The organism is Marinobacter oulmenensis, assembly GCF_014201735.1.
Lineage (GTDB): Bacteria > Pseudomonadota > Gammaproteobacteria > Pseudomonadales > Oleiphilaceae > Marinobacter > Marinobacter oulmenensis.
In genome coordinates this window covers 341,598-399,268 of the sequence record NZ_JACHFE010000002.1, presented here as the reverse complement: position 1 = coordinate 399,268, position 57,671 = coordinate 341,598, and the positions used below count along the sequence as shown (strand labels likewise).

43 protein-coding genes and 1 pseudogene (2 of these 44 cut by a window edge) are annotated in these 57,671 nt (G+C 56.6%); 21 read left to right on the top strand and 23 right to left on the bottom strand.

Annotated features, from left to right (window positions below; translation table 11 throughout):
• Positions 1-1,155, bottom strand: partial view of a glycogen synthase GlgA gene (gene glgA / locus HNR38_RS05105; protein ID WP_183700437.1) — the 5' portion only. Its footprint begins 312 nt before the window's first position; the window shows 1,155 of its 1,467 coding nt (coding positions 1-1,155); its start codon is at positions 1,153-1,155; its stop codon lies off the left edge, out of view.
• Positions 1,152-3,032 (bottom strand): 1,4-alpha-glucan branching protein GlgB, encoded by a 1,881-nt coding sequence (gene glgB / locus HNR38_RS05100; protein WP_343068237.1) that lies wholly within the window; start codon positions 3,030-3,032, stop codon positions 1,152-1,154. The genes glgA and glgB overlap by 4 nt, the downstream gene beginning before the upstream one ends.
• A gap of 225 nt (positions 3,033-3,257) precedes the next feature.
• Here glgB and glgC point away from each other — a divergent pair, with 225 nt between their 5' ends.
• The 6 genes from glgC to glgP all read left to right on the top strand — a co-directional run bounded on the left by glgC (position 3,258) and on the right by glgP (position 11,501).
• Complete coding sequence (gene glgC / locus HNR38_RS05095) at positions 3,258-4,523, top strand: glucose-1-phosphate adenylyltransferase (protein WP_183700433.1); 1,266 nt, start codon at positions 3,258-3,260, stop codon at positions 4,521-4,523.
• On the top strand, positions 4,513-6,237 hold the full coding sequence (locus tag HNR38_RS05090; protein WP_183700431.1) for a glycoside hydrolase family 57 protein: 1,725 nt from the start codon (positions 4,513-4,515) through the stop codon (positions 6,235-6,237). The genes glgC and HNR38_RS05090 overlap by 11 nt, the downstream gene beginning before the upstream one ends.
• The gene (gene malQ, locus HNR38_RS05085) at positions 6,234-7,709 is read left to right on the top strand and encodes a 4-alpha-glucanotransferase (protein ID WP_183700429.1); all 1,476 of its coding nucleotides are present in this window, start codon (positions 6,234-6,236) and stop codon (positions 7,707-7,709) included. Before HNR38_RS05090 ends, malQ begins: the two co-directional genes overlap by 4 nt.
• A 108-nt stretch (positions 7,710-7,817) precedes the next feature.
• Positions 7,818-8,180 (top strand): PilZ domain-containing protein, encoded by a 363-nt coding sequence (locus HNR38_RS05080; protein ID WP_183700427.1) that lies wholly within the window; start codon positions 7,818-7,820, stop codon positions 8,178-8,180.
• A 35-nt stretch (positions 8,181-8,215) separates the two neighbouring features.
• A complete protein-coding gene (locus HNR38_RS05075) occupies positions 8,216-8,986 on the top strand; it encodes an SDR family NAD(P)-dependent oxidoreductase (protein ID WP_183700425.1) in 771 nt (256 codons plus the stop codon).
• Between the two features lie 10 nt (positions 8,987-8,996).
• A complete protein-coding gene (gene glgP, locus HNR38_RS05070) occupies positions 8,997-11,501 on the top strand; it encodes an alpha-glucan family phosphorylase (RefSeq protein ID WP_183700423.1) in 2,505 nt (834 codons plus the stop codon).
• Between the two features lie 2 nt (positions 11,502-11,503).
• Here the strand turns inward: glgP and HNR38_RS05065 are convergent, their stop codons facing one another.
• Both HNR38_RS05065 and nhaD read right to left on the bottom strand, forming a co-directional pair.
• Positions 11,504-12,922: a TrkH family potassium uptake protein gene (locus tag HNR38_RS05065; RefSeq protein ID WP_183700890.1), complete on the bottom strand. Its 1,419-nt coding sequence runs from the start codon at positions 12,920-12,922 to the stop codon at positions 11,504-11,506.
• A 141-nt stretch (positions 12,923-13,063) separates the two neighbouring features.
• Complete coding sequence (gene nhaD, locus HNR38_RS05060) at positions 13,064-14,302, bottom strand: sodium:proton antiporter NhaD (RefSeq protein WP_221275672.1); 1,239 nt, start codon at positions 14,300-14,302, stop codon at positions 13,064-13,066.
• Between the two features lie 197 nt (positions 14,303-14,499).
• Between nhaD and HNR38_RS05055 the strand changes: the two genes are divergently transcribed.
• The gene (locus tag HNR38_RS05055; protein ID WP_183700419.1) at positions 14,500-15,408 is read left to right on the top strand and encodes a cation diffusion facilitator family transporter; all 909 of its coding nucleotides are present in this window, start codon (positions 14,500-14,502) and stop codon (positions 15,406-15,408) included.
• 13 nt (positions 15,409-15,421) lie between these two features.
• Here HNR38_RS05055 and HNR38_RS05050 read toward each other — a convergent pair whose 3' ends face one another.
• The 3 genes from HNR38_RS05050 to HNR38_RS05040 all read right to left on the bottom strand — a co-directional run bounded on the left by HNR38_RS05050 (position 15,422) and on the right by HNR38_RS05040 (position 17,069).
• Positions 15,422-16,144, bottom strand: a complete 723-nt coding sequence (locus tag HNR38_RS05050) for a cytochrome c biogenesis CcdA family protein (protein ID WP_183700417.1) — start codon at positions 16,142-16,144, stop codon at positions 15,422-15,424.
• A 2-nt stretch (positions 16,145-16,146) separates the two neighbouring features.
• Positions 16,147-16,653 carry a DUF411 domain-containing protein gene (locus HNR38_RS05045; RefSeq protein WP_183700415.1) on the bottom strand — a complete coding sequence of 169 codons (507 nt, stop codon included), beginning with the start codon at positions 16,651-16,653 and terminating at the stop codon, positions 16,147-16,149.
• 101 nt (positions 16,654-16,754) lie between these two features.
• On the bottom strand, positions 16,755-17,069 hold the full coding sequence (locus tag HNR38_RS05040) for a hypothetical protein (RefSeq protein WP_183700413.1): 315 nt from the start codon (positions 17,067-17,069) through the stop codon (positions 16,755-16,757).
• Between the two features lie 162 nt (positions 17,070-17,231).
• On the opposite strand from HNR38_RS05040, the gene HNR38_RS05035 reads away from it, so the two are divergent.
• A complete protein-coding gene (locus HNR38_RS05035) occupies positions 17,232-17,651 on the top strand; it encodes a hypothetical protein (RefSeq protein ID WP_183700411.1) in 420 nt (139 codons plus the stop codon).
• A gap of 253 nt (positions 17,652-17,904) precedes the next feature.
• Here the strand turns inward: HNR38_RS05035 and HNR38_RS05030 are convergent, their stop codons facing one another.
• The 3 genes from HNR38_RS05030 to HNR38_RS05020 are packed head-to-tail and all read right to left on the bottom strand — an operon-like array spanning position 17,905 to position 23,122.
• On the bottom strand, positions 17,905-19,125 hold the full coding sequence (locus tag HNR38_RS05030) for a 5'-methylthioadenosine/S-adenosylhomocysteine nucleosidase family protein (RefSeq protein WP_183700409.1): 1,221 nt from the start codon (positions 19,123-19,125) through the stop codon (positions 17,905-17,907).
• Between the two features lie 15 nt (positions 19,126-19,140).
• On the bottom strand, positions 19,141-19,611 hold the full coding sequence (locus HNR38_RS05025; protein ID WP_183700407.1) for a response regulator: 471 nt from the start codon (positions 19,609-19,611) through the stop codon (positions 19,141-19,143).
• Positions 19,589-23,122, bottom strand: a complete 3,534-nt coding sequence (locus tag HNR38_RS05020) for a hypothetical protein (protein WP_183700405.1) — start codon at positions 23,120-23,122, stop codon at positions 19,589-19,591. The genes HNR38_RS05025 and HNR38_RS05020 overlap by 23 nt, the downstream gene beginning before the upstream one ends.
• Positions 23,123-23,518: 396 nt before the next feature.
• On the opposite strand from HNR38_RS05020, the pseudogene HNR38_RS17340 reads away from it, so the two are divergent.
• Positions 23,519-23,683, top strand: a pseudogene (locus HNR38_RS17340) (integrase core domain-containing protein); the annotation flags it as partial.
• 124 nt (positions 23,684-23,807) lie between these two features.
• Positions 23,808-25,154 (top strand): esterase/lipase family protein, encoded by a 1,347-nt coding sequence (locus tag HNR38_RS05010; protein WP_183700402.1) that lies wholly within the window; start codon positions 23,808-23,810, stop codon positions 25,152-25,154.
• Between the two features lie 15 nt (positions 25,155-25,169).
• On the opposite strand, the gene HNR38_RS05005 is transcribed toward HNR38_RS05010, so the two are convergent.
• The 4 genes from HNR38_RS05005 to HNR38_RS04990 form a co-directional block, all read right to left on the bottom strand.
• Positions 25,170-25,949: a BUD32 family EKC/KEOPS complex subunit gene (locus HNR38_RS05005; RefSeq protein WP_183700400.1), complete on the bottom strand. Its 780-nt coding sequence runs from the start codon at positions 25,947-25,949 to the stop codon at positions 25,170-25,172.
• 225 nt (positions 25,950-26,174) lie between these two features.
• Positions 26,175-31,379 (bottom strand): DNA repair ATPase, encoded by a 5,205-nt coding sequence (locus HNR38_RS05000; RefSeq protein WP_183700398.1) that lies wholly within the window; start codon positions 31,377-31,379, stop codon positions 26,175-26,177.
• A 67-nt stretch (positions 31,380-31,446) separates the two neighbouring features.
• Entirely contained in the window at positions 31,447-33,348 is a 1,902-nt protein-coding gene (locus HNR38_RS04995; RefSeq protein WP_183700396.1) for an SPFH domain-containing protein, read from the bottom strand.
• Between the two features lie 23 nt (positions 33,349-33,371).
• Positions 33,372-34,001 carry a hypothetical protein gene (locus HNR38_RS04990; protein ID WP_183700394.1) on the bottom strand — a complete coding sequence of 210 codons (630 nt, stop codon included), beginning with the start codon at positions 33,999-34,001 and terminating at the stop codon, positions 33,372-33,374.
• A 292-nt stretch (positions 34,002-34,293) separates the two neighbouring features.
• On the opposite strand from HNR38_RS04990, the gene HNR38_RS04985 reads away from it, so the two are divergent.
• The gene (locus HNR38_RS04985; protein ID WP_183700392.1) at positions 34,294-35,472 is read left to right on the top strand and encodes a toxic anion resistance protein; all 1,179 of its coding nucleotides are present in this window, start codon (positions 34,294-34,296) and stop codon (positions 35,470-35,472) included.
• On the opposite strand, the gene HNR38_RS04980 is transcribed toward HNR38_RS04985, so the two are convergent.
• Positions 35,469-36,416 (bottom strand): LysR family transcriptional regulator, encoded by a 948-nt coding sequence (locus tag HNR38_RS04980; protein ID WP_183700390.1) that lies wholly within the window; start codon positions 36,414-36,416, stop codon positions 35,469-35,471. The two genes, HNR38_RS04985 and HNR38_RS04980, sit on opposite strands and share 4 nt — an antisense overlap.
• Positions 36,417-36,783: 367 nt before the next feature.
• Between HNR38_RS04980 and HNR38_RS04975 the strand changes: the two genes are divergently transcribed.
• On the top strand, positions 36,784-37,041 hold the full coding sequence (locus HNR38_RS04975; RefSeq protein WP_183700388.1) for a hypothetical protein: 258 nt from the start codon (positions 36,784-36,786) through the stop codon (positions 37,039-37,041).
• Positions 37,042-37,120: 79 nt separating this feature from the next.
• Here the strand turns inward: HNR38_RS04975 and HNR38_RS04970 are convergent, their stop codons facing one another.
• The 4 genes from HNR38_RS04970 to HNR38_RS04955 form a co-directional block, all read right to left on the bottom strand.
• Complete coding sequence (locus tag HNR38_RS04970) at positions 37,121-39,343, bottom strand: EAL domain-containing protein (RefSeq protein WP_183700386.1); 2,223 nt, start codon at positions 39,341-39,343, stop codon at positions 37,121-37,123.
• Positions 39,324-40,229: a GGDEF domain-containing protein gene (locus HNR38_RS04965; protein WP_183700384.1), complete on the bottom strand. Its 906-nt coding sequence runs from the start codon at positions 40,227-40,229 to the stop codon at positions 39,324-39,326. The genes HNR38_RS04970 and HNR38_RS04965 overlap by 20 nt, the downstream gene beginning before the upstream one ends.
• Positions 40,219-43,833 (bottom strand): CHASE domain-containing protein, encoded by a 3,615-nt coding sequence (locus HNR38_RS04960; RefSeq protein ID WP_183700382.1) that lies wholly within the window; start codon positions 43,831-43,833, stop codon positions 40,219-40,221. The genes HNR38_RS04965 and HNR38_RS04960 overlap by 11 nt, the downstream gene beginning before the upstream one ends.
• Positions 43,834-43,945: 112 nt before the next feature.
• Complete coding sequence (locus HNR38_RS04955; protein ID WP_183700380.1) at positions 43,946-44,899, bottom strand: AraC family transcriptional regulator; 954 nt, start codon at positions 44,897-44,899, stop codon at positions 43,946-43,948.
• 309 nt (positions 44,900-45,208) lie between these two features.
• Between HNR38_RS04955 and HNR38_RS04950 the strand changes: the two genes are divergently transcribed.
• Both HNR38_RS04950 and HNR38_RS04945 read left to right on the top strand, forming a co-directional pair.
• The gene (locus HNR38_RS04950; RefSeq protein WP_183700378.1) at positions 45,209-45,703 is read left to right on the top strand and encodes a (R)-mandelonitrile lyase; all 495 of its coding nucleotides are present in this window, start codon (positions 45,209-45,211) and stop codon (positions 45,701-45,703) included.
• Between the two features lie 13 nt (positions 45,704-45,716).
• On the top strand, positions 45,717-46,934 hold the full coding sequence (locus tag HNR38_RS04945) for an alcohol dehydrogenase catalytic domain-containing protein (RefSeq protein WP_183700376.1): 1,218 nt from the start codon (positions 45,717-45,719) through the stop codon (positions 46,932-46,934).
• A 96-nt stretch (positions 46,935-47,030) separates the two neighbouring features.
• On the opposite strand, the gene HNR38_RS04940 is transcribed toward HNR38_RS04945, so the two are convergent.
• The 4 genes from HNR38_RS04940 to HNR38_RS04925 form a co-directional block, all read right to left on the bottom strand.
• Positions 47,031-47,828 carry a carboxymuconolactone decarboxylase family protein gene (locus tag HNR38_RS04940; RefSeq protein ID WP_183700374.1) on the bottom strand — a complete coding sequence of 266 codons (798 nt, stop codon included), beginning with the start codon at positions 47,826-47,828 and terminating at the stop codon, positions 47,031-47,033.
• A 128-nt stretch (positions 47,829-47,956) separates the two neighbouring features.
• The gene (locus tag HNR38_RS04935) at positions 47,957-48,316 is read right to left on the bottom strand and encodes a cyclophilin-like fold protein (RefSeq protein WP_221275670.1); all 360 of its coding nucleotides are present in this window, start codon (positions 48,314-48,316) and stop codon (positions 47,957-47,959) included.
• Positions 48,317-48,536: 220 nt separating this feature from the next.
• Positions 48,537-49,433: a LysR family transcriptional regulator gene (locus HNR38_RS04930; protein ID WP_183700372.1), complete on the bottom strand. Its 897-nt coding sequence runs from the start codon at positions 49,431-49,433 to the stop codon at positions 48,537-48,539.
• A 116-nt stretch (positions 49,434-49,549) separates the two neighbouring features.
• Positions 49,550-51,004, bottom strand: a complete 1,455-nt coding sequence (locus HNR38_RS04925) for a TrkH family potassium uptake protein (RefSeq protein WP_246362384.1) — start codon at positions 51,002-51,004, stop codon at positions 49,550-49,552.
• A 213-nt stretch (positions 51,005-51,217) separates the two neighbouring features.
• Between HNR38_RS04925 and HNR38_RS04920 the strand changes: the two genes are divergently transcribed.
• The 7 genes from HNR38_RS04920 to HNR38_RS04890 form a co-directional block, all read left to right on the top strand.
• Positions 51,218-52,186, top strand: a complete 969-nt coding sequence (locus HNR38_RS04920) for a beta-ketoacyl-ACP synthase III (protein WP_183700370.1) — start codon at positions 51,218-51,220, stop codon at positions 52,184-52,186.
• 109 nt (positions 52,187-52,295) lie between these two features.
• A complete protein-coding gene (gene cysP, locus HNR38_RS04915; RefSeq protein WP_183700368.1) occupies positions 52,296-53,300 on the top strand; it encodes a thiosulfate ABC transporter substrate-binding protein CysP in 1,005 nt (334 codons plus the stop codon).
• A gap of 12 nt (positions 53,301-53,312) precedes the next feature.
• Entirely contained in the window at positions 53,313-54,185 is an 873-nt protein-coding gene (gene cysT, locus HNR38_RS04910; protein WP_183700366.1) for a sulfate/thiosulfate ABC transporter permease CysT, read from the top strand.
• Positions 54,185-55,042: a sulfate ABC transporter permease subunit CysW gene (gene cysW, locus HNR38_RS04905; RefSeq protein WP_183700364.1), complete on the top strand. Its 858-nt coding sequence runs from the start codon at positions 54,185-54,187 to the stop codon at positions 55,040-55,042. The genes cysT and cysW overlap by 1 nt, the downstream gene beginning before the upstream one ends.
• Before the next feature lies 1 nt (position 55,043).
• Positions 55,044-56,165: a sulfate/molybdate ABC transporter ATP-binding protein gene (locus HNR38_RS04900; protein WP_183700362.1), complete on the top strand. Its 1,122-nt coding sequence runs from the start codon at positions 55,044-55,046 to the stop codon at positions 56,163-56,165.
• An 80-nt stretch (positions 56,166-56,245) separates the two neighbouring features.
• Positions 56,246-56,926 (top strand): FadR/GntR family transcriptional regulator, encoded by a 681-nt coding sequence (locus HNR38_RS04895; protein WP_183700360.1) that lies wholly within the window; start codon positions 56,246-56,248, stop codon positions 56,924-56,926.
• On the top strand, positions 56,923-57,671 hold the 5' portion of the coding sequence (locus tag HNR38_RS04890) for a bile acid:sodium symporter family protein (RefSeq protein ID WP_183700358.1). The gene runs 271 nt beyond the window's last position; 749 of the gene's 1,020 nt are visible here — the first part of the coding sequence; the start codon lies at positions 56,923-56,925; the stop codon falls past the right edge of the window. The genes HNR38_RS04895 and HNR38_RS04890 overlap by 4 nt, the downstream gene beginning before the upstream one ends.

Sequence of the window (57,671 nt, the reverse complement as noted above, 5' to 3'; positions counted from 1 at the left end):
AAGGCCGCACGGCTCGAATCGGGAAGGCATGAGGAACAGGTCGGCACCAGCGGTGATCCGGTGAGCCAGGCCCTCGTTGTAGCCGAGTGTAAGTGACAGTTGCTCCGGCCACTGTCTGGCCATCTGCCGCAGTGCTTCCTGATAGCGGGGTTCGCCGGAACCGAGAATGGCAAACTGGCAGCCCTGGTTCACCAACGGGGGAATTACCTCCAGCAGCCAGTCGAGGCCCTTTTGCTCGACCAGCCGGCCGACGAACCCGAAAAGCGGCCGTGCCGAGGCTTCCAGTGCAAGCTCCCGTTGCAGCAGGACCCGGCACTGTTCCTTGTCCCCGGGCCTGGCCGGGCCGAAATGAAAATCCAGCCAGGGATCGGTTTGGGGATCCCAGAGCTGATCATCAATGCCATTGAGAATACCGTGGAGTTGCCCGGAGCGGTACCTCAGCAGTCCATCCAGACCGTAGCCGAACGGTAGGGTCTGGATCTCCCTTGCATAGCCCGGGCTGACGGTTGTTATGGCATCGCTGTAGACCAGGCCGCCTTTGATGAAAGAGAGTTGGCCGTGGAATTCCAGGCTGTGCAGGCTCCACAGATGGTCCGGCAATCCCAGTGCCCGGAAAGTTTCGTGGGAGAACAACCCCTGATAGGCAAGATTGTGAATCGTGAAGACGCTTGCCGGCCGATGGGGGGACTCGGCCAGCAATACCGGAATCAGGCCGGTCTGCCAATCATTGCAGTGAACCACGTCCGGTTGCCAGGGCAGCCCGAGTTGGCCCAGGGCGAACATTGCACCAACACGACCAAAGAGGTGGAACCGATGGGCGTTGTCCCACCAGTCACGGCCCTGGTCATCCTGATAGGGGCTGTCGCCGTCCCGGTCAAAGAGCGCCGGACAATCCACCAGCCAAAGCGTGACAGTGGCGTCAGGCAGGCGGGTGCGCCAAAGTGCAACATCATACTGGCCAAGCCGGAACCGCACACGGCGCCGTGCACCGGCCTCCCGGGCGGCGCGTATGGCCTGCGGATATCCCGGCAGCAGGACCTGGCAGTCCACGCCGCTGCGGCAAAGGGCTTTGGGCAGGCTCGCGGAAACATCTCCCAGCCCACCGGTCTTGACCAGCGGGAAGACTTCACTGGTCGCAAACAGTACCCGGATCATGGTATATGCCTGAGAATGATCACCCCCAGCGGTGGCAGGGTGAGTTCCAGGGCAAAGGGACGGGCCATCCAGGGCTCATCAATGGTATTCAGGGGCAGGGGATTACCCAGATTGCTGCCGCCGTAATAGGTGGAGTCGGAGTTGAAGATTTCCTGCCAGTTTCCGGCCAGTGGTACGCCCACGCGGTACCCATGGCGTGGAATAGGTGTGAAGTTGACCACGACCGCCAGGACTTCGCCTCGATCCCGGTTTCCCAGGCGCAGATAGCTGATTACCGACTGGGTGAGGTCATGGCAGTCAATCCATTCAAAGCCGTCGCTGGAATAGCCATTCCGGTGAAGGGCGGCCTCGCGCCGGTATAGGCCGTTGAGGTCGGCAACAAGCCGGAGCAGTCCGGCGTGCTCCGGATACTGCAGCAGCGACCAGTCCAGTTCCCGCTTTTCGCTCCATTCCCGCCGCTGGCCGAATTCACCTCCCATAAACAACAGTTTGGCGCCGGGGTAAGTGTACATGTAGCTGAACAGCAGTCTCAGCGACGCGCGTTGCTGCCAGTCATCCCCGGGCATTTTCTGGATCAGGCTAGACTTGCCGTGGACAACCTCGTCGTGGGACAGGGGGAGCAGGAAATTCTCGGAAAAGGCGTACATCATCCCGAATGTCAGTCGGTCGTGATGATATTTACGGTAGATAGGATCCTGACTGAGATAGTCGAGGGTGTCGTGCATCCAGCCCATATTCCACTTCAGGTTGAAGCCCAGTCCTCCGCTTTCGGGAGGCCGGGTTACCCGGGGCCAGGAGGTGGATTCCTCTGCCATCATGAGAACGCCCGGAAAACGGCTCTGGCAGACGCGGTTCAGGTCCTGCAGGAACCGGATGGCTTCCAGGTTTTCCCGGCCGCCCTGTTCGTTGGGCAGCCAGTCCCCGTCCTTGCGGGAATAATCGAGGTAAAGCATGGAGGCCACGGCATCCACCCGCAGGCCATCCACGTGGAAGGCATCCAGCCAGAACAGGGCGCTGCCAATCAGGAAATTGCGAACTTCATGACGGCCGTAGTTGTAAATCAGCGTACCCCAGTCCTGATGCCGGCCCCGCCTGGGGTCCTCATGTTCGTAAAGGCAACTGCCGTCAAAACGCGCCAGCACCGGGTCATCCTCGGGGAAATGGCCCGGCACCCAGTCCAGAATGACGCCGATATCGTGCCGATGACATTCATCAATGAGGTAACGCAGGTCATCCGGTGAGCCATACCGGCTGGTGGGTGCGAAGTAGCCGGTGGTCTGGTAACCCCAGGATTCATCCAGCAGGTGCTCGGTGACCGGCAGCAGCTCGATATGGGTGAAACCACATTCACGGACATAGGGAATCAGTTGCTCCGCCAGTTCCCGGTAATTGAGCCAGCGGCCGGCCCCATGGTGTCGCCAGGATCCGGCGTGGACTTCATAGATGGCAATAGGGCTGTGCTGCCAGTCGAAGTGGTTCCTGCTGGCCAGCCAATCACCATCACCCCAGGCGTAGCGGCCACGCTGGGTGACCACGGCGGCACTGCCCGGACGCATTTCGAACGCCTGGGCATAGGGGTCTGCCTTGGTGACGGTCTCCCCGGTTCGGGTGGTGATGGCAAACCGATAGAGCGCGCCCTCGCTGGCACCGGCTACAAAGCCTGACCAGACGCCGTAACTGCCATTTGCTACTAGCGGATTGGCCTTCGTGTCCCAGTCGTTGAAATCACCAATCACACTGACGGCCCGGGCGTTGGGCGCCCAGACGGCAAAGCGCACCCCCTCCGCTCCCTGGTGTTTGGTCAGGTGGGCGCCGAGCACGTTGTAGATGTGCCAGTGCCGGCCCTCTGCGAACAGGTGAAGATCAAAATCACTCACGGTAGGGCTTTCCATAGTCCTCGGGTTCCCGCTTGGAAGACTCCAATTAGAGAGATTAGATCATGACGGAGATGTCGCTTTGGTTAAATTCTGATCTCAGACAAAAAAACGTCATAATCTGGTGGCAGTGTTCTAAAATGTAGTCAATCGTCAATTTGGTGTCGACATCCATGAAGGCCTTCCAGAGGGTTGGGAGGGCCGACGATACTCAGGGAAAGCAATGTCATGCATACCGCCAAACGTTTCGTCAGCCGCCTGACGCGACAGACCCTGGCTCTGGTTCTGGCAGGAGGCCGGGGGTCACGTCTGCACGATCTCACCCGATGGCGGGCCAAGCCCGCTGTTCCCTTTGGCGGCAAGTTCCGCATCATTGATTTTCCGCTGTCCAATTGCATCAATTCCGGCATTGGCCAGGTCGGGGTGGTTACCCAGTACAAATCCCATTCACTGATTCGCCATATCCAGCGGGGGTGGGGGTTTCTTCGTGGTGAGCTCGGCGAGTTTGTTGAGTTGTTGCCAGCCCAGCAGCGTATTGAAACCTCCTGGTATGCGGGCACTGCTGATGCCATCATGCAGAATCTCGACATCATCCGCAGTCACCAGCCGGAATATGTGCTGATCCTGGCTGGTGACCATGTCTACAAGATGGACTACGGCACCATGCTGGCGGCCCATGTGGAGCGTGAGGCGGATGTGACCGTCGGCTGTATCGAGGTGCCCCGCCAGGAAGCCTCCGCATTCGGGGTGATGTCGGTGGACAGTGAGCTGCGCATCACCGAGTTTGAGGAAAAGCCGGAAAACCCCATGGCCATGCCGGGGCGTGACGACAGGGCGCTCGCATCCATGGGCATCTATGTATTCAGTACCCGGGTTCTTTTTGATGAACTGCTTCGGGATCATGAGCTTGGGGACGTCTCTTCACACGATTTCGGCAAGGATGTGATTCCCGCAGTGATCCGGCGCCGGCGGGTATTTGCCTTTCCCTTCCGGGATCCGGTCAACAATAAACCGGCCTACTGGCGGGATGTCGGCACCATTGATTCACTCTGGCGCGCCAATCTCGAGCTGATCGGGGTGAGCCCGGAGCTCAACCTCTACGATGCCCATTGGCCCATCTGGACCTATCAGGAACAGCTCCCCCCCGCCAAATTCATTTTTGATGACGATAACCGCCGGGGTATGGCGGTGGATTCGATGGTGGCCGGCGGCTGCATTGTTTCCGGGGCGTCTGTGCGCCACTCCCTGCTGTTCTCACAGGTTCGCGTGCATTCGTTTGCCAGTGTTGAGGATACCGTCGTGTTCCCGGACGTTGAGATTGGCCGGGACTGCCATATTCGGCGAGCGGTGATTGACCGGGGCTGCCGGATCCCGCCGGGCACCCGCATCGGTTTCGATCCGGATGCAGACCGGCACCGCTTTCACGTTTCTCCAGGCGGAATCAGCCTGATTACCCCCGAAATGTTAGGGCAGGACTACCCCCATGGCCTCTGATACTCGCATCCCGGTTGTACTTTGCTGGCACATGCATCAACCGGATTACCGGAATCAGCGTACGGGCGAGTTCGTATTTCCCTGGGTGTATCTGCACTGCCTCAAGGATTACGTGGATATGGCCGCGCATCTTGAGGCTCACCCCATGGCGAGGGCGGTTGTCAATTTTGCCCCCATCCTGCTCGAGCAGATTGAAGATTATCTGGTCCAGATCGAACGCTGGCGTAACGGCGGGGCCACTATTGGTGATCCGGTCCTGGCCGCACTGGTGAGCGAAACCTTGCCCGAAGCGGGCTCTCCGGCGTTTCTCGAATTGATGGACAAGTGCCTGCGGGCCAATGCTGACCGGATCATCAATCGGTTTGCGCCTTATGCCCGGCTGTCGGACATCGCCGAACTGTACCGTTCACGCCCGGATGTGCAGCGCTATGTGTCCACCCAGTTTCTGGCCGACCTGCTTGTGTGGTACCACCTGGGGTGGATGGCAGAAACTGTAAGACGTAGCCACCCGGTGATTCAGAGCCTTCAGGAGAAGGGCCAGGGTTATACACAGGATGACCGCCAGGCACTGCTGAACGTCATTGCTGACCTGATGGCCAGCATTGGCCCTCGCTACCGGCAACTGGGGGCCGAGGGGCGGATTGAGCTGGCGATGAGCCCCTGGGCACACCCGATTATTCCGCTACTTCTGGACCTGGGCTCAGCCCGGGAGAGTCTGCCAGACGTTACTCTTCCGGCGCATGCTCAGTACCCGGGCGGGGAAGCGCGAGCCGGTTGGCATCTGGAGGAAGGCCGACGGGTTTTCCGCCGATTTTTCCATTGCGATCCGGTGGGCTGCTGGGCTTCGGAAGGCGGGGTCAGCCAGGACACTCTGACATTGCTGCACGAGCAGGGCTTCCGGTGGTCCGCCAGCGGCGACTCCGTCATCAACAACAGTTTTGACGCCGCTGGCACCAGCGGCAAAAAGGGCGATGAACGGGACATCCATCAAGCTTTTGTTTTCGGCGAGGCAAGCCCCACGGTTTTCTTCCGGGATGACGGGCTGTCGGATCTGATCGGCTTTACCTACGCCGACTGGCATGCCCGGGATGCGGTGGCCGATCTGGTCAGTCATATGGAAACCATTGCCGGCAATGCCCACAACGGAATGCCGGTGATACCGGTGATCCTGGACGGCGAAAACGCCTGGGAGTACTACCCGGAGAATGGTTATCATTTTCTGGAGGAGCTCTATCGGGTGCTGGAAAACCACGAGCAACTGCGGCTAACCACATTCCGGGACCTTGTTGACAGCCCGGTCAGGGAACCCCGGAATCTGCCCCACCTGGTGGCCGGTAGCTGGATCTATGGAACCTTCTCAACCTGGATTGGCGACCCGGACAAAAACCGCGCCTGGGATCTTCTATGTGCAGCGAAAGAACGGTATGACCAGGCCGTGTCTGAAGGCACGCTGACAGGTGAGCAGGCCCGCTTTGCTGAACGGCAGCTCGGGCTTTGCGAAGGTTCGGACTGGTTCTGGTGGTTTGGCGATTACAACCCGGCTGCCATTGTCAGGGATTTTGAACACCTGTACCGGCTACACCTGATCACACTGTATGAGACGATTGGCTGTACGGCGCCGGCCGAACTGTTCCAGCCCCTCAGTCAGGGCGGAGGGACGCCCGCCAAAGGCGGCGCCATGAGACCCGGGCACGCCGATGGGGAGGGTAAATGACCCGGGAGCGCCCGCTACCTGAGGCATTTTCCAGACGAAGGGCGGGTGTATTGCTGCATCCGACGGCTCTGCCGGGCGGGCGTGGCAAACTGGGCCGGCCGGCCCGGCAGTTTGTCGATTTCCTTGGCGAGTCCGGCATGACTGTGTGGCAGACGCTGCCCATTGGTCCGCCTCATGGTGATCATTCGCCCTACCAGTCGTTATCGGCTCATGCGGGCAACCCCGCGCTGATTGATCTTGATGAGCTGTGCTCCGATGGTCTGCTTGTTGCCGAGGAAGTCGGCCAGCTAACGGATGCGGAGCTGCTGCAACTGGCCGGGGACCGGCTGGCGTCCGGCTGCCACAGCGGCACCAGTGGGCTAAGCATTGACGGCTGGGGGCAATTCGAGCGCACCCACGCCTACTGGCTGGATGACTTCTGTCTGTTTGAGGCCATCCGTCATTCCCTGCCGGATTGCCCCTGGACCCTGTGGCCCGAACCACTGCGCCAGCGAAACCCGGTAGCTCTGGCGCAGGTTCGTGAACGACACCCCGGCCTGATAAGGCGGGTAAGTTTTGAGCAGTACCTGTTCCATCACCAGTGGCAGACGCTGAAGGCCCATGCAAGACAAAGGGGGGTATTGCTGTTCGGCGACGTTCCGATCTTCATAGCTCATGACAGCGCCGATGTCTGGGCGAATCCCGGTCTGTTCCGGCTGGATGAGCAGGGCCAGCCCACCGTTGTTGCCGGCGTTCCACCGGACTATTTCTCCGCCGACGGCCAGCACTGGGGCAACCCCATCTATGACTGGACCGCCATGGAGAGGGATGGCTATGACTGGTGGCTGGACCGGCTGGCCAGCCTGCGTGAGCATTTCGACCTGATCCGGCTTGATCATTTTCGGGGCCTGCTGGCCTATTGGGAGATTCCCGCCTCGGATCCCCGGCCGGTTAATGGCCACTGGGCGCCCGGTCCGGGCGAGCCATTTCTTGCAGCCTGTTTCCGACGTTTTCCGGACCTGCCTCTGGTGGCAGAGAATCTTGGTGTCATCGGCGAAGATGTTGAAGCACTGCGGTTGCGTTTCAATATGCCGGGTATGACCGTCCTGCAATTCGGCTTTGACGGCAACGCCGACAATCCGCACCTGCTTCATAATCATCGGGAAGGGGACATCGTTTATACCGGTACCCATGACAATGACACGACGCTGGGGTGGTACCGGGCTCTGGAGGAGCACACCCGTCACTATGTGAATCATTACCTGCGCCTGTCGCCCGAAACCGTGCCCTGGTCATTCATCCAGTCGGCGATGGGATCGGTGTCCCGCCTGGTAATCATTCCGATGCAGGATCTGCTCTGCCTGGATTCCTCAGCCAGATTCAATACGCCCGGAACCATCACTGGCAACTGGGTATGGCAGATGCCGGAGGATTATCGCCGGCGTATCGGGGCGGCCAGTCTTCAGACTATGGTGAAGCTTTATGGCCGCTGATTGTTTTTTGATCAGGGTCAAGCGGGCAAGTCAGCAGCCGGGACTACACTAAAAGTGATCAATAAATAATCAGATTGTGGTTCGGGAAAGATTCAGGAGGGACGCACCATGGAACACCGACTCAGTCAGCGCTTTAATGGTGGTTTGCCAATTTTGCTCTACAAACGCGGCATTCCGGTTGCCACGGGGGAGGTTCGTAATGCCTCCCGTTGCGGTCTGTTCATCGCAACCGAATACGACGATGTCCGTCTGAATCAGGCGGTTAAGCTTGGGTTCCGCCTGGCCGGTGATTATTCGGGCCGCCTGTACAGCCTGAACGCCCACGTTGTGCGGGTTGACGGCGAGGGCGTTGGCGTTGATCTGGATGCCACTGGCAACGATGCACGTACGATATCGGAACTGGTTATCTGGTTTCAGGATCACGCCATGGCGCCGGTAAAAGCAGTCAGAACCGTCCAGTATGCGCACTAATTGAGAGTTTTCTGAAAGGTGAAAGGAGAGGCATCATGGCAAGGTTGCAGGGCAAAGTGGCCGCGGTTACGGGTGGTTCGCTGGGTATTGGCAAGGCTACGGTCACACGGATGGCCGAAGAGGGGGCCTGTGTGGGGATTCTGGACTGCCTCGCTGACGAGGGCGAAGCCCTCGCCCGGGAAATGACGGACGCTGGCCACCAGGTGGGTTACTGGCATTGCGACGTAACCAACGAAGACCAGGTGAAGGCGGCCATTGATGGTGTTGCCGCTCACTTTGGCAAGCTGGATGTAATGGTGAACAACGCCGGCATTGCCGGCCCCAACAAGCCCACCCATGAGTTGTCGGAAGAAGAATGGGACAAGGTCCAGGCGATCAACGTCAAGGGCGTGTTTTTCTGCACCAAACATGCCATTCCCCATATGAAAAAAGCCGGTGGCGGCAGCCTGATCAATCTGTCTTCCATCTACGGTCTGGTCAGTGCTGCGGACCTTCCCCCCTACCATGCATCCAAAGGGGCAGTGCGGCTGATGACCAAAACCGATGCGATGTTCTATGCCCCGGACCGAATCCGGGTTAACTCGGTGCACCCCGGTTTCATCTGGACACCGCTGGTGGAGCACCACCTGCAAGGCACCGGGCAGGAACTGGATAAGGCCAAGCAGGCAACGGCCATGCTCCATCCCCTTGGCCACATGGGGGAACCAGATGACATCGCATGGGGAATCGTGTTCCTTGCCTCTGACGAGTCAAAATTCATGACCGGCAGTGAACTGGTGATCGACGGCGGTTATACGGCTCACTGAGGGCGCCCGTGTGACACTGGCTGGCTATATCAATCGAACGCTGCCAGACGATCTGGCCGGCCTTGCCACTCTGGCGCTGGATTTGCGCTGGAGCTGGCATCACGGCTCAGACCAGCTCTGGCGGGCTATCGAACCGGACCTCTGGGACGCCACCCACAATGCCTGGCTGGTGCTCAACAGTGTTTCGGTACAGCATCTGCAGTCACTGGCCGGAAACCGGGAATTCCTGGCAATCTATCGCCGCCAGATCCGGCAACACCGGGAATTCACTGAAGCCGCCACCTGGTATTCCGACACTCATGCCGGCGAACTGGATAGTGGCATTGCCTGGTTCAGCATGGAATTCGGGGTGTCCGAGTGCCTGCCGTTATACAGTGGCGGGCTGGGGGTACTGGCCGGGGATTTCCTGAAAGCCGCCAGTGACCTTGGCGTTCCGGTTATTGCCATTGGCCTGCTGTATCAACAGGGTTACTTCCGACAGGCGCTGGATGCCAACGGCGAGCAGTTGGAATTCTACCCCTACAATGACCCGACAATGCTGCCCGTCGTGCCCCTCAGGGACCATGAGGGACTGTGGTTACGTATTCCTGTGCCGTTTCCTGGACGAACTCTCCGGTTGCGGGTCTGGAAAGGGCAGGTGGGGCGCTGCGAGTTGCTGTTATTGGACGCCAATGACCCGATGAATGAGCCGGGGGATCGGGGCGTCACCAGCGAGCTGTACAGTGGAGACCGGGAAAAGCGACTGCAACAGGAAATGGTGCTCGGTATCGGCGGCTGGCGATTGCTGGAGAGGTTGGGACGTCACCCTTCGGTCTGCCATATTAATGAAGGACACCCGGCTTTCGCCCTGGTGGAACGAGCCCAGGCCTGGCAACGGCTTAATGGTGGCGATTTTGAGACAGCCCGGATCGCCACCCGGGCCAGCAATCTCTTTACCACCCACACGTCGGTTGCTGCCGGCTTTGATCATTTCCCCAATACCCTCACGCGCCTTTACCTGCAGCCGTGGCTGGAAAGTGCCGGGAACAGTCTGGAAGCCTTGCTGTCCATTGCCAATGGCGGCCAGGAGGACCTCAATATGGCGGGGCTGGCCCTTGGCATGAGCGGCCGCTTCAACGCGGTCAGCGAGATCCACCAGCGAGTCACTCAGACCATCTTCCAGCCCTGGTTTGGCCGTTGGCCAGCCCGGGACATCCCGGCCGAATACGTCACCAATGGGGTGCATACCCCCAGTTGGGATTCCCCGGAAGCTGACCAGCTCTGGACCGCCGCCTGCGGCAAGGATCGCTGGCGGCGGCCCATGCCTCAGAGCTGCCCACTTGCCGACACGACAGACGAGGCGTTGTGGCAGATGCGGCGGGCCCAGCGTCGCCGGTTGGTGGATTACCTTCGCAAACGCCTGCTTGCCCAGCACTGCGAGCAGGATTTTTACCACAACCGGGACGCCGCCTGTGGGCTCATGCTTGACCCGGAAACCCTGACACTCGGGTTCGCCAGGCGTTTTACCGCCTACAAACGCCTGGACCTGCTGCTTCGGGAGCCAGAGCGACTGGTGGCGATGCTCAATAACCGGGACCGCCCCCTGCAGATCGTCCTGGCCGGCAAGGCCCACCCAAAGGATGAAGAAGGCAAGGCCATCCTGCATCGATGGAAAACCTTTTCGATGCGAGCCGACGTGGAAGGCAAGGTGATTTTTATCGAGGACTACGACCTGTTCGTGGCCAGCCAACTGGTTCAGGGCGTGGATGTCTGGCTAAACAACCCGCGCCACCCCTGGGAGGCCTGCGGCACCAGTGGCATGAAAGTGCTGGTGAATGGCGGTTTGAACCTGTCCCAGTATGACGGCTGGTGGGCCGAAGCGTGGAACGAACAGGTGGGGTGGGCCATACGCCCGGGCGCGAGTTTCGAGCAGTTGAGCCAGGACCCTGGCCACGACGCCAGTGACGCTGACAGCCTTTACCGGTTGCTGGAGGAACAGGTCATTCCGGATTTCTATGAACTGGATGAGCGTGGCCTGCCGGACCGTTGGCTGCACCGGGTGCGCAGCAGCATGGATCAGCTGACGGCCCGATATTCCGCCAACCGGATGGTCCGTGAGTATGTTGAGCAGTTTTATATCCCCATGGCCCGGGCTGGTGCGGAGCGCACACCAGAACAGGCGGCCATGCTGTTACAGCGCCAGGAAAACCTGTACCGACACTGGCCGCGACTGCGCTTTGGCCGGCTGGTGCAGGTCGAGGAGGAGGGCCAGCAGTTGTTTACCCTGGATGTGTATCTGGACGGATTGGGGCTGGACCAGGTCGAGGTCGATATGGTTGCTGAGGCCTCTGATGCCGGCGGCCGGGTGGTCGAACCGATGCAAATGATCCAGGCTCTGGCCGGGTCTACCGATAGCTACCAGTTTCAGTGCCGGGTTGCACCAAGGCCGGAGGGGCATTACACCCCGAGAATCCGGGCCCGGGACGAACAACTGAACCTGCCCCTGGAAGCCCCACTCATTCTCTGGTTTCGATGAGCCTAGCCGCGCCAGAATGCTGGTGACAGCACGATAATCACACTCAGGATTTCCAGGCGGCCCATCAACATGCCCACCGAGAGAATCCACTTGGCCGCATCCGGCAAGGGGCCGAAATTGCCGGCCGGTCCGATGATGTCGCCCAGCCCCGGTCCAACATTGGTCAGCGAGGTGAGGGCGCCGGACAGGGCGGTAACAAAGTCCAACTGGAGGGCGGCCAGCAGCACCGTGATCAGCAACAGGCACAGCAGGAAGATGAAGGTATAGGCGATCATCGAGGAGATGATCTCGTCGCTCACCGCCCGGCCGTTGTAGTTCCGGGTAAAAATGGCGTGAGGATGAAGCAGGCGCATCAACTGCTCCCGAAGGATGATCAGCGACAGCTGGAACCGGAAAATCTTCATGCCGCCGGCGGTGGAGCCGGAACACCCGCCCACAAACATCAGGAAGAAAAATGCCACGAATGGCAGCGAGCCCCAGGCGGAATAATCCTCGGAGGCATAGCCGGTGGTGGTGACCACGGACGTCACGTTAAACAGGGTGGCCACGTAGTTGTGGAAAGGATCGTAATGAATGGGTGACACCCACCACCGATACAGGGTGAGCAGCAGCGGCACCGTCAGCAGGATGGTCAGAAACAGCCGCACCTGCTGATCCTTGAAAAGCACAAAGTGCTGGCCGTGCATTTCCCGTACAAACAGGAAGAAAGGCAGGCTTCCCAGAATCATGAAGAAGGTGGCTTCCATCAGGATCAGGTCGCTGAAACGCCCCATCGACTGGTCCGAGGTCGCGAAGCCACCGGTGGCGATGCTGGTGAGGCCGTGGTTGAAGGCGTCAAACAGATCCATGCCGGACAGCCAGTAGGTCACCACCGCGACGACTGAGAACAGTACATAGACGAACAACAGCCCCCGGCTGAGGGTTTTCATCCGGGGTAGCGCCTTGTCGGTCCATTCCGAGGATTCGGTGGCGAACAGGCGCATACCGCCAACCCGCAGGAATGGCAGTACGGCAACGAACATGCCGATGATCCCGATACCGCCCAGCCATTGCAGGATGGAACGCCAGAGCAACAGATCCCGATCCATGCTATCCAGGCCACTGAAAACAGTCGCGCCGGTGGTGGTGATGCCGGAGGTGCCTTCGAAGAAGGCGTCAGCGGCGGAAATGCCGTGGTCGCTCAGGTAGAACGGCAGAGAGGAGAACAGGGCAATGATCAGCCAGCTGGAGACGGTGAGCACGAACATATACCGGGGCTTGAGTTCGCGTGGCTGGCGATAGGTGGAGAGGATCCCCAGGACACCGAGCGCGCACACAATCGCGGCCGACTCCCCGAATGCCACAGCATTGGGCGCGCCGGAGGCGGTTCCAGCCAAAAACAGTGCCGGCAACGTCATGAAAATGCTCAGAAGCACGAACATGACGCTGACGATGAAGACGACAGGGTAGAGGTTTCTCAAAGTGCGCTCAAAGCCAGCTTGGATCGAAACCGCGTCAGCATAACCGCGGCGCCCCTGAACCGCAAGGTAACAGGCGCGCAACGGCGGGGCCTGGCGCCGGGATCAGATCACCAGTCCGAGCAGATAGACGCCAGCGTATCCCAGGGTATAGGCAACAAGTAGATGCAGCGAATACTTCAGGTAGGCGCCGAAGGTGAGGCCGGAGATCTTGCTCATGGCGACAATACCGGCGGCGGAGCCAATCACCAGCAAGGAACCACCCACGCCCACGGCGTAGGTCAGGCCCATCCACTCGCCCCGGGTCATGGTAATGCCGGCTTTGAGCAGCGCGGCCGTCAGGGGGACGTTGTCGATCGCCGCCGAGAAAATGCCCATCAGGTAGTTGGCATAAAGCGGGGGCATGACGTCATAGATCGCCACCAGCGAGTTCAGCGCATGGATCTCCTTGAGCATACCAACCAGCAGCAGAATCCCGAGGAAGAACAGCAGGGTTTCAAACTCGATCACCCGGATGTATTCGAGGATCGGGTCCAGATCAGAGTCCTCGCTCATGAACCGGGACACCAGGAACATGATGGACAGGCCGAACAGGAAGGTCAGCACCGGTGGAATCTTGAACAGGGCATTGCCGACGATGGTACAGAGAATGGTCATCAGGAAGAGTGCTGAAATCACCACATCCACGCGGCGGACGTCGTTGGTCTTTTTCTCCAGAACCACCTGCCCGTCCAGGCCCCGGCTGAGCAGTACCGCCAGGATGAATACCGTGATGGAGGCCGGAATGGCCAGGGTCAGCAGGGTCAGGATCTGGACCTTGTCTTCCAGGAAGATCATCAGGGTAGTGACATCACCGGTGATCAGGGAAACCCCGCCGGAGTTAACCGCAAATACAACCAGAACAGCAAATTGCAGCTTTTTCTTAACGTCCAGGTTCAGGGAAAGAATCAGCGAACAGGACACCAGCGTGGCGGTAATGTTGTCGGCAAGTGAGGAAAAGACAAAGCAGAACAGGCCGGTCAGAAACAGGAGGCGTCGTTCAGTGACCTGGCGCGGCATGATCAGGTAGATCATGTTCTCAATCATGCCTTTCTTGTTCAGATAGGCGACAAACGTCATCGCAGCTACCAGAAACAGCCAGAGCCCCGCTATCTCGGCAATACTTTCGGTCAGTCCCTCGGAAATGGCGCCGGTTTCGCTGGCTCCGTCACTGGAGAGAAACAGCAGAATCCAGCTAAGGGTGCCGAAAAACAGTGTGGTCTTGGCTTTGTTGACGTGGATAACATCCTCGAAAATCACGCCCAACAATGCCAGAACGGCAAGGACAACAAGAAATACATCCATAGTCGGCACCCTGGAAACCTGAAACAACGACAATAAGTGCTGGGGAAGCACCGGAAACGGGCCTGAATTGTATGCCTTTCCGGGCGCAACAACAAAGGTAGTTTACTAAACGGTGAGGGGAGAATGGTCAACCCGCTTGACCCTGTAGCAGCTTCAGGGTTTTAACTGTGTCCAAAGCTGCTAACGCGAGGCCCCGAATGCACAGTCACAATGATCATGGTCACGACCATTCCCATCACTTTGATACCCATAACCGGGCGTTTCTGATCGCGATCGTTCTGAACGTCGGGTTTGTGGCCATCGAAGCGGTATACGGTGTGCTGGCCGGCTCCCTGGCGCTGCTGGCCGACGCCGGGCACAACCTGAGTGATGTGCTCGGCCTCGTCATGGCCTGGGTGGCCAGTTGGCTCGCAACCCAGAAGCCGACCAATACCAACACCTATGGCCTGAAGAAAACCACCATACTGGCGGCGCTGTTCAATGCGCTTTTCCTGATCGCGGCGGTTGGCGGCATTGCCTGGGAGGCCATTCAGCGCTTCAGTGATCCGGCGGAAGTCGCCGGTATGACCGTCATTACCGTCGCGGGTATTGGCGTTCTGATCAATGGCATCACGATGATGCTGTTCATGAAGGGGCAGGAGGGGGATCTCAACATCCGGGGCGCCTTCCTGCACATGGCTGCAGACACGGCGGTATCCCTCGGCGTGGTGGTGGCCGGGCTGATCATTATGTTTACCGGTGCCACCTGGGTCGATCCCGTAGTCAGCCTGATCATTGCGGCGGTGATCTTCATTGGAACCTGGCGACTGCTTAAAGACTCCGTGCGCCTGGCCGTTGATGCCGTGCCCAGGGACATCGATCCGGAGGCGGTGTCAGAAAAACTCAGGGAACTGCCGGGCGTTGAGTCCGTCCATCACCTGCACATCTGGAGCCTGAGTACGACGGAAAACGCCCTGACGGTTCACCTGGTGAAGCCGGACCCAACCGATGACGACGCCCTCATCGAACAGGCGGGGCACCTGTTGGATCACCAGTTCAATATCCAGCATGTGACCATACAGTGGGAACGTCATCCCAGAACGTGTCCCACTGCCGGCCACTGCTGAAACGAATGCAGGCTCAACCCAGACGGCCAAGCGCCGGGAAGAGCGACAGCATCCAGGAAGCGAAACGCGTCATCTGGCCGGTAACCACCAGCAGTCCCATCATCACAAGCACACCACCGGCGAACAGGCGTAGGTACCGGCTCCAACGGCCGAGTGCGCGCATGCGGTCGCGGTAATGCTCAATGAAGAAGGAAGCGCCAAGAAACGGCATGGCCAGGCCCAGCGAATAAAAGCTCAGATAAAGCATGCCCGTCGATGCGTTGGCCTGGGTCGAACTCAAGGCGAGTATGGCTCCCAGAATGGGGCCAATACAGGGCGTCCAGCCCACCGCAAAAGCCAGTCCCAGAAGGAACGACGCGGTAGGGCGACCGCCTTCCAGCGTCTGCCCGAGCCGCCAATCCCTCTGTAGCACAGGCAGACTCCACCAGCCCAGCATGAACAGGCCCATCGCGATGATCAGGATGCCCGCAACCAGGTTGGCTTCCCGGCGGTAGGCCAGAAGCCACTGTCCCAGCAGACTGGCGCTGGCTCCCAGGGCGATAAAAACCAGGCTGAATCCCATAATGAAGCACAGGCTCAGCCACATGGCTTTCAGCTTGTTTCCGGCCTCATTGACCGCGCCACCGGTCACAACAGACAGGTAGCCCGGGACCAGCGGCAGGGTGCAGGGTGAGAAGAAGGACACCAGGCCGCCCAGAAAGGCGGCCATGATTCCCCAGGATGCGAGATCTGGCATGATCAGTACCGGTTAACGGCTTGTGAGCGCCCGTTTTCTGAGAACGCCACCACCTCATAGGCATCCTGCCGGCCGGTTTCCATGCCGGGCGCACCGTGCGGCATGCCAGGTACTGCAATGCCGTGGGTTTGCTGGCCAAAGGCGTGGTATTCGCCACCGATGAAGCGACGGATATCCGAGGCGGGCACATGCCCTTCAAAAACCTGCCCGTCCATGACACCGGTATGGCAGGAGGCCATTGCACCAGGTACGTTAAATTTGGCTTTTACTGCATTGAGATTATTGGTGTTTCTAACCTCAACATCAAAACCGTTCTGCTTCAGGTGCTCCACCCAGCCAGCGCAGCAACCACAGCTGGCGCTTTTGTAAACGGTCATAGTGGCGCTGGCTGTGGCAGCCGCTTCATCGGGGGATTGGGATTCGCCAGCCTGAAGCTGGTAGCCGGTAACCAAAGCAACAGTAAACAGAGTGGCGCAACCGAAAAGGTTCAGTTTTTTGATGTTTTTCATGGTTCTATCCTTTATCTGGAACACGGCGACACGTATGCGCCGGGATCCGGTCAACATTAATGGCTGTAGTAAGGAAATGGGCTGATAACAGCCCGGAAGAACTATGAAAAAACGTCAGGTGGCGGTGTGGCCACGTCATAGACGGGAGGCTGGTATCGGGAACCAGCCGGGATAGGATAATCGCCTTTATCGCCGTTTACGGACTCAGGAGTGGCGTAAGCAGAACCGGCAAAGAAAACCACAGTGCAATGGCTGGACTGAATGGCACAGGCCATCGCAGCGTCGCTGGCTCCACAATCGGTGTGGGCGGATGCAACCTGGTGCGACGTGCGGTCGTTCTGTGGCGCAGCTACCAGAAATGGCATGCCCACCAACAGAAAAACACTCAGGATGGCGATCAGGAACTGTCTGTTCATTACGCTGCGAAAACCTGTACCCATTTGACACAAATTGTACGTCTATCCTACAAGCTGTGATCTGGTGTCAGGTCAAATTCAGGGGCGATCTGGCTTCCGTATCCGAGGATTTGTTGTTTACTGACAAGTGAGCGCGGATGAAACCGCCATTAGGAGGAGACAATGAAGACGCTTTATCAGGTAATTATGCTATCTGCCTGCATGGCCGCATCAGGGGCAGTTCTTTCAGCCCAGGGCCAACAGGGCCAAGGCCAGGGTCATATGGGCATGGGAATGAACAATGGCATGATGAATCAGCAACGCATGAATGAGCACATGCAGCAGATGAACCAGACCATGCACCAGATGCGGGACACAACATCGAGAACCGAGCGCCGGCAACTGATGGACAGACACATGGAGTCCATGCAGCAACACATGCAGATGATGAGGGGCTCAAACGCGGGCAATCAGAACATGAACGCCGGCCAGGGAATGACGCAGCAGGAACGTCTGGAGATGATGGAACAGCGCATGCAACACATGCAGTTGATGATGGAGCAGATGCTTGAACACCAGAGAATGATTGACCAGCAACGCTAGGGGGCAATCAATGGTGACAAGGGAGGTATCCAGGTCAGGGCCGCTCAGGGATGGGCGGCCTTTGTATTTGGTGGAGTGCGATATCGGCTCCATATGATATTTAACATAATATACATTATGCGAACCTTAGAAGATAAAGATCGCTGGCTAACAATCATTCAATGGACATCCACGCAAAGTGCTATCAACTTGTGCTTGTCTTCGGCCGGTCTAGGTGCGTTTTTCGGTGAATACTAAGTCCCTATGAAACTATTTAAACCAATCGATCCCCAAACCGTTCTAATAACAACCTTACCGTTTGCGCGCTCGTATAAGCGGCGAAGACTTGATTATTGTCAGATTTGTCAGGGTCGGCAAAATCGCAAACTGATTTAAGTGCAAACATTTTTGGTTTCGGTAATGAAGATCCGTCGACTGCTGCAAAGAGCCCATAGATCTCCATCTCAACACCTATGAGGTTACGATGCTGCTTTTTAATTTCTTCGACGACTTCGCCATCAGCCAGTACCGCTGATCCAGACGCTACTGGGCCGATGTGGAGGTCTGGAATTCGTGGTGCATCTTTGAACCCATCGGCCATATTAACAAACTCACTGCGGTGGGCCCTCAATTGTTCGACATGACTTCTGATTCCGCTATCGGCCTGCAACTGATGAGGAGCGATTGAGAATGAGGTGTTTTCCGAGTCCCCTACACGTTTACCGCTTTGAAAATCCCACGCTGGATCCGCGAATAATATGTCCCCCATTTGAGTCTTACCTCTCACACCGGCGCAAATACCGCACATTCCCACGATTTTCGGCCTGAGAAGGTTTATGATTGAGGCAGTTTTTAAAGCGGTAGATACCATACCCATCCGGCTGGTGTAGGTAGCGCAGACAGTGATCTTTTTCCCATTGGAGAAAAAATGTCCTTCTTGCACAAAGGTAATATCGTCAAGAGGCCTTGGTGCCGTCCAGTTCCAGTCTAAAGCAACTACCTGATCGTACTCAGGCGAGTGGAGTGCACAAACAATTGCAACGTCAATTTGGTGTGCAGGTATGGAAGGTTCGCCGATGTTATTCCTTGAGAGCAGATAATCGATACAGTGATTTATTTGGTTTACCCAGTCATCGTTGGATTCTGAGTACTCAACTACCCGCCAGGTATAGTCATCGAAGTTTTTAATGGCTTCACTTGAAAACTCCATGTCGCCAGTAATTCCAATTATATGCCCCGGTTTTTTTAGAAAATCGCCCTCGGTTATCTGAAACAATAGATCGATGGAGTGCTGGAGATCCGGGTCTTGTTCAGGCCACAATGATACTAATAAATCAAGAACCAATAAGTCGTAGTGGACCGCTTCAAGCTCATGCCTGGCATCGTGGACGCAAGGCACAATTTTTATATCTTCACGCCCTACTCCTCGGTCCCCCAAGGATTCAGTTAATTTGGCGTATCTACGAACGTCGTCATCCACAATCAAAATTTTCAAACTAAGATCCTATTTTTATATCAGTGTTGAGAAAATCGATTTAAGTTTTGTCTTCCACTCATCATTGGTCGAGTTGTAATGAAGAACGTCTTTAAGCGTTTCAGGAAATTCATCGTTGAGGTTCTTGGTTAATTGATTCAAGTCAACAGGTTCGCCAGATTCGCCGGGGAATGCCTCATAGCCAGTTACCACGACTGTAGGACATTCGAGATCGAGCATCGCCATCTGACGAAGAACCTCGAGCCCCCCATAGCCTTGTGGTCTGCCGCCAGCTTCCAGCTCCCCTACGTCAAAAGTGGGTAGGGACATATCTAACAAGAGAAGATCGGGGGAAACTTCCTGAATTTTTTGCAATGCAGAAGTGACAGAACGTGCAGATACTACCTGAAAATTCGAATCAATCGTCGATATAAAACTCAACAGGTGTTGAAGTTTTGGATCTTCGTCTTCAACAACAAGAATTCTAGATGGTGGTTTCTGCTTCATTACTTTGCCCTGATTTTTGAAAAATAAGCGAGTAAAAAACGGTCAAATTAAACCTCCCATCTTTCTCAAAACCAAACTGAATACTTCCTCGGTCTGATTGTTTGACGACCGCTGCTAGCTTGATAAAGCCGCTTCCCCCTTCTTTTCGAGAACGTCGATGAAAGTTTCCATCTGCAATGAGCTGCTCGATCTCTCGCAATCTGCTCAAATTTGCATCTTTGTTTGATGGCCTGGAGTCCGTGACTACTTTCACCATAAGCCTCTTGCTTTCTGGGAACGGAACAACATCAATGTCTATTTTGGGCCTCTTTAGCCCAGCATGCTTTTCTGAATTGCTGATGCCTGCTGAAATAGCGTCATTGATAAATACCAGGACGCTCGCTGCCATTTGCATGTCGCCTTGCTCAACATTTGCTCGAATATCAGGATCAAATGACCTATGACACTTCAATGAGGAATCAATGGCAATGTTGACTATATGATCAAGTTTGAAGGAACGCTTGTACTGCTCAATATCCCTGTGTGAAAACCACTTTTTTGTTTCATCCAGTTTGCGTTGAACCTCGTTCGATTTTTGTCCAATTTGCATATCAGCTTCAAGCGCTCGGTCCGAACCTCCCGCCTTTCTCTTGATTGATGTACGAAGTTCGTCGAATGTCTGCGCAACATCGGATTTGAGAGTGGACGAAATATAACTTCGCGCTCTCGATAGCGAAACTTCCAATTGGGCCCAGCACACAGCGATCGCTGTTGAGATAAATTCCTCTACGGAAAGGTCTAATCTAAAGATGATCTGAGCAAGCCTGATAGTATGCGCTGAGATATCCAGGCTTATAAGGCCCTCTGGTTTCTCTTGAGAATTAATCTGAAATTTGTTGTTTTTTGCATTTTGAAGAATACCGTCAAATCGCTCAGAGAACTTGGAAAATGAATTGAGAAGAGCGTTACGAGATTCGGGGGTGGAAGGTGCTAGTCTATTAACCCATTCATCATTATGGCTATATTTTCCATACTTTGTATCTTTATTGGTAATTAATTTGGAAAACTCCAGCGGGCCTCTAATAAAGCCTATAAAACTCTGATGTCTAACTCGTTTGCTGAGAAAAAAATCGAGACCGAAACTTGGGTTGTTCAGAAATTCTTCTCTCATTCGATCAAAAATCTTCAGAAGCAACAGCTCTGACTCTGTTTCTGGTTTGAAGCTCTCGTCTAGTTTCTGAGAGGCGTGGGACAAATCATCGAAAAGATCATCAAAGTTAACTTGGTCATCAAAATCTACGAGCGCAAGATCTCTGCACCTTTCGATGTCCTCTGAGAGCTCTCTCAAAGCCCAGCGTGTAAGTGCGTCTGTGTCCACATAAATACGGGTGCTATCCACTATATGTTGGACATCATGGTGCGCTAATTGGTTACTGATAATAGCAATTTCCTCCTCATAGTCGGAGGATCTTAATGGGTCCAATTCTCGCAGCACAGCGCAGATTGCTTGGCGTTCCTCCATTACTTCTCGGGAGCTCTTAAAAAGTTGAGTGCCGTCTAAAATACTCGGAATGCAGATATATTTGAGCAAATAAATCAGTTCATTAAACGGGAGTTCGTTCCGGTATTCGACTAGGTCTGATGGTAATTTCACTCCGAGCGCTCTAACCAAATTTCCCGTCACGAATCTTAATCGAGTCGCATCACTTGCTCGTTCATACAACGCCCAAGAGACGTGCAGCCCGATTGCTTTCCTAATCGATACGTCGTCTAATTTTTTAAAATCGTCCCAGGTAATCTGCTCAACTATTTCGATTTTTCTCAATATCGTATGCACTTGAGGGTACTTAGCCACAAAGCTTGCGACCAAATCTATTATTTCGGAGTATTCGCCAAGTTCAGTATAGGACGTGAGTAGCGAGTCGAATATTAAGAGGTCGAAGATTTCTGACTCATCTAGTTTGGCTGCTTTTTTTAGAAGTCTGATCGCAGTCGGAAAGCTGCGTGATCTCATATGCGAAATGCTTCGGAAGAAGCAGTCTTGTGGCGTTGAGAGCTCTTCGGTTCCAGCTGCACCGCTGCACAAAGTGCTCCAAAGGCTTTGAGTAGGACCCTGAGTATTTTTCAAAGAAAGCTCTTGTTCGGTTACACTGAGTTCTCGTAATAAATGGTCTTCGGGGCCGGTGAACTGGCTGTCAAGGCTGATTGCAGCCAATGTGCTGTAAACACTAAAGGAGCTTCCAAAGAGGGTTTCCAGATATTTTGATAAGCCGTTTAGTGATGGGAGTGTTGAAAAGTTCGCGCAAAGCTTTTGGCAGCTTCCTAACCATTCAACAATATCTTCTCCTGCTAAAACCCGAGATACAGAGTTAATAATTGATCCCGCTATACTGTTGAATAAACGGGGAGATACCCTTGTTTTAAAGCAATGCGCATAGCAGCAGTAAATTAAGAGCCAAGAATCTAAAGGCGCTCGATCTCTGAGTAACTGCAACGTCTCCGTGAACGAGTCGTAAACCTTTCCGGAAACTAAGTAATTGAGTACGCCTTGCTGTCTTAGGTTTAGCCCGTCAAAGCGCTCAATCTGGCCGGCTGAAAGTTTAAGCTTCACTATTCGATGATCGTTTATTCCTTTTAGCCGAGTAAGCGCATGGGCTACAACCGAGTATTCGCCCGCCTGCCCTTGAGAGAAAACTTTGTCTTCAGTTATTTTTTGAGAAAAGTGAATGAAGGTCTCGTAAGCATCTATGAGTGAGTGGCTTTCAGAAACTTGGAGTGCCCCAACCTTTCTTTCGAGCTGATCTGGCCACTGTTGAGTTAGCAGTAAATTTAAGAAGTCTTTGACCGCGGTAGAATATTTTTTGTGATTGCTTAGACGAAAGCTAACCTCTGAAACAAATTTCGGATAAGTTGTTTTCTCTTCATTTCGTACACTTGTATAAAATGCAACAAAGTTGAGAAGTCCCTGCCGATAGATTTTTCTTACTTGCGCTGTAAATCGTTTCTGTTCTTCAAGACCCTCGCATTGCTGAAGAAGCGCGATCCGAAGTTGAATTGACCAGAGCGATTTACCATTTTCCAGGTCAATTTCGTCTAGAGCTTCGAGCGCTCCACCATATTCTCCGTGCAAAGCTAGCTGCTCAACCTTACTTTTCAAGTTAAGAAAATAATTAAGAGTGGATCTTTGTCTATTGAACCTGGCAGCCAACCAAAGGAGTTGGTTTTTGGTTGACGTAAGCGGCACAGTGTTGCCCACGCCATTAAGTTCTTCGTAACCGACCGGGGAACGCTTAAAATCCTTGAGGCTGGTATTGATCTGTACTTCGAGCCAACTTAGGAAAGTTTCGTATTGAGAGGGTTGGAGGATTGCTTGTGCTTCCAGGTACAGTTCTTTCAGGCCGTTTCTGAAAATGAGGGTCTTTGGAAACCGCCGGTTCATTTCGAATCTGTGTGAGCGATAATCTGAGACAAGTCCACGAAACCGGTTCTGACATTTTTTGAAAGCTTGCTTCTTAGAGTTTTTGCTTTTCAACGTTTCCTTCCCTTTCACCCTTTTGTTGCACTTTCTGAGTGTTCAATGGGCTACGCTAAATAGATCCAACAAAACAATATACTAGTCTTCAAAAAAAATTCAATATAAATCAATGCTTTCTTTAAGTTGGCTTCGCCTAAAGTTAGCACTTGCGCGCGTGCCCACGCTGACTCTGATCTGCACTCAACTTTCTACTCTATCCTGATCTTAGTAATGTTCATCACGGCCCCTGACCCCGTTTCAGTACCACACATTATCAGAAAACTCCGGCTTGGGAGCGTTATCGGCTGCGTTTACTTGACCGCCCTACCCTTGCTTATTGAACGCTTTAAGCATGACACCAAAGTCCTAACCGTCATCGATGGAGCTGGTCGGGGTGATCGCCAGCACCTCGCATTCAGGCGACTAACCCATGCCAGGGAAGTTATCGGTAACTGGCGACGAGACTATAACGAAAACCGGCCCCATTCAGCGTTGGGCTACCAGACACCACTGGAGTTCGCCGTTGGCTATCGGGCGATCGGCAAAGGGTCGAAATTAACCGACATTACTAAGCAGTGAGTGGTTTAGTGATTGGGGGCAGGTCAAACAGGCACATTGGATCGTTTATTTTTTGACCAATTAACGCGGCTGGACTAAATAAACTCTAGAAGTCACCTATATAGTCAGTGGTACAGGAGGTTCCATGCTGATCATTATCCACGGATGGAGTGACGGTTCCGCATCCTTCAGGTCTCTCGCCCGACAGCTCCTGTCAACCGAATCAGATCCATCCTCTTCAAGGGACATCCGGCACCTGCGGCTCGCTGACTATATCTCTCTGGACGACGAGATTGGTTATGAGGATCTGGTGCAAGCCATGCAGAAAGCCTGGACCAAAGAGGAACTGCCAACTGCCCCTCGCAGTGTTGATGTGGTGATACACAGCACCGGAGGCCTGGTGGTTCGTCATTGGCTTACCACCTATTTCAAACCCGAGGCCTCGCCAATTAAACGACTGTTGATGTTGGCGCCGGCCAATTTTGGTTCTCCGCTCGCTCACACCGGCAGGAGCATGATTGGGCGTGCCGTCAAAGGCTGGAGAGGCACCCGTCTGTTCGAAACCGGAACCCGGATTCTCAAAGGGCTTGAGATAGCAAGCCCGTACACTTGGGAGCTTGCGGAAAGGGACATTTTCAGTGACCAACAATACTATGGACCGGGTCGTATTCTCTGTACCGTTCTGGTCGGCAATACCGGATACAACGGCATATCCGCGCTCGCCAACCGTCCCGGAACCGACGGCACAGTGCGGGTTTCCACCGCCAATTTAAATGCAACGAAACTCGAGCTTGATTTCACAAGGCCTGAAACCCCAGTCGCCATCACCGGCCGTTGGGACCAGGGAGCCATCGCGTTCGGGATTGCGGATCAAGAGGATCACAGCTCCATTGCGGCAAAAGACGGTGGGCCTCATCGAAAGTCTACGTGGCTGTTAATCCACCAGGCTTTACAGGTTGAAGACAGTGATTTTCTCGAGTGGCAAGAAAGGCTTACAGAGCACAACAAAGAAGTCACTCAAAAGGCGGAAAGACGGCGGGGGGCTCACCATGATAGTTACCAGAACACAGTCATCAGAGTGATGGATGACCAAGGTAACCCTGTTGAGGACTATGTCATCGAGTTTTATGTCAATGATGACCGTGGCCGGCGGAGCCGACACAGGACACGCCTACTCCAGGAAAACGTCGTTGCCAATGTGCATGCATGGTGTGATAACGCGGCGTACCGAAGTTTTCTCGTGAATTCCACGGAGCTTTTGAAGCTTCTGGACAGACCCACAGACAAACTGAACATCAGTATTACGGCCTCACCGGATATCAGGAACAGGCCGGTTGGTTATAAAACCTACACCGATGACGATATCTCATCGCTGTCGCTGGACAGAGACCATATCAAGGATTTGTTCAAGCCTCACAGGACCACGTTAATTACCATCAAAATCGAACGCCACCAGCAGGAAAAGGTATTCTTGTTTAAAAAGCTAAACTGACCCCTCACCGGCTCGTTAGCTGAAAGACACCACCACCAGAATGAAAGACGTTGGCACCAGTAGCCCGAGGAACATACTGATCGTATTCGTCAATCCGGACAGGCCTTCCGTGTTGGAACCGCCAATGAGCCAGCGCCTCAGTGCCTTCACGAAACGCTTTGGCGTGTAGATGTTTTTGCGATAATGGCGCTGATAGTAATGCTCAAGAAACAGGGGCATGGAGTCGCTATCGAAACGATGCCAGAGTTTCAGAACGCCAATGACATCCTTGCGGCGGGCCCAGGCCCGAACGGGTGATGGCAGCCAACTCAGGGGGACCGCCGAGCCAAAATCGATGATTGCGGGTTGTCCGCACCCTGAGACGATTATGTTCCCGGAGTTGCCGAGATCCAGATGGGCCACCCCCTGCTGGTGCAGGATTTTTACATTACTGAATAGCTGAAGGAAAAAGTTATCCGGCACACCCTTGGCCGCCGCAACGTTCTTTACCGATGCGCCCTCGATCAAACGATAATGGATCGTAGGCGAAGCGTCTGATGGGCGCCTGACCTGATCGGGGGTGAAATCCAGATGCTCGACTTTTTTCAGCATCCTGAATTCGTGTGACGCGAGAAACCGGAAGTACTTCCCGAGCAGGCCCCGGGAGAACCTGAAAGCCTTATAGACGTGCCGGTTGCCACCATCGTCAGTGTGTAAAGAGATGATGGGCTTGTACCATTGCTGGTCAGCGGGACCGGTGTTTGCAGCAGGCTTTGAACTGGAAACCACCGATGGGCCGTTCGTTTTGCCGTTCATTCCCCCCTCCCTACTCCAGGATATGCGGATTATTGAGCAAGCGAGTCGGGTCAATTGTGGTTTAGCGAAGCCCTTGCTGTTGCCGCAACCTGCGACATCCAGTGAGGATTATTGGAAATTTTGGCGAGGCTGAATAATTCTTTTTCGGTATCTTTGTTATCACTGAAAATGATGGGGAGCCACACGCCCCCATTCCCCGGAGGTGTGTGGCGACCTGCTTTGGTGCTATTTGAAGAGCGCTTCAGCGCGGTTTCTCAACGCCTCTTCCATGTCGGCCAACTGCTGGTTCATTTCCTCCAGCATCCGGTAGGACTTCAGCTCAAGTGTGGTTTTGCTGCGTAGCACCCTGACCAGCGGTGTAATTGACTCACTGTAAACATCCGCCAGAGACAGCAAGGCTTCTTTCATGCCGTCCGGCCCTGTGTAGGTAATCTCCGGTGCAACCGTCATTGATCCGATCGCCTGCTGAAGGCCGGCAATCAATGGCTCCCAGTCGTTTTGCGAGTGATCTTTGCTGGATGCCGTGGCAACGGCTGCACTCAACACCTTGAGGTGATCGCCGATCCCGACGAGTTGCTGAACCACCTTCTCGCCCGAATCGCCATCGCCGCCGGCCATGACCTTGGCCCGATAGCTGGCTTTGATGGAATCCCAGCGCTCACGTTCGGTGTCCGTCAGAACGCCCCGAAGCTCCCTGAGTTTGAGGAGGTTTTCTTCAGCGCCCTGTGTCAGAAGCTGGGCCTCGCCCTGGTAGTGATCATCAATCAACTGCTCGAGTTCAGCCTCAGACATGACCGGTGAGACTTTCTCCGCCAGTTTGTTCATGTTCCGATAACTGCCCTGGAGCTTGAACGGCGGCTCTGTCCGGTAGGCGTCGTCCTGGCCGCTGGAGGCGATGTAGGTCTGATTCACCGAGAGCACCACGTCCCTTACCCGCAGCAGCCGCTTGAGGACCGCCACAATTTCCTCACGCTCAGCCGCGCTGTAGTCATGATCAAAATCCGCTGCGTTCACCTCGTTGCCGGCGGCCATTTCGGCAAACCGGTAGAAGTCGTCCATCCCGCGGGACGCCAGGGGAGCCGTGACCGCGTTGGAGCTCATGGCGTTTTCCAGGTAGGACAGCGCAAAGACATCGTCCATGCCGCTGAGCTGGTCGCCCAGATTCCGGACATCGGCCCGGTTGGCCAGCATATCCGGGATCTGGAAGGTTTCACCCGATTCCGTGTACGGGTTGCCGCCCATGCAGATGGCAAACCGTTTGCCGCGCATGTCGTAGGTCTTGGTCTTGCCGTTCCAGACCCCTTCGATACGCCGGGTTCCGTCACACAGCGAGATGAACTTCTGCAGGAATTCCGGATGGGTGTGCTGGATATCATCAAGATACAGCATGACGTTGTTGCCCATCTCGAACGCCAGGTTGAGCTTGGTCAGCTCAGTTCTGGCCGCGGAATTGGGCGCCCGCTCGGGGTCCAGGGATTTAACCTCATGGCCCAGGGACGGGCAATTGATCTTCATGAAAATGAGGCCCAACCGGCTCGCAACGTATTCCATCAGGGTGGTTTTGCCGTAACCCGGTGGCGAGATCATGATCAGAAGCCCCATCAGGTCGGTGCGGCGATCATCGCCCACTGTCCCCATCTGCTTGGCCAGGTTGTCGCCCACCAGAGGCAGATAAACCTCGGAGATCAGCTTGTTGCGCACAAAGGATGTCAGCGGTTTGGCGGTGAATTCCTCGACGCGCAGCCGGTCCTGTTGCTCGCTCAGCACCTGGTGACGGATTTTTTGCAGGGTTTCCCAGCGAGGCAGTCGCTCATTGATATGACGGCGCAACCGGGTTTCGAACTCATCCAGGGCCAGAGCCAGGCTCTGGTTTTCCAGCCGTTCGTGGCGGCCCAGCAGACCGTCGATTTCAAACGTGAGCTGGGCCTGGCGAGGCACAAACCGGCCGATGGATGGCCGCTGTTCAGCGATCAGCAGGATCGCGGCCTCAGGACAGAAATGCTCGCTCAGGGGATGGTCGTCCTGCCGCGCAAGCGCCGTCACCCAGTGCAGCACCGTTTGCCAGAACCGTTTGGGATCGTCCGTGGCCTCCGCGACAACCTCATCAAACACCTTGGTCTGCTGTTCGATGCGCAGGTATTCGGTGAAACGGGCTTTCAGATCGTTGCCGACCGCCGATACCTCGAAGGTGTTGGGGGCTTCGGCAAGCGCACGACACAGATAATCGGCCGCCTGTTCCTGAATCCAGTCCTCAAAGCCCAGCTCATAGCGCTCGCAGAAAGCCTTGATGTCGCCTTTAACCGCCTGCTGAATCTGGTGCAACAGATCGCCGGAGCGCATGAGTTTCTGCAGCACCCCGGCACTGGTGCTTTCGGCCTGCAGGCGCTGGTGGTAACCGGACGACTGAAAACTCCAGAACAGTATGGCCACGGAGCGGACCAGGGGCGCAAAACGCAGTAGCCCGGCTTCGGCTTTTGCCGGTGCGAGCTTGTGCAGAATTCTGGCGGCATCGTGGTCGTGAATCCCCTTCTCGTAGCCGTCCCGGTAGCGGGGCCCCGCAAACTGTTTGACGGCCTTTTCCACGGCCTTCGGGTCGCTCCACTCGGGAACCTGGGCATCGCCCTTCTCTACCGCGTCCATGAATCGATGCGCGAGGTATTCCGCCTTGTACACATCGGGGGCTTCGGCCGGCGTATGCAGGCCCCAGCAGTCGTCCAGACCGGCCAGCCGGTCATCCCTGACGGTTTCATAGAACTGGGTGCCGGAGATATGCAGTTTCAGTCCTTCGGTGTCCGGGATCAATGTGACGGCGGGTTCCTGCCGGTTCACCGAGAACCGGTGTTTGGGGCCCAACCTGATGATCGCCCCGCCCTCTTCATAGATGTCTGCGCGGTCACGAACAGCTCGCTGTGCGTTGTCCTGGGCGGCTTTGAGTTGTGACGCCAGATCGTCCGCGTCAAGCGGCGCATCCAGCTCCTTGAGCCGGGCAGCGAGATCCCGGACCTTGGCAACCATGGCATCGCTGGCGAAGAAGGCATGGACTTCCGCCACGTCGTCGAACTGGTCCGAACGCTTGGTCAGGTTGTTGAGGATCCTCTGCCCCGCTTCTTTCAGTGAAGCGGCCTTGCGCTGGCGCTCCTGGGCCAACTGCTGGCGACGGGCCTCGATGGTTTCCTGGGTGGTCTCCCGCTGCTCGATCAAGGCACTGAGAAATTCATCGAATTCGCCAAACTGGCTTTCGATTTCCTGCAACTGGTTCAGCATCCGGGCCAGTAAGCCGTCACAATCATCCGGTGTATCAACGGAGTGGACACCGTTGGCCAGGCTCTGTTCATAAAGCCGCAGCTTGGAGGCAAACTGGAGCTTGGCCTCCTCAAGCCCGCACTCATTGAGCTTGATCTCCGCCCGTGAACGGTCCTGGTTGACCCGGGCGTAGAGCGTCGAAAGGTTGTCGGCAATGGTGGCCTGCTGTTCGGTGTCGTCGGAGGTCAGCGATGACAGCAGTTCCTGAACAAAATCCAGGCCGTCGGTAATCTCCTGATAGTCGTCAACCAGGCGCTGGAGTTCCTTGCGGTCCTCGGAGTCTTCAACCTGTTTTCTGAGGGCGTCCACCTGCTGGGTATAGCGGGCCAGTGCTTCGGGCTTGGACAGAAAGTCCAGCGTGCGTTCCGCGAGCTTATCAACGGCCTCCGCCGCCTTCCTGTCCAGGGATTCGAGGCGGGGGCGATCAATATAGCGGCGTTCGGTGAGTGACCGGATCAAACCGCGGTGATCCCGGAGTTTTTTCAGATGAGCCACAAACTGGTGCGGTTCCCGCCATGACTCCGGGCGGGTTTCCTGAATCAGTACCGACAGGGCTTTATCCGCGTCGTTCAGCGCCTGGTTGGACTGGGCTCGAACGGATTCGACCTTTTCGTATTCATCCACCATCAACTCCGCGGTGGAACGAACGCTGTGCAATGCTTTGTTGATGGACTGGAAATGGTCTTCATGGAGCCAGAAACGCTGGTCCAGCAGTTTATCAACGCGTTTTATCAACGTGTTGAAATGGCGCAGGCCCGCCTCCTCGAGATCGGCAAGCTTGACCACGCCGTACAGATCCGCGATACCGCTGACCAGCTCGGGGTTACCAATGCGGCCCATGTCTGAATCGTCGGACGAGGTCTTGTCCGCGTAAAAGGATTGCGACTCGAAGGGCGTCTTCCACAACTGAACGGGGTGAACCTGTGACTGCTTGTCAGTGGCCGTGAATACCGCCAATACACCGCCTTCAAACAGCGCATAGCCGTGGCCGGTAATCGGGGGCGCGGTGGTGCGGTTGATCAGGTTATAGCGTACCAGGGCAACAGCACCGGACTCCGGCGCATAAAATACAATCAGCACATCCTCGCCGTTGGGCGCCTCGACCATGCGCTTGAAGCGCAGCCCCTCAGGCACATCAACGGTCTTGAGTTCGTCGTCGTACAGGTAGATGCCGCCCGGGAAAACCAGCCCGTGGTTTTCCGGCAATGTCCGGACTGAGCCGGCCAGTGCATCCTGCCGATGCAGTGTCTTCTCGGCAGGGTTGAAGATGTAATAGCGGGTCAGGTCCTCACCGTAGGGTTTCACCCGGATGAGGTAAATCTCACCGCGTTTTGCGTATTCAAAGACACCGTCACTCAGTGACTGACTGGTGACCTCCAGGGGGTCTTCAAAAATCCCCTCCCCGGAACTGGTGTTGTTTTCCACCTTGAAGGTGATGGCACCGCCGGTGTTATCGACGAACAACTGATCGTCGATGGAGTAATGGGGCGAAACGCCCTGCACCATGTGTTCACGATTCAGTTGGGTCCATTCGAAGTCAAAGCGTTCCGGCAACCGGAAATCGTCTGCACCCCGGTCATCGATATAGGCTCGAACCGAACCATCGTTGTTCAGGGACCAGCGGAACACTTTGACATGATCGCCCCGGTCGCCGACCTGAAACACCATCAGAAGGCGGGCGTCGCTGGCCAGGAGCTGAATCAGGCGCGCCTCCTTGTGGAAGCGGTACAGGGAGGCGAAATCGGTGCGGAATTTTTCATCGTCCAGGAACGACCCGGTCATCTCTGACTGGGTGATTTCCCAGTTCCCCTCGTCTTCCTCCAGGCGATAGAGGCTGAACACTTCGGTCAGATCAACCGTCTGCTTCAGGCCATGCTCCACATTGAAGCCAAACAGCAGGAAATCCCCCAGGCGGACGACATCCCGGGCCACGCAATTATGCGGCGTTCTGACCCGGACCCGGCCCAGCACATCCATGCTGGAGGCGCCAAACTTGGCTTCCCTCTCTTCGTTGAGTGACTTAACGGTGTTGCGCAAAGAGCCGACATGATCCGTCAGGCGCTTTTTCAGTGTCGCAAACGTGCCGCCTTCCCGGATGATGGCTTCCGTAGAAAGTGTTTCTGCCATGGGGAGACAATCCTTGTAGAAAACGAGCGGAAACCGACGGGACGCCCTGCCCCGTCGGTAATCGGTGTTAGTCTGCGGTATCCGTCGGAGCGTTGTCCGACTTCAGTCTGCCGGCACTGGCACCCATGATCTTTTCCATGATGGAACTGACAAACGGAGTCATGCTGGAGGCATTTTTCATGAAGTGATCGGCAGCACGTCCGTAACCGATGCCCTGGGCAACCTTGTTGAAGACATCGCCATCACCACCGATGAACTCCATCTTGGCATTGGCCAGCGCTTCGCCCATGGCTTTGGCCTGCGCCTCGGCGATGGTCACGTTTGCGTCAATGCGCGACATGGTCTCGTCCCGGTGAATGTCCAGATTGCGGTTCATAACCTCGAACTCGCGGCTGGATTCGTCCATCTGCTCGTAGGCTTTGGCTTTCTTGGTAATGCCCTCGGCTTCCGCTTCGGCCATCTTCAGAGCCGCACTGGCCTTGGCATTGCCCAGTTCTTCCTCACCCTTGGCCTGGGCAAGCAGCATATCTTCTTCGTTCTGTGCCCGTGTCTCGCCTTCCAGACGCTCAGCTTTCGCCGCTTCAGTGCGGGCATGGGCTTCTGCTTCGGCAACAACCCGTGAAGCCAACGCATCGGCTTCGCGCACCTGGGCTTCAGCCAGACCCGGCGCGGCCGCTTTCGCTTTTTCGCCTTCGGCCAGCTCGACCATGGCAGCCTTACGCAGTTTGGCGGATTCCTGCTCGGCCTTGGCGCTTTCAATCTTCTCAATGGCAACCTGTTCGGCCTTGGCCCGGGCGCCAATGACCACGGTTTCCTTGTTCCGCTCGGCTTCCTCTTTATTGCGCATGGTGAGGATGGCTTCTTCCTCTTCGGCTACGCGGGATTCCACCTGGATACGTTCGGCCTGGATATCTGCAATTTCCTTCTGCTTGACCTCCAGAACCTTGTCTTTCTCGATGCGCTGCTCTTCAACCCGACGTTCCCGGTTGATGTGCTCAAGCTCGGTCGCGGACTGGATGGCCACTTCCTCAACAGCAACCGCTTTCTCGCGGGCTTTAGCGGCCAGTTCCTGCTCCCGCATACGCTCTTCGGTCGCGATATCGATGGCTTTCTGGGCTTCTTCCTTGGCGATCTCGGATTCGGAACGCTGCTTTTCGTGAGCGGTGTTCTGCAGCGCCAGTTCTTTCGAGGTCAGCTCTGCAATCTCACGATCGGTGCGCGCTTTGGTCTCGGCCTGGGTTTTACGAAGCGCTTCCTGCTGCTCAAAGGCAGCGGTGTTGCGCTCTTCAATGGCGACTTCGGCGTCGCGCTCAAGAATGTTGGTCTTGACCCGGTTTTCCTCGGTGATTTCCTTGATCCGGCGGATACCGTCACTGTCCATGACGTTGTTGGGATCCAGCTCGGAAACCGGCGTCTGCTCCAGGTAATCGATGGCGACGTCTTCAAGGACATAACCATTCAGGTCAGCCCCGATCAGTTTGACGATCGCTTCCCGGAATTCCTGACGCTTTTCGAACAGTTCGACGAAATTGAACTGTTTACCCACGGTTTTCAGGGCTTCGGAGAACTTCGCGTTGAACAGTTCATCTACCGCTTCTTTGTCACTGGCGCGGGTAACGCCGACCGATTTGGCCACCTTGAGAACGTCTTCCGCGGTCTCGTTAACGCGGAGGTACAGGCCGATGGAGATGTCGGCCCGGTAGTTGTCCTGACAGATCAGCCCGTTTTTCCCCCGACGGTCAATCTGCAGGGGAATCACGCTTATGCGCATCTTCTCGGCACGATGAATAACGGGCAGGACCATGGCGCCGGTGAAATGGACGCTGGGCACCTTGCTCATGTTGTTCACAATGAGCGCTTCACCCTGATCCACTTTCTTGTAGAACGCCTGAAACAGCCCGAGGATGCCCATGATGACGACGAAAATCACCGCCACGACCATCAGTACGGGGAAAATAATATCTAGCATAGAGCGTTACCTCTTTCCTTGGTTTAGCGGGTGAGTCCCGTCATAAAATCGGCTTCAGGGACAACCTGATAAACCGAATCCTGTTTGTGGTATCTGATGACCACGGCTTTCTCTCCCGGTTTCATCTCCGTGGAGCTTCGGGCTTCGAGGCGGAGGTGGGCGCCATTGACCATGCAGTCAACCACACCCTCGTTCGGGGAAACGGTATAAATAACGGTGGCGGTTTTACCCAGCACGTCGCTGTTGGAGGCCTTTGTGCTTTTGAACAGGGGTTTGAGTGGGCTAATGAGCCATGCTGCAGGCTTCAGGGCAGCCAGTGCGGAGCCCAGAAGAATGACGATTGAGACCACCAGCGAAAACCAGCCGTCTGAGTCGGGCCCCAGGAGCCAGAGCGCTGAAAAATAGCTGATCAGCCATCCGCAAAGACTCACCGACGTTAAGGCGACAGACAGGGGAACGCCCCCAAGCCCTAGCGACGACAGTAGGCCGGCGATTCCCTCAAGGCCGCCGTCAGGCAGTTCCGGATCCATTTCGGGGGTATCGAAATCCAGCAAGCCAATGATCGAAACGCCCCAGAACATCAGACAGAACAGCAGTAATGCCGTCCAGATCACAGTGGGAAACCCGAAAGCACTGGCAAAAAACGCTTCCATACCTGATTTTTCCTGATTTAAACGCACCTGGTGCCGTCAAACGGTTTCCAGAGTGCCGGCCTGACTCGTTGAATGTGGTGGATCTGTTAATGCCTCTGGCATGGAAACATCGTCTCAGAAAATGCGGACTTCAAATCTGACGTGATGGCCTGAGGCAACCGCGAATGCGGCATGAGGCGTGAGTTCGCAGTCCATAGCATGAATCCTGTCCAGCAGCGCTAGTTCCCTATAGCGTTTAGTGATAATTTACACTAATTAAACTGAGCCCAAAACACAACTGGAATGAATGGATATGAATGGCACGGAACGCATGAATCAGAGCGACGCATCGGTAGACACAACATCCTTCACTCCGACACCTGAACGCTTGCCGGAACTCCATGCGAAGGCCGCAAGCGTTGTCCAGCAGTTGGCGGTGATTGGCCCCCGTGAGCTGGAAGAGCGGCGGGAGATGGTTTCCGAAGTGGAAACCCTTGGCCGTGAGGTCGAGCATAAACTGTCCGAGACCAGCGCCCTTCTCAAGAAGCCCATCCATGAACTGGCCCAGGCGGCCGAAGATGGCAGTGAAGTCGATCAGCAGTTGCTGGCCCTCCAGGGCAAAGTTCGTGAAGTAAACCCCAATAACGTGGACTTCTCGATGGGGTTTGTCCGGCGGATACTCTCCAAACTGCCATTTGTGGGCACGCCGATTTCGCGCTGGGCATCCAGATACCAGGATGTCAGTGCCGTTATTGCCGATATCGCCAATGCCCTGCGCCTCGGCATGCAGCAGTTGTCCGAAGACAACAAGGCCCTGGCGGTGGACCGGGACCGCATGAGGGCGCTCACCTTCGAACTCGAGGACTACATTGCGTTTGGTGAGCTGCTCGACGCTGAGGTCGTGAAACAGATCCAGAACGAATCCGATGCTGAAAAGGTGAAGTTTCTGGAGGAAGAGATCCTGTTCGCCCTTCGCCAGCGCATCATGGATTTGCAGCAACGCCTGGCCGTTAACCAGCAGGGAGTTCAGTCCGCCGATCTGCTCATCAGCAACAACAAGGAGCTGATCCGGGGCATCAAGCGCGCCCTTGATGTCACGATCGAAGCGCTGTCGGTTGCCTCCACCATTGCCATGGGGCTTGCCCGTCAGAAGAAACAACTGGAAGCCCTGCAGGCCGCCAACGACACCGCCTCCGACTTGTTGCTGGAAACGTCCGAGCGGCTGAACAAACAGGGAGTAGAGATTCATAAACAGGCGGCTGGCGCCTCGCTGGATCTGGAAAAGCTGAAACAGACATTTGCCAACTCCCTGGCTGCCTGGGAGGACATCAATGCGTTTCGCCGTGATGCTCTGCCGTCCATGCGCCAGACCATTAATGAACTGCAGGCTCTTTCAGACAGTCAGAGGGAGCTTACCGAGCAGATGGAGCGTGGCCAGGAAGCCCGTCACCGGTTTTCAGAAACCTTTACTCTTGAAAGCACTGGCGGTTAGAGGGAGCGGTTCCGGCTCTGGTCCGGCGCTTCGTTCATGATCACCTGCCAGCGCTGCCGAAGCAGTTGTTCCAGGTGCCCTCTTAGCCAGGCCACGCCGGGGTCCCGGTCATGCCGGGTATGCCATATCAGATAAAGGCTGATGGGGTCCGCTTCGAAAGGCAGCGGCTCCATCCATAGCTGGTCTACAAATCCCGGGTCCTGGCCGACCATTTCCGGTACGGTTGCGATCAGGTTTGTTTCCGCCAGTATCTGCGGCACGGTCGAGAAATGGTTAACCGTGGTGGCGACCCGACGGCTCAGCCCCTTCTGGTCCAGATAACTGTCAACCGCGCCATGGGCGTCCCCGGACATGGTGACCAGCAGATGCCGGGCTTCGAGAAACTTCTCCATGGTGAATGCCTGTCCGGCCAGCGGGTGGTCTTTGCGCATGGCCAGCCTGTAACCACTATCGAAGAGCCAGGTGCTGCGCAGGCTGTAGTCGTGCTGGTTCAGGACCCCGACCGCAAGATCCACGTGCGCTTCCCTGAGATCCACGTAACTGCCCTCCGGTGTGTACGGAACCGCGTGCACATCCACGCCGGGCGCCTCGGTTTCGAGCATTCTGATTAGTGGTCGCCAGATCATGTCAACGATGATATCGGTAACAGCAACTCTGAACTTCCGCCTGGATGAGCCCGGGTCAAACTGAGTGGCGCTCAAGGCATTGGTGAGCTCGAACATGGGGTCGCTGATCTGATGCCAAAGGCTCAGGGCATAGGACGTGGGCTCGATGTTGCGCCCCTTTCGGATAAACAGGGGGTCATTCCACTGTTGTCGCATCCTTGAGATCGCGTTGGAGACCGCTGGCTGTGTCATAGACAGGCGCTCGGCAGCGCGTGTGACGGAACGCTCCGTCATGATGGCATCGAAGATATAAAGAAGTTGCAGTTCCTGGGTCTTCATGGGCTGGGTTTTCCGGCTGATTTTTCTCAGAGCTTCTGAATACACATCATATTTATTTATGTATACGTAGTTTTACGGCTACGAGCTCACGACAGGTTTAAAATTTTTGAACCTTTTACTCAGATTGTCAGAACTTCAGCACCTTGTTTTGACGAATAAAATAGGAATCTGCAAAAACAAAGAGGAAAATGAGTAAGTCTTAAGCAAACTACATAGCCAGACCAATATATCACTGAAACTGATATTGCGCATACAGGATTGGAATTATTCACCACACTGCTCCGGCGGCATACTGATTGCCATCTGATATCGGGTCCTCTGGCGACGCGATATGAGCGTTAATCAATCAAACTCTGGAGAATCAGTTATGCGCAAACTTGCACTTGCAGCCTTCGCTTCCATCTTCGCCATCGCCACCCTTCCCGCGCAGGCCTCTCAGGCAGACCGGGCATCCGATAAGCTGAATATTGAAGAGGCTCAGCCGGCGCCATATAGCGGCCACATTGTCAGCCGCGGCGAGGTGTTGAACGACGAAGACAAGCACCAGGACGCCGAAAAGGCCCCTTACAGTGGCCAATTGGTTATTCGCGGCCTGGTGGTCGAGTCTGAAGACAACCGCGGTTAATCGCCGAAGGATTGATCTTCGCTTTGTGGGTTGTTTTAACACCCGGGTTGAACACAGCGCTTCAAGGTTAGCAGCCTGATCAGGCTAGACTGAATCCTGAAGGCTCCGAGAGCCAGTGCCCCACTGGCTCCGGCTTTGCGAAATAGTAACCCTGCAGATTCACATTGGGATAACGGTCATCAAAAAAACGGACGTGTTCCCGGTTCTCAACGCCTTCCGCCACCACACGGGTTTTCAGGGTTTCACCGAGTTTTACGATCATTTCCACGATGTCAGCTGATGTGCCACCCTCCGGCGCATCCATCACAAAGCTGCGGTCGATCTTGATCTCCGAGAACGGCAATTGACGGAGATAGGACAACGACGAATAACCGGTACCGAAATCGTCCAGTGAAAACTCACAGCCGGCAGACCGGAGGCTGTTCATCTTTTCCGCTACCAATCCGATGTCGTGTACCATGGCGCTTTCGGTCAGTTCCAGGATCAGGTCGCTGGCCTCGCATTCCGACTGGTTGATCATTTCCAGCAAAACCTGCACGAAGTCCGGCTCGGCAAAGTGCTTGGCTGAAATATTGACGGATAGGCGGACATGGGGATGCCGTTTGCGAAAAGCCGGCAGATATTCCAGCGTTTTTTCGATAATGGCGCGCTCAACACGAACGATCAGACCGGACTCTTCGGCAACCGGAATGAACGCAGCCGGGCCCAGAATGCCCTCCTCCGGATGCTGCCAGCGTGCAAGAATTTCCAGCCCGCACAGAGTCTTGTTCGGTGCATACTGGGGTTGGCCGAAAAGGATCAGTTCTCCCCTCTCCAGCCCTTCCACAAGTTCCGAGACACGTTTGACGTGGGTTGCCGCCCGTTCGCTCATCGAATCACTGAAGAAGGTGATTGGCTGGTTGCTGCGTTTGCCGATGTGATGGGCGGTTTCGGCCTGCTGTAGCACCTGCGATGCCGTAACAGACTGATCGCTGGGCAACAGCACAACGCCCAGCGTCATATCCAGCGGCAGTCGGCCGGAATCCGGCAAGTCCAGCGGTGTGCTGAACGCGCAGAGCACCCGTTCCGCCAGGATCTGTGCCTGGGCGTAGGCCTCCCGGGCATCCCAGCGAGTGGGTGCCAGCAATATGGCAAACTCGTCCCCGCCGAGTCTGGCGACTGTGTCATCCTCGCCCACGGTATCTTCCAGGCGCCTGGCGATTTCACGGATGGTCATGTCACCCACCTTGTAGCCATAGCTGTCATTAATGGAGCGAAACCCCTTCATGTCGAGCACAATGGCAGCAGAGGTAATCCGGCTGCTGTGACAGTACTTCAGAACCGCACCCAACTGATCCAGGAACAGGGCCCGGTTGGGCAGGCCGGTGATGGGGTCGCGCCAGGTGAGCTCTTCCAGCCTTTGCTCTGTCTCCTTGATATTGGAGATATCGGTAAAAATGGTGACGTAATAGGGCGGCGATTCACTATCTGCGCGCACACAACGGATGGTTCTGAGCTCCGGGTAGACTTCGCCGGACTTCCGCCGGTTATAGATCTCACCGGTCCAGTGGCCGGATGTCTGGACCGCTTGCCAGATGGCCTCTTTCATTGTGTTATCCAGGCCGAACACGTCCAGCACGGTGTGGCACCGACCGACAACGTCGGAATGGGCGAAGCCTGTTATCCGCTCGAACGACGGGTTAACAGTAAGCACTTCACCGGCCGCGTTCAGCACACAGATACCTTCGGAGGTCGCGGTAAAGACGCTTTCAAACAGGTTCCGGTCCGCATTGGCCTCTCCAAGACGCTGGTCGCGCTCATGGAGATCGCCGTTGAGTTTCACCGTCTCACGGATACGTTCACACAACTCCTGGTTAAGCTCGAACAGGTGATCAAGCATGCCCCGGAGCGAAATATGGGTTCGCACACGGGCGCGCACGGTCGACAGCCGTATGGGTTTGCCAATGTAGTCGACGGCGCCGGCATCAAAGCCCTTTTCTTCGGATTCCGTATCGGTGAGGGCGGTCAGGAATATCACCGGAACGTTGCGCAGCCCCGGCGAACTCTTGATTTTCCGGCACAGGCTGTATCCGTCCATGCCCGGCATCATGATGTCGAGCAGGATGAGATGTGGCACGTCGCCGTTCTGCAATATGCGCAGCGCCTCGAAGGAATTGTTGGCAATGATCAGTTCGTAATCCAGCTGCAGGGCGTCAGCCAGAATGCGGATGTTGGAGGGCTCATCATCAACAATCATGACCCTGGGTCGGAGGGAGGTCGGAAGACTTCCGCCCTGAGCCTTGTCATAGTTCAGGTCTGACACAGTTCCTCCCCCCGACCTCTTTGGCTTCATAAAGCGCCTCATCGGCCATTTTGAACAGCGCATCACGAGGTTGATCAACTTGTGGGACCAGGCTGGCACAGCCAATTGAGACAGTAAAAGCCGGCTCGCCTGGAGCGGCTCCTGCCCTCTGCCCGAGCATCCGGTAAAAGCGGCTGGCGGCCCGGACAGTCTGTTCAAGCCGGGCGCCAGCTAACAGCACCGCAAATTCATCACCACCAATCCGGTAAATGGAGTCCCCGGCCCGGCAGAAACATTCCTTCAGACAGTCAGCCAGTGCCTTGAGGCAACGATCCCCCTTCAGGTGGCCACCGCTGTCATTGATGGTCTTGAAGTTATCGAGGTCAATCAGTGCCAGCCCCAGGGGATGGGACATACGGCAGGCCCGTCGGAACTCCTGCTCGAACTGCTGTTCAAAATGCGCTCGGTTGGCAATGCCCGTCAGGCCGTCAATGATCGCCTGGGACTTCAGCAATTCGGTTTTGTACTTGAGATCGAGCATGGTTTTGAGCTTTGACAGCAGAATCACCGGATGGATGGGTTTGACCACATAATCCATGGCACCGTGTTCGAATGCCGACACGACGCTGTCATTATTCGCCTGGGCAGACACCACAACCACCGGGGGCTGTTCAATCGCCTGCTCGTCCTGTAGCCACTGTACAAATTCGATACCGCTGCCATCCGGCAGATTCAGGTCCAGGACAACAATATCCACTTGTGGTGAAAATTGAGCCATGGCTTCTTCCAGACAGCGGGCGACGACCAGCTCAAAGTGATCATGAAGAATTTCAGCAAGCAAGGCGATGGATGTGGGCTCATCCTCAACGAGCATGATCGTCGCCTGGTTGATCTTACTATCCGGCATGATGGGCTTCCCTTAGAATCTCTGCCGATCGTTTGAAGTCAAACCGATCCATGGCAGACCTGAAATTCACGGCGGCTACATCGCCGTCGGTGCGGCGCAGATAACTCTCCACATGGGAAACCTGCTCCGCGTTCACAAAGCGGTTGCTCTCTAGACGGGCGCACACGTCTGAAAGCAATTGCTCCATCTCTTCAGCGGCCAGCGGGGTTTCCTCCTCCTCTGGTACGCTGGCCAGAGTCTGTCGGATGTCTGTGGCATGGGCCCTTGCCGTGGCCAGTAACTCGCCAAGGTCATCCGCCACCTCTTCCAGAGTAGCACTTCCTTCAATACGCGCGGCCAGTTCGCCGACGACGGAATCGCCGCTGTTCCACGCGCCGCCCTTGAGTCGGTGTGCCGCCATGCGGACCTGTTGCAGGTCCGAATCGCGGTATGCCTGCTCCAGAACCTGGCACGTTGATTCCGTGTTCTCTGCATACAGGCCGAGAACGCGAATCCGCTGGCGCTCGTCCAGAAGGTGTATCGCTGACCGGGAGGAAAAATCCATGAACGGCAGGCAGGTTGAAAGATCGTTCGTGGATTTTGCGAGGGGCGCATTCCGGGCCGGCTGGTCGCTAACAGTGAAGAAACGGCTGAGTACACGCTCAAGCGCTTCAGGCAACAACGGCTTGGTAATATAGTCTTCCATGCCGGCGGCCATGGCTCCTTCCCTGTCCTCTGTTGTTATAGAGGCTGAGAAACCTACGATAACTGGCTGTTTTGAAAGCTCCAGTGCCCGAATCTCCCGCGTTATATCATGGCCGGTTTCACCCTCGAGATGAAGATCCATCAGGATGAGATCCGGGGCTTGCGCCTTCACGTACGCGACAGCGGCCGCGCCGGTCTGAGCCGTCCCACACTCCACACCGAACATGGAGAAGTAAAGTTCGGCCACTTCACCGTTCAGTTCCACGTCGTCCACGACCAGAGCTCTGACCCCGGTAAACAATGCGTCCGGCTCATTCACAGTGGCCTGGTCAACAGCTTCTGCCGGCTCTGAGTATGGCTGCATGGCGTCGAGCAGTTTGAAAGCGTCAACCGGGGGCTGAACAACCTGCCCGGCGAGGGCCTGGAGTTCAGTTCCGGCCACTGGCCGGTAGCCAGTGCTATCGATATGAATAATCCGGTTACGGGTTTCCGGCGGCAGGGACAGAACCCTTGCCGCCAATTCGCCAACCTCATCGGCATCACCACATTGGTGCAGATCGGCGATTAACCAACAGTCTGGATCGTTCTGTGCTCTGTCCAGGAACTGACGGATGGCGTCCCTGCAGCCCGCAGACTGCTCAATCTGGAGATTCCAGGCCGATTGAAGCGGCTCAAGGACGTTTTCCCTCAGCCCGCCCTCGATACAGATCACGGTTGCAGCAGGCCAGTGTGCGACCGTGCCAATCGTCCGGGAGTCGGTCACTGTGACCGGCAGGCTTGCACTGAACCGAGACCCCCTGGCTTCCCGGCTTTCAACCGCCAGTTGCCCGCCCATCAGCTCCACCAGCTTTCGGCAGATGGACAGGCCCAGACCGCTCCCACCGTATTTGCGGGTTGTGGAACCATCCCCCTGGTTGAAGGTTTCGAAGACGTGATCGAGCTTCGCTTCCGGAATCCCGATGCCGGTATCCTCCACCGTGAGCATCAGCCAGGCCTGATTGGCGACACCCTGCTTGACTGCCAGGGAGACCAGCACACGGCCCTTTTCCGTGAACTTGACCGCGTTGCCGGTGAGGTTGGTCAGGACCTGGCAAATCCGCAGGAGATCGGCTTCCACGGCCATGGGCACATCCGCAGATACCGACACCTCCAGAGCGATCTGCTTTGTGGCGCAGGCAGGTGCAAACAGGTCTACAGACCGGGTGAGCAGTTCCTGAGTGGCGAATTCTGTCGGATTCAGTTCGGTGCGGCCCGTTTCCAGCCTTGAGATGTCCAGGATGTTGTTGAGCAACTGCAATAACCCTTCGGCCGCATTGTAGGCCTTGTCGGCCATGCGTTTGGCGTGGTCGTCCAGCGGGGTGTCCTTCAACAGCACCAGCATGCCGATCACGGCATTCATTGGGGTACGGATCTCATGGCTCATATTGGCCAGGAACTGGACCTTAGCCTCTGCGGCCACCTGCGCTTCCCGTGTTGCTTCCTGCAGGTAATCGTTGAGCCGGGCCAGTTGCCGCTCCCGATCCCGGGTCTCGGTCGTATCGGTCAGGATCAGAAGTACGCCCGGACCGCCGGAAACCCGAATGGGCACAAAGGCCATCGAGACGCTCCTCTCGCCTTTCTCCGGGCTGACCAGAACCCGCTCCTCCCGCACGGTCTGCCCGTCACGTGCTGCCTGCATCAAGCTCAACAGGGACTGATCATCGTCATCTGGAAATATATCCCGGGCGGGCCTGCCAAAGGCTTCCTCCGGTGTCAGGGCGAACCACTCCCCGACCTGATTGTTCATGAAACGGTTATTGAAGTCGGCATCCCAGACCGAGATAACGAATGGCAGGTTGTTGGTCAGGTTTTCAATGAATTCCAGGTTCTCCCTGAGGTCCTGTGTGCGGCTTTGTGCAAGACGCTCCGCCCGGGCCTTGGAGCGTGTCAGCAGGAAAAATACGGCAATGATCAGCGCATCGATGATCAGGCCGCCGATTAGGATAATGTTGGGCTGAAGGCTGTTATTAAACGCACCGAAACGTTCCGTGGTCTGAACCTGGAAGTCCCACTGGCGCCCGAACAGGTCCAGGCTGTAGCGGGTTTCAAAGTCCGGCGTATAGCCCTGGGTGTTGGCATCGCTCAATTCGTCGTAAAGAGGCTGGCCCTGGTCGGTGACCCTAAGCCGGACCAGGCGGTTGACGCTGGCCAGTGTCCCTTCCATCAGCTTCGACATGATGAAAGGCGCATAGACCAGCCCGATAAACGACGACTCCCGTTCTTCCGGGGTACGGGGCGGCTCCGCCGTCTCGTAGAACGGCTGGTACATCAGAAAGCCGGGAGTGCGGTTGGAATCCTGGACCAGGATGATCGGGCCGGTAATCTGTGACTGTCCAGTCTCCATGGCCCGGACCGCCGCCGTGTAGCGATTGGTTTCGTGAGCCATATCCAGGCCAATGGCCGCCTGATTGGAGTTCTCCGGCTCAATGTAGGTGATGGGCCAGAAATCATTGCGCTCATGTTGGGGGTGAATCCGGAACTCGGGATAGATGGCCCGTTGCTCCATAAGGAATTCAGGGATTCGGGATGGTGGCACCCGATAGATCACTCCGATGCCATTGATGCCGGGCAGACGCTCAGGCATGGCCAGCGACTCGCTGAAAATTCGCCATTGCGGACGCGTCATGTCACCGCCATTCGATTTTATGGCGCCGACACCTGAAATCAGGGCGAAGATATAGTTATTCATCCGGTCCCGGACCAGCTCGTTGAGCCTCTCCACTTCATGCTCGAACTGTTCCTGTGCCTTCTGCTCGGCGAAAGAAGAGGCGATGTACCAGGCGCCCAGGGTGAGCACCAGTGACAGGCTTACGATGACCCAGTGAACGATGGAAAGGCGGCTGTGCAGGCTATCAGCGGACGGACTCGGGGATCTTGGCACGCGCTCTACTCTTGTTATTGTGATCTAGGGTAAAGCTATACCAAAAACCGCGCGCCACCAATCCCCAATAGGTGTTTTTACAAACGTTTTTCAGAATGTGCCGGAAGCTGCTTCAGGCGGCGCCCGACGCGTCCTGGACCAGCCGTTTGATATCCCTGACCGGCGGCATTCCAAACAGGCGGCTGTATTCGCGGCTGAACTGGGAAGGACTTTCATAGCCCACTTCAAAGGCTGCACGGGACGCGTCCAGATGGTCGGCCAGCATCAGCCGACGGGCCTCACTCAGGCGGATCTTTTTCTGGAACTGCAGCGGGCTCATGGCCGTCATGGACCGGAAATGGTTATGGAAAGCCGACACGCTCATGCCGGCTCTCCGTGCCAGGTCTTCAACCTTGACCGGCTTGCTGAAATTCTCCTTGAGCCAGTCGATGGACCGGGCAACCTGATAACTGTGATTGCCAATGGAGGTAATCTGCCGAAGTCGGGCGCCCTGATCACTCTGCAGCAGGCGATAGAAAATTTCCTGTTTGATCAGCGGCGCCAGCGCGGGAATGTCCTCCGGGTTCTCCAGCAGCGCCAGCAACCGGCTGAACGCATCCTGCAGGGGCATGCTGATACGGCTGACGGCAATGCCGAGTTTGTCAGGGCACCGGCTTTGATCGGGAGAGGGATGCTCCAGCATCAGTTGGGCAATCAGGCGAAGATCCATTTCCATGGTCAGCCCGACGTAGGGTTCATCCGGAGAGGCTTCAACAATCTGACTGACCACCGGCAGATCCACCGATGTGATCAGGAAGTGATCGGCATCGTAGACATACATTTCCTCGCCCAGAAATATCCGCTTCTGCCCCTGCCCGATCAGGCAAATGCTCGGCGCCAGCATATAGCTGGTGGGCTCCGTCGGGCGTTCCCAGCGGTGAAGGCTCAGACCCCGGATCGGGGTGTCGACACGGGTCTCCGGTTGCGTCAGCCGGTCAATACGTGCGGCAAGCCCCGATGCCCCACTCCGTTCGTCGGGTCCGGCTGCCGTCTGTCCTGTATTTCCGCTCGTCCCATTACTGGCCATGACCTTTCACCTCTGGATTCATTACTCGTGAAACCGCTTGACTGAACATTGTCCGGCGCGGTGCCGGACACCGCAACGAAATCATTAGAGCGAGAATCAGGCAACGCTGATCTCGCCGTTAGTCACCTACATGTCCTGACAGCATCAGCGTCAATATTAAATCCAGAGCCTCCGGGATTTCACCCCTTTGGTCTTCACGACGGAGGATAAGGCAATAAACCGAAAGAATCTTGATAGGTGATCAGCGGTGCAACTGCTGTGATGAGACGTGTTGAGACTTCAACTATTTAACTGCACAGGAGGAACACCATGCCGAAAACGTCGATTCTGAAAACCACCCTGTTTTCACTGGCAACCCTGACAGCCGGCAGCGCCATCGCCGACTCCGACGCCACCGGCCAGGTGCATTACCCGGAAGGCTCTCTGGATTCCTTTGCCGGCCCTGCGGATCTGTTCACCGGTGACGTTCAGGTGGACATTGTCTTCCCGTCCAACGACGTGGCCCACTACTCCGGTGCCTATGTAACCTTCCAGCCCGGCGCCCACACCGCGTGGCACTCTCACCCTGCGGGACAGCACATGATTGTGACGGACGGTACAGCGCTGACCGGCACACGGGACGGCAAGGTTGTCGAGTTTCTCGAAGGCGAAGCGGTCTGGTGCCCGCCCGAGCTGGACCACTGGCACGGCGCCACACCGGATGAGGCTGTTACCCACTTTGTGGTCACCGCCGCCAAAGACGGTGAAAACGTGATCTGGAAAGACAAGCTGACCGCCGAAGAATACGCTTCGGCCACGGAATAACGGAACTAAGACCATGACGGACGAAAACCAGAACAGGCCCGGTGTGGAACCGGGCAAGGAACCCAAATCCCTGTCGCGACGGGATTTCATGTATGGCTCAGCGGCCATGCTCGGTGCCGGAGCATTTTTCTCCGGCGCTTCACCTTTGATGGCCGCGACCGAGTCCGGCCAGGGAGCCAGTATGAACATCAAATCAAAAGGCTGGGCTGCCGTCGACACCTCCGGCAAACTCAAGCCCTGGGAGTTTGAGCGCCGACCGGTGGGCGACGATGACGTGCTCATTGATATCAAATACGCCAGCATCTGCCACTCCGACATTCACCAGATGAAAGGCCACTGGGGAGCCCAACAATATCCTCAGGTTCCCGGCCATGAGATCGTTGGGATTGTCAGCGCGGTCGGCAAGAACGTCACCAACTTCAAGGTGGGCGACCGTGCCGGTGTTGGCTGCATGGTGGACAGCAATCCCGAGTGCGAAAGCTACAAGAATGACGAAGAGCAGTACTGCCCCGACACGGTGTTTACCTACGGGTACCCGCAGGAATCCTCACCGACCGGCATCAGCCAGGGCGGCTATTCCAGCAATATTGTGGTCAATTCTCACTTTGTGGTGCACATTCCCGAGCACATCAGCTTCCAGAAAGCCGCGCCCCTGCTCTGCGCTGGCATCACCACCTATTCGCCTCTGATGAAGTTTGATCTGAAAAAAGGCGACAAGGTTGGCGTGGCCGGTATCGGTGGCCTGGGCCACATGGCCATCAAGCTGGCCCTGTCCAAAGGGGCCGAGGTATACGCCTTTACCACAACCCCGGACAAAGTGGACGATATCCTCGGGTTTGGTGCCACGGAAGCCGTAGTCGTGGATGATCTGAGCAAACTCCGGGACTATGCCGGCACGCTGGACTACATGATCAGCACGATCCCCGTGCAGTACGACGTGGCGGCTTACAGTTCGGTGGTCAAACCCTATGGCACTTTCACTCAGGTGGGCATGCCGGAGAAATTCGAGCTGACACTGAATGCCCTGGGGCTGTCTGCCAATCGGGTTAATTTCAACGCTTCACTGATTGGTGGCATTAAAGAAACCCAGGAAGTGGTGAACTACTGCGCCGACAACAGAATCCATCCACAGATCCAGATCATCAGCGCCGATCAGATCAATCAGGCATGGGAAGATGTGGTCAATAAAAAGGCCCGTTACCGCTATGTGATTGACAGCGCTACCATCTGATTCTTTCAGAAAACCCTTTAAAAAAGGCCGGTACTCATATGAGCACCGGCCTTTTTTTGGTTTTGCTTTTTGGCCTTCAGTCTTCGAGCTGAAGGCTCACTCCTCGCGCTGGGCAAAGACGTCCTTGACTACCGGCATTGCGGAGAACACGTTTGGCCAGCCGGCATAGAATGCCAGGTGAGTCAGAACTTCCTGAGCCTGCTCACGGCTCAGCCCGTTATCCATGGCCTTGTTCAGGTGAAAGGGCACCTGCTCTACCTTGCCGGCAGCGATCAGCGCACTGACCGTGACCAGGCTGCGGTCACGGGGCTCCAGACCTGGCCGTAGCCAGAGGTCCAGGAACAGGGCTTCGGTGGTGTAGTGAACAACCCCCGGGGATACTTCACCGAACTTGTCGTCAACAAAAGCCTGGCGCTTGGCTTCGGCCTCTTTATCCAGCGGCAGCAGTTCAGGGGAGATCTCCGGCAGTTGATCCCGGGTAATACCGCGCTCCTCGAAGACGTCGCTGGCGACGGCTACTGCTGACATGGCATTGGGCCACCCGGAATAAAACGCCAGGTGGGTAACGATCTCGGACAGCTCCGCCGGAGTTACGCCATTATCCAGGGCAAAACGGATGTGGTACGGCATCTCCACCTGCTGGTTGCGTGAAATAAGCGCAGCGACCGTGACCACACTGCGATCACGGGCTGAGAGCCCTTCCCTGTCCCACACTTCGTCCAGCAGCAGATTTTCGGTGTAATCGGCCAGGGCCGGCGACACCGCACTGAGCTGACTCATGGTGGGCGCACTGCCCGGCAGTTGCAGGGATGGCGCGGTTGACGATCCCTGTGCGAAAACGGTTCCGGACACACAGAGTGCGAGGGGCAACACGGTTCTGGCGAGTGTTTTCATGGGATGTCCTTTCGTACTGTAGTGAGTGTCTGTCTGTTTTAACATCCACACCCCCTATCTATAACAGGGGTAGATGGGATGGACCTATGCAGCAGATTCATTCTTGGGCCAATGGCATTGGCCCTGCTCTATTTCGCCAGTCGAATGGTCGCGGTAAATGAGCCTGCTTGCGACAGGTGCTCCAGGCCGGACGTCACCATCCCAAGATTGACGAGGGAACGGGAATAACCGAAGTCCCGGTAGAAAATCGCCAGATTTCCCCAGGGCGCAAAATAGGTGAAGCTGCCCTTTTGGGGATCAAACCCGGCTGGTGCATCGTCGGTGGCAAGTTTCTCAGGCGGGTAGCTGATCTTCTCAATGCCGTGGTAATCCTCGAATTCCATGGTCAGCGGCAGTTGCGCCAGAAAATCCCGGGCGGCCGAGGAATCTTCCAGCCTGGCGGTGACTGTGTGGTCTCCGATTTCCATTACGATGTCGGTTGTGTTCATGGCAGCTTCCTGGCTGGGCGCGGATTCTGTTCCCGGTGCTGCGGCGGTCACCACAGCCGAATGACCCGCAAGCATCAGGCACGCTGAAACCATCCTGGCAATGATTCTGGGAGATCTCATGTAATACCTCCGGGGCTTGGAACGATTAACAGGAAACCATTCTAGGGAGGGCGTCGACTTCGAAACAGGCCGCCGGAATACTAGCAGCTATGCAGCCAGTTCATGGTTGTTCTCGGTAGCGCAGCCGGTCAATGACCAGACGGAACGCCGAACTGGGCTGTCGCCGGCCGGAATAGCACAACTGGAAGCCATCAAAGGTCGGGCACCAGTCGCTCAGCACCCGGCGCAGCGTTCCGTCCTGTATGTCCTCGATAACCTCGGCTTCCATGACAAAGGAAATGCCCAGCCCTTCCTTGGCCGCCTGCACGCACAGATCGCTTTCACTGAAAATCAGCGGCCCGGACACTTTCTTGACGATGGTCTCGCCGTTCTGCTCAAACTCCCAGTCATAGGCTGAAGAATGCGGGCTGAACCGCAGCGTCAGGCAGTCATGGTTGTCCAGGTCGGTCGGATGCTCCGGCACGCCGTGTTTCCGGCAATACTCGGGCGAGGCCACGGCGGCCATGCGCATAGGTGGCCCGATGGGGATGGCGATCATGTCGGGACTGACGAATTCCCGCAACCGGACCCCGGCATCAAAGCGGTCCTCCGCCAGGTCAGACAGCCGGCTCTCCAGGCTCAGTTCAATCTGCACTTCCGGGTAGTCCTGAACAATCCGGGAAATCTTCGGCCACAGTACAGTACGGGCCGCAACCCGGCTCGCAGTTAATCTCACCAGCCCCCGCGGCGCATCCCCCAGCATCCGGATTTCCTCAATGCGGGAGTTGATCTGGTTAAAGCTGGGCCTGAGCGTATCCAGCAACTTCTCGCCGGCATCGGTGGTTGAAACCCGGCGGGATGTCCGGTTCAGAAGTTTCAGGCCGATGGAGGCCTCAAGCCGACGCACGGTATGGCTGACCGCTGACTGGGACAGACCAAGGCGAACCGACGCTCTGGTAAAGCTGCTTTCCTCCGCGACGATCATGAACACGGCCAGATCGTTCAGTTCTTCACGCATAACACTGCGCCCTCCCGGGTATGTTGCGCCAGTGTAGAGCGATGATTACCGGTTTTCACGGAGTTATTCATGCACCGGATTCATTGGAGCAATCACCCCGGCCGGCCCTGCCCCGGTCAGTTACGCCAGAAATACGGAGAAAACATCACGAACACACTGAGCAATTCGAGCCGCCCCAGCAGCATGGCCACCATGAGCACCCACTTGGCACCGTCAGGCAGTGTCTGGAAGTTACCCGCCGGACCAATGGCGTCACCAAGGCCCGGGCCAACATTGGCCAGCGCAGTGGCGGCACCGGTCAGGCTGGTGACCAGATCCAGCCCCATCAGTGACAGTACCGCCGAGACAACCGCCAGTGTCGCCAGAAATATGAACGAGAAGGCCACGCTGGAAGCCACGATTTCATCACTGATGATGCGACCGTTGTAACGCCTGGCAATGACGGCATTCGGATGAAGCAGCCGAATCACCTGCTCCTTGAGCAGCAGCATGGACAGCTGGAAGCGGAACATTTTCATGCCCCCGCTGGTGGAGCCGGAGCAACCACCCACAAAGGTGAGAAAGAAAAACAGGACCACGGCCAGGGGCCCCCAGAGCGTGTAATCCTCGGATGCGTAGCCGGTAGTGGTGACGACCGAGGTCACATTGAACAGCGCACTGACCAACGCATCGGCAGGTGCTGTACCGTTTTCCATGACCTGATAGAGCCCGATCACGGTCGCCACCACCAGTAGGAAACCGATAAAAAAACGAACCTGACTGTCTCGCAGCAATGGCTTTGCCTGGCCATTCAGCAAACGGACAAACAGAAAGAACGGAACGCCACCCAGCATCATGAAAACGGAGGACGCAAACAGCATGGCCAGGCTGTGGAACTGCCCCATGGATAGGTCCGAGGTGGAATAGCCTCCGGTTGAGACCGTGGTAAAGGCGTGATTGATGGCGTTGAAGAAGTCCATCCCCAGTAGCCAGTACACCAGTATGCAGGCGCCCGTGATGGCAAGGTAGCTGAGCACCAGCCCGCGGGCCAGGAGATTGGTTCTCGGGACGGCCTTCTCGGTCCATTCGGAGGATTCGGTGGCAAACAGCCGCATGCCCCCAATCCGCAGGAATGGCAGGATGGCGACTGCCATGCCGATGATTCCGATGCCTCCCACCCACTGCATGATCGACCGCCATAGCAGTATGTCTCCGGGCATGGTGTCGAGCCCCGTGAGGATGGTGGAGCCGGTGGTGGTAACGCCGGATATGCTTTCAAAGAAGGCGTCGGTCACGCTGAGCCTCATATCGCTCAGCAGCAGCGGGAGGCTGGAGAACAGCGGGATGACGATCCAGGCCGAGACCGTCAGTATGAACATCTGCCGCTGCTGCAGTTTATGGCGCTTGCGACCGGTGCTGAAGAAACCCAGCAGCCCGACCACCAGGCATACCCCGGCGGACGTGACAAACGCGCGCCAGTCCGGTGCATTGCTGAACATCAGCAGATTGACCGGTAGCGTCATCAGAAAACTGAGCAGGATCAGCAGAAAACCCAGGATCTGAACAACAGGCAACAGATTCAGTAGCGGCATCTTCGGGGAAAGCCAGTAAGACCCAGATAAAACCGGACCCGCCCCACCCGAGTGGCGGCCAGCCGGCGGAAGGAGTACAAGGAGAACACATTCGCCACGTTTTTAACAGCGCTGTTCGCCCCCGGCCTATGACAATCCGCTAATTACCAAACGACGATCTATCGGGTTAGCATCGGGGTTTCGTCAGCCTATTTATGACTCTGGATAACCCCAATGACATTTGCACGCATTGCCGGAACCGGCTCCTACCTGCCGGACAACATAGTAACCAACAAGGATCTGGAACAGCGCGTCGATACTTCGGACCAGTGGATTCGCGAGCGAACCGGCATCGAGCAACGTCACATCGCGCCTCCCGGCCAGAGTACCGTGGACCTGGCGGAGCAGGCCTCGCTCCGGGCCATTGAGGCCGCCGGCATTGATGCCTCCGAGATTGACCTGATCGTTTTTGCCACTACCACGCCGGACAAGGTGTTTCCCAGCAGTGCCTGCCTGCTCCAGGCCCGCCTTGGCATCAATGATTGTCCGGCCTTCGATATTCAGGCGGTGTGCTCCGGCTTTGTGTATGCGCTCGCCACGGCCGACAAATTCATCAAGACCGGCAGCAGTAAAAAAGCGCTGGTGATTGGTGCCGAAGTGTTCTCGCGCATCCTCAACTGGGAAGACCGCGCCACCTGCGTGCTGTTCGGCGATGGCGCCGGCGCCGTTGTTCTGGAGGCCAGCGAGGAAACCGGCATCCTCTCCACCCACCTTCACGCCGACGGCCGCTACGAAAAACTGCTGCATGTTCCCTGCGGCGTCGCCAATGACTTTGATGCCGTGAAAGCCGGCCAAGCCTTTGTGGAGATGAAAGGCAATGAAGTGTTCAAAGTCGCAGTGAACACACTGGGACGAATCGTCGATGAAACGCTCGATGCCAACCAGATGAACAAATCGGACATCGACTGGCTGGTGCCGCACCAAGCCAATCTGCGCATCATCGCCGCGACGGCCCGCAAGCTTAATATGAACATGGATCAGGTGGTGGTGACGGTCAACCGCCATGGCAACACCTCGGCGGCCTCCATTCCCCTGGCGCTCGATGAGGCGGTGCGGGATGGCCGGATACAGCGTGGCCAGGTTGTGTTGCTGGAGGCGTTTGGCGGCGGCTTTACCTGGGGTTCTGCCCTGCTCCGTTACTGAGGCATATGACCGAAAGAATTAATAATATTTTCTTTTAATATTTTTCGTTCTTATTCGCTTTTGTTAGATTGCTCCTCAGATCAACATCACCGATTCTGAGGAGCTCTCCATGAAACATCTGTTCAAAGGCATCGCGGTTGGCGCCGCCCTGCTCTCTGCCCAGCCGGCCCTGTCCGCCGACCGTGAGCTGCTCAACACCTCTTACGATATCGCCCGTGAACTTTTCGCCTCCTATAACGAGGTATTCAAGGAACACTGGCAGGAAAAAACCGGCGAAACCGTCGAAATCAAACAGTCTCATGCCGGTTCCTCCAAGCAGGCACAGGCCATCATCCAGGGGCTGAAAGCCGACGTGGCCACCTTCAACCAGGTCACTGACATCAATATCCTGCATGACCGTGGCGGCCTGATTCCGGAAAACTGGGCGGATCGCCTGCCCAACAACAGCTCTCCTTACTACTCGACCATGGCCTTCCTGGTGCGTGAGGGCAACCCGAAAAACATCCAGAACTGGGATGACCTTGTCCGCGAGGACGTTGATCTGGTCATGCCCAACCCGAAAACCTCCGGCAACGCCCGCTACACCTACCTGGCGGCACTGGGCTATGCTCAGGAAACCTACGGCGATGATCAGGAAAAGATTGACCAGTTCATGTCTGACCTGCTCAGCCGGGTGAAAGTTTTCGACAGCGGCGGCCGTGGTGCCACCACCACCTTTGTTGAGCGTGGCATTGGCGACGTCCTGCTGACCTTCGAATCGGAAGTGCTGAACATCGCTGACCGGTTTGATAATGGTGAATACCAGCCAGTGACTCCGAAAGTCAGCTTCCTGGCTGAGTTCCCGGTCACCTGGATTGATGACTACGTGGAACAGAATGGCACCCAGGAACTGGCCAAAGAATACCTGGAGTACCTGTACTCCGAGGAAGCGCAGCGTCTGCTGGCCGGGTTCAACTACCGGGTTCATAACGACGTGGTCAAAGAGGAAAACGCCGACCGCTTCCCGGCCCTGCAGCTCAAGACCATCGACGAAATCGCCGGTGGCTGGGAAAACGCCATGGAAACCCACTTCGCCAGTGGCGGCAAACTCGACCAGCTCCAGCGTCGGCGGTAAAACGAGGCCAGCATGTCCACCACCGCCAACGTCAGCGCCGCCTCCGGGCGGCGTTTCGCCGGTCGTAGCAAACGCGTGCTGCCGGGGTTCGGTCTGAGCCTCGGCATTTCGCTGTTTTTTGTGAGCCTGGTTCTGCTGCTGCCCCTGACCGGCCTGGTGCTGGAAACCTCGGGCATGAGCTGGGACCAGTTCTGGTTCACGGTCACCGACCCGCGGGTGGTTGAATCCTACAAGGTTACACTGTTGACGGCGTTTGCCGCGTCCATTTTCAACGGCCTGTTCGGCCTGCTGCTGGCCTGGGTGCTGGTACGTTACGACTTCCCCGGCAAGCGGCTGGTCGACGCGGTGGTCGATCTCCCCTTCGCGCTGCCCACAGCGGTTGCCGGCATCACACTGGTCACCCTGTTTAGCGAAAGTGGCTGGTATGGCCAGTTGCTGTCGGCCGTTGGCATTGAAGTCGCGTTTACCCCCGTTGGTATCGTGATTGCCATGGCGTTCACCAGCATCCCGTTCGTGGTGCGCACCGTTCAGCCTGTGCTGGAGGAGCTGTCGCCGGCGGATGAGGAAGCTGCAGTCAGCCTGGGCGCCACTGACGGCCGGGTGTTCCGGAAGGTCATCTTTCCGTCGCTCTGGCCGGCCATGGTTACGGGGGTTGCCCTGTCCTTTACCCGCAGTCTCGGGGAGTTCGGGGCTATTATTTTCATTGCCGGTAACACGCCCTACGTCAGCGAAGTCACCAGCCTGATGATCTTCATGCGACTGCAGGAATACGATTACGCGGCCGCCAGTGCCATTGCCTCCCTGGTGCTGCTGGTCTCCCTGGTACTGCTGTTTTCCATTAACCTCTGGCAGGGCCGGTATCTGCGTCGGCTGGAGGGACACTGATGGCTTCGCAACAGCACCGCGTGGGCGACACACCGTGGATCCGCCGGACTCTGATCGCCAGCGCACTGATCCTGACCATGCTCATGCTGGTCATTCCGCTTGTGGTGATCTTCGCCCAGGCGCTCAGCTCGGGATGGGCGACCTTTGCCGAGAACATCGGGAATGAATACACGCTCCACGCCATTGGCCTGACGCTGTTTGTGGCGGCCCTGACGGTACCCCTGAATCTGGTGTTTGGCACCTCCCTGGCCTGGTTGGTAACCCGATTCCGCTTCCCCGGGCGCAAGCTGCTGATCACCCTGATCGATATTCCGTTTGCCGTATCACCCGTGGTCGCGGGCCTGCTGTACCTGCTGCTTTATGGCCGCAATGGCTGGGTCGGCAGTTGGCTGACGGAATACGATATACAACTGATGTTCTCCTGGCCCGGCATTGTCATGGTCACGGTCTTCGTGACCTGTCCGTTTGTCGCCCGGGAGCTGATCCCCCTGATGCAGCAGCAGGGTACCGAAGAGGAAGAAGCAGGCGTGGTTCTGGGCGCATCCGGCTGGCGCATCTTCCGCCGGATTACCCTGCCCAACATCAAGTGGGCCCTGATTTACGGCGTGGTCCTGACCAACGCCAGAGCGGTGGGTGAGTTTGGCGCGGTATCTGTGGTTTCAGGAAATATTCGCGGACAAACCAATACCTTACCGCTGCATGTTGAACTGCTTTATCAGGATTACAACATTGTTGGCGCCTTTGCCAGCGCCTCACTGCTGGCCGCAATCGCCATTCTGACTCTGGTTGCCAAAGCCTTCGTGGAGTGGCGCCAGTCAAGACCCGAACATCCGGCGCCCGAAAAAGGAGGTGTCTGACATGAGCATCACCATCGACCAGATCAGCAAGAATTTTGACGGATTCCAGGCCCTCGATGAGGTCAGCCTGGATATTCCGGAGGGCAAACTGACGGCATTGCTCGGGCCTTCCGGCTCTGGCAAAACAACCCTGCTGAGGATCATCGCCGGTCTCGAATCCTCAGACGGCGGCCGTATCCTGTTTGGTGACGAGGACGTCAGCCAGTTGCACGTGCGTGATCGCAATATCGGGTTCGTGTTCCAGCATTACGCCCTGTTCAAGCACCTGACTGTCGCCGAGAACATCGCATTCGGCCTGGAATCCCTGCCGCGGAAACAGCGCCCGTCAAAAACCGAAATCCAGCGCCGCGTGGACGAACTGCTCGACATGATCCAGTTGCCGGATGTGGCCAAACGTTACCCGACCCAGCTCTCCGGCGGCCAGAAACAGCGTGTGGCTCTGGCTCGCGCCCTGGCCACCCGGCCCCGGATTCTCCTGCTGGATGAGCCTTTCGGCGCCCTGGACGCCAAGGTTCGCAAGGATCTGCGCCGCTGGCTGCGGGCTCTGCATGACGAATTCCATTTCACCAGCGTGTTCGTTACCCATGATCAGGAAGAGGCCCTTGAACTCTCGGATCAGGTGGTGGTCATGAGTCAGGGCCAGGTTGAACAGGTCAACGAGCCTGCCAGCCTGTATGCCCGACCGGAAAGCCGCTTCGTGTTCGACTTCCTGGGCCAGGTAAACACCCTGTCCGGGGCTGTGCGTGGTCAGAAACTGTCCCAGGCCGATGCCTGGGTCTCCCTGCCCGGCATTCAGGCGGAAGGCGAAGCCCAGCTTTATCTGCGTCCCCACGAGGTTCAGCTGGATCGTTCACCGGCTTCCCACGCAAAACTGCCGTTGCGCATCGAGTCGATCAGCCTGATCGGGTCAGAAGTTCGTATTGAGCTGACGCCGGAAGGCTGGCAGAGCAACGAGATCTGGGAGGTGGGCATGAGCCACAGTGAATTCGCCCGGCAGAACCCCGCCCGGGGTGAGCGCTGGTACGCCATTCCCGACGTTGGCCACCTGTTCCTGGCCGGCGCCAACCATCCCCGTAGCGTGAACTGGCAATATCCCTCAGGCATTTCAGCCAGCAACCAGTAGAGCGACGCCCTCCGGGGCCTGGTTGCTTTCTGGCCATATTCATAGGATGATTGGTTAATCGTAACAAAGGATCATAGGTTATGCTGACACCCATTCGCAGGGGATCTCTGGTAGAGACCGCTATTGAAAGCCTCCGGCAAACCATAGAAAGCGGTGAATGGCCGATTGGCACTCGCCTGCCGGTTGAGGCAGAACTCTCGGAAGCCCTTGGAATCAGCCGCAATACCATCCGTGAGGCGGTACGTGTGCTGGTCCATGTGGGCATGCTGGAAACCCGCCAGGGCGATGGCACCTATGTCCGGGCCAGCCGGGATGCCGGCGAAACCCTCCGGCGCATCGCCCGCAGCCGTCTGGCGGAACAGATTGAAGTGCGCATCATGCTCGAGACGGAAGCGGCCAGGCTGGCCGCGACGCGCCGAACCGATCAGGACCTGAAAGCCATGACGTCGGCGCTGGATGCCCGTTCGGCCGCCGGCAGTGACATCAACGACCGTATCCGGCATGACGAAACCTTCCACCATGCGCTGGTCCGGGCCTCTCATAACAGCGCCCTTATCGAGTTGTACGACTACTTCGCACATGGGGTCAGCGAGACCATAGAAAGCACCGAAAGGGAAACAGATCTGCCCGAACCCAGCCAGGAAGACCATGAACTGCTTCTGGCAGCCATCCGCCGCCGTGATGCCGACAAGGCTCAGACCCTTTCCCGCGCCCTGCTCTCCCCCAGTCTGGCATCCCTCAAAGGGACTGAGGCGCTATGAAGTTCCGGATTGACACCTTTACCCTGCTGCTGCTCGGGGCCATTGTGCTGGCCTCGTTCCTGCCGGTCACAGGTCAGGCGGCACAATGGCTTGGTGTTGCAGGCACGGTTGCCGTCGCTCTGCTGTTTTTCTTCCATGGGGCAGCGCTGTCCCGGCAGCAGATCATTGACGGCGCCACACACTGGCGGCTGCACATTCTGATCACGCTGTTGACGTTTGTCTTTTTCCCTCTGGCAGTCCTGCCCATTAACGCGCTGAGCGGGCTGGCCCCCGACTGGATGCCCAAGGACCTGGGACTGGGGTTTCTGTATCTGGGGGTGCTGCCGTCGGCGGTTTCGTCATCCATCGCCTATACCGCCATGGCCCGGGGCAACGTGCCTGCGGCTATCTGCAGTGCGGCCGCGTCCAACGTTTTTGGCATGATGCTGACGCCCTTTCTGCTGCTGGCTCTGGTTTCCACCTCGGGCTCGGGGGATTTTCAGGTGGCCCAGGCCCTGAAGGACATCGTGTTGCAGTTGCTGCTTCCTTTTGCGGCCGGGCACGCCCTGCGGCCGTGGCTGGGTGGGCTTCTGGCACGTAATGAGGCGTTCATGGCGCGTTATGACCAGAGCGTTATCTGGATCATCGTCTATTCTGCCTTCTCCCACTCGGTGGTCAGCGGACTGTGGCAGAACCTCCCGGTCCAGGCCATTGCGCTGGCCATCGTGCTCTGCTTCGGCTTGCTGGCCCTGTTCATGATTGCAGC

Coding starts and splice junctions, on each gene's coding strand:
- glgC (WP_183700433.1), top strand. CDS start 3,258: ATGCATACCGCCAAACGTTTCGTCAGCCGCCTGACGCGACAGACCCTG.
- HNR38_RS05090 (WP_183700431.1), top strand. CDS start 4,513: ATGGCCTCTGATACTCGCATCCCGGTTGTACTTTGCTGGCACATGCAT.
- malQ (WP_183700429.1), top strand. CDS start 6,234: ATGACCCGGGAGCGCCCGCTACCTGAGGCATTTTCCAGACGAAGGGCG.
- HNR38_RS05080 (WP_183700427.1), top strand. CDS start 7,818: ATGGAACACCGACTCAGTCAGCGCTTTAATGGTGGTTTGCCAATTTTG.
- HNR38_RS05075 (WP_183700425.1), top strand. CDS start 8,216: ATGGCAAGGTTGCAGGGCAAAGTGGCCGCGGTTACGGGTGGTTCGCTG.
- HNR38_RS05065 (WP_183700890.1), bottom strand. CDS start 12,922: ATGTTCGTGCTTCTGAGCATTTTCATGACGTTGCCGGCACTGTTTTTG.
- nhaD (WP_221275672.1), bottom strand. CDS start 14,302: ATGGATGTATTTCTTGTTGTCCTTGCCGTTCTGGCATTGTTGGGCGTG.
- HNR38_RS05055 (WP_183700419.1), top strand. CDS start 14,500: ATGCACAGTCACAATGATCATGGTCACGACCATTCCCATCACTTTGAT.
- HNR38_RS05050 (WP_183700417.1), bottom strand. CDS start 16,144: ATGCCAGATCTCGCATCCTGGGGAATCATGGCCGCCTTTCTGGGCGGC.
- HNR38_RS05045 (WP_183700415.1), bottom strand. CDS start 16,653: ATGAAAAACATCAAAAAACTGAACCTTTTCGGTTGCGCCACTCTGTTT.
- HNR38_RS05040 (WP_183700413.1), bottom strand. CDS start 17,069: ATGAACAGACAGTTCCTGATCGCCATCCTGAGTGTTTTTCTGTTGGTG.
- HNR38_RS05035 (WP_183700411.1), top strand. CDS start 17,232: ATGAAGACGCTTTATCAGGTAATTATGCTATCTGCCTGCATGGCCGCA.
- HNR38_RS05025 (WP_183700407.1), bottom strand. CDS start 19,611: ATGAAGCAGAAACCACCATCTAGAATTCTTGTTGTTGAAGACGAAGAT.
- HNR38_RS05010 (WP_183700402.1), top strand. CDS start 23,808: ATGCTGATCATTATCCACGGATGGAGTGACGGTTCCGCATCCTTCAGG.
- HNR38_RS05005 (WP_183700400.1), bottom strand. CDS start 25,949: ATGAACGGCAAAACGAACGGCCCATCGGTGGTTTCCAGTTCAAAGCCT.
- HNR38_RS05000 (WP_183700398.1), bottom strand. CDS start 31,379: ATGGCAGAAACACTTTCTACGGAAGCCATCATCCGGGAAGGCGGCACG.
- HNR38_RS04995 (WP_183700396.1), bottom strand. CDS start 33,348: ATGCTAGATATTATTTTCCCCGTACTGATGGTCGTGGCGGTGATTTTC.
- HNR38_RS04990 (WP_183700394.1), bottom strand. CDS start 34,001: ATGGAAGCGTTTTTTGCCAGTGCTTTCGGGTTTCCCACTGTGATCTGG.
- HNR38_RS04985 (WP_183700392.1), top strand. CDS start 34,294: ATGAATGGCACGGAACGCATGAATCAGAGCGACGCATCGGTAGACACA.
- HNR38_RS04980 (WP_183700390.1), bottom strand. CDS start 36,416: ATGAAGACCCAGGAACTGCAACTTCTTTATATCTTCGATGCCATCATG.
- HNR38_RS04975 (WP_183700388.1), top strand. CDS start 36,784: ATGCGCAAACTTGCACTTGCAGCCTTCGCTTCCATCTTCGCCATCGCC.
- HNR38_RS04965 (WP_183700384.1), bottom strand. CDS start 40,229: ATGCCGGATAGTAAGATCAACCAGGCGACGATCATGCTCGTTGAGGAT.
- HNR38_RS04955 (WP_183700380.1), bottom strand. CDS start 44,899: ATGGCCAGTAATGGGACGAGCGGAAATACAGGACAGACGGCAGCCGGA.
- HNR38_RS04950 (WP_183700378.1), top strand. CDS start 45,209: ATGCCGAAAACGTCGATTCTGAAAACCACCCTGTTTTCACTGGCAACC.
- HNR38_RS04945 (WP_183700376.1), top strand. CDS start 45,717: ATGACGGACGAAAACCAGAACAGGCCCGGTGTGGAACCGGGCAAGGAA.
- HNR38_RS04940 (WP_183700374.1), bottom strand. CDS start 47,828: ATGAAAACACTCGCCAGAACCGTGTTGCCCCTCGCACTCTGTGTGTCC.
- HNR38_RS04935 (WP_221275670.1), bottom strand. CDS start 48,316: ATGAACACAACCGACATCGTAATGGAAATCGGAGACCACACAGTCACC.
- HNR38_RS04930 (WP_183700372.1), bottom strand. CDS start 49,433: ATGCGTGAAGAACTGAACGATCTGGCCGTGTTCATGATCGTCGCGGAG.
- HNR38_RS04925 (WP_246362384.1), bottom strand. CDS start 51,004: ATGCCGCTACTGAATCTGTTGCCTGTTGTTCAGATCCTGGGTTTTCTG.
- HNR38_RS04920 (WP_183700370.1), top strand. CDS start 51,218: ATGACATTTGCACGCATTGCCGGAACCGGCTCCTACCTGCCGGACAAC.
- cysP (WP_183700368.1), top strand. CDS start 52,296: ATGAAACATCTGTTCAAAGGCATCGCGGTTGGCGCCGCCCTGCTCTCT.
- cysT (WP_183700366.1), top strand. CDS start 53,313: ATGTCCACCACCGCCAACGTCAGCGCCGCCTCCGGGCGGCGTTTCGCC.
- cysW (WP_183700364.1), top strand. CDS start 54,185: ATGGCTTCGCAACAGCACCGCGTGGGCGACACACCGTGGATCCGCCGG.
- HNR38_RS04900 (WP_183700362.1), top strand. CDS start 55,044: ATGAGCATCACCATCGACCAGATCAGCAAGAATTTTGACGGATTCCAG.
- HNR38_RS04895 (WP_183700360.1), top strand. CDS start 56,246: ATGCTGACACCCATTCGCAGGGGATCTCTGGTAGAGACCGCTATTGAA.